This window comes from Cellulosimicrobium sp. RS (genome assembly GCF_046159675.1).
GTDB classification, from domain to species: domain Bacteria; phylum Actinomycetota; class Actinomycetes; order Actinomycetales; family Cellulomonadaceae; genus Cellulosimicrobium; species Cellulosimicrobium funkei.
The window spans coordinates 56870-107695 of record NZ_JBJXVU010000013.1 but is presented as its reverse complement, the minus strand read 5'-3'; the positions used below and the strand labels follow the sequence as shown (position 1 = coordinate 107695).

Annotated in this window: 56 protein-coding genes (1 of these 56 running past the window's edge); 4 read left to right on the top strand and 52 right to left on the bottom strand. The window is 71.4% G+C overall.

What is annotated here, in order from left to right; all coding sequences use genetic code 11:
- Nucleotides 1-24: 24 nt before the first annotated feature.
- Together ACI769_RS18250 and glmS are read right to left on the bottom strand one after the other, a co-directional pair.
- Nucleotides 25-375: a holo-ACP synthase gene (locus tag ACI769_RS18250; RefSeq protein ID WP_021482029.1), complete on the bottom strand. Its 351-nt coding sequence runs from the start codon at nucleotides 373-375 to the stop codon at nucleotides 25-27.
- Between the two features lie 117 nt (nucleotides 376-492).
- Nucleotides 493-2370, bottom strand: a complete 1878-nt coding sequence (gene glmS / locus ACI769_RS18245; protein ID WP_043658486.1) for a glutamine--fructose-6-phosphate transaminase (isomerizing) — start codon at nucleotides 2368-2370, stop codon at nucleotides 493-495.
- Nucleotides 2371-2559: 189 nt separating this feature from the next.
- Between glmS and ACI769_RS18240 the strand changes: the two genes are divergently transcribed.
- Entirely contained in the window at nucleotides 2560-3456 is an 897-nt protein-coding gene (locus ACI769_RS18240; protein ID WP_409142055.1) for a DUF72 domain-containing protein, read from the top strand.
- 82 nt (nucleotides 3457-3538) lie between these two features.
- On the top strand, nucleotides 3539-4528 hold the full coding sequence (gene coaA, locus ACI769_RS18235; RefSeq protein ID WP_044144243.1) for a type I pantothenate kinase: 990 nt from the start codon (nucleotides 3539-3541) through the stop codon (nucleotides 4526-4528).
- A gap of 29 nt (nucleotides 4529-4557) precedes the next feature.
- On the opposite strand, the gene ACI769_RS18230 is transcribed toward coaA, so the two are convergent.
- From ACI769_RS18230 to ACI769_RS18195, 8 genes are all read right to left on the bottom strand, one after another.
- Nucleotides 4558-5439 (bottom strand): VTT domain-containing protein, encoded by an 882-nt coding sequence (locus ACI769_RS18230; protein WP_409142054.1) that lies wholly within the window; start codon nucleotides 5437-5439, stop codon nucleotides 4558-4560.
- A 265-nt stretch (nucleotides 5440-5704) separates the two neighbouring features.
- Nucleotides 5705-6304 (bottom strand): peptide deformylase, encoded by a 600-nt coding sequence (locus ACI769_RS18225; protein WP_340697565.1) that lies wholly within the window; start codon nucleotides 6302-6304, stop codon nucleotides 5705-5707.
- 41 nt (nucleotides 6305-6345) lie between these two features.
- A complete protein-coding gene (glmM, locus tag ACI769_RS18220; protein WP_043658749.1) occupies nucleotides 6346-7707 on the bottom strand; it encodes a phosphoglucosamine mutase in 1362 nt (453 codons plus the stop codon).
- A 149-nt stretch (nucleotides 7708-7856) separates the two neighbouring features.
- Complete coding sequence (gene rpsI, locus ACI769_RS18215; RefSeq protein ID WP_021479846.1) at nucleotides 7857-8345, bottom strand: 30S ribosomal protein S9; 489 nt, start codon at nucleotides 8343-8345, stop codon at nucleotides 7857-7859.
- Nucleotides 8346-8390: 45 nt separating this feature from the next.
- Nucleotides 8391-8834 carry a 50S ribosomal protein L13 gene (gene rplM / locus ACI769_RS18210; RefSeq protein WP_021479847.1) on the bottom strand — a complete coding sequence of 148 codons (444 nt, stop codon included), beginning with the start codon at nucleotides 8832-8834 and terminating at the stop codon, nucleotides 8391-8393.
- A gap of 170 nt (nucleotides 8835-9004) precedes the next feature.
- Entirely contained in the window at nucleotides 9005-9925 is a 921-nt protein-coding gene (locus tag ACI769_RS18205) for a rhodanese-related sulfurtransferase (RefSeq protein ID WP_137280105.1), read from the bottom strand.
- Between the two features lie 20 nt (nucleotides 9926-9945).
- Nucleotides 9946-11640, bottom strand: coding sequence for an ABC-F family ATP-binding cassette domain-containing protein (locus ACI769_RS18200; RefSeq protein WP_409142053.1), 1695 nt, complete (start codon nucleotides 11638-11640; stop codon nucleotides 9946-9948).
- A 141-nt stretch (nucleotides 11641-11781) separates the two neighbouring features.
- Nucleotides 11782-12411, bottom strand: a complete 630-nt coding sequence (locus ACI769_RS18195) for a DUF937 domain-containing protein (protein WP_409142052.1) — start codon at nucleotides 12409-12411, stop codon at nucleotides 11782-11784.
- 142 nt (nucleotides 12412-12553) lie between these two features.
- Here ACI769_RS18195 and ACI769_RS18190 point away from each other — a divergent pair, with 142 nt between their 5' ends.
- Nucleotides 12554-12955, top strand: coding sequence for a DUF5709 domain-containing protein (locus ACI769_RS18190; RefSeq protein WP_034654904.1), 402 nt, complete (start codon nucleotides 12554-12556; stop codon nucleotides 12953-12955).
- 57 nt (nucleotides 12956-13012) lie between these two features.
- Here ACI769_RS18190 and truA read toward each other — a convergent pair whose 3' ends face one another.
- A complete protein-coding gene (truA, locus tag ACI769_RS18185; RefSeq protein WP_409142056.1) occupies nucleotides 13013-13906 on the bottom strand; it encodes a tRNA pseudouridine(38-40) synthase TruA in 894 nt (297 codons plus the stop codon).
- A 116-nt stretch (nucleotides 13907-14022) separates the two neighbouring features.
- On the opposite strand from truA, the gene ACI769_RS18180 reads away from it, so the two are divergent.
- Nucleotides 14023-14793 (top strand): ROK family protein, encoded by a 771-nt coding sequence (locus ACI769_RS18180; protein ID WP_034654905.1) that lies wholly within the window; start codon nucleotides 14023-14025, stop codon nucleotides 14791-14793.
- A 4-nt stretch (nucleotides 14794-14797) separates the two neighbouring features.
- On the opposite strand, the gene ACI769_RS18175 is transcribed toward ACI769_RS18180, so the two are convergent.
- The 41 genes from ACI769_RS18175 to ACI769_RS17975 all read right to left on the bottom strand — a co-directional run.
- The gene (locus ACI769_RS18175) at nucleotides 14798-15685 is read right to left on the bottom strand and encodes an alpha/beta fold hydrolase (RefSeq protein WP_409142051.1); all 888 of its coding nucleotides are present in this window, start codon (nucleotides 15683-15685) and stop codon (nucleotides 14798-14800) included.
- A gap of 154 nt (nucleotides 15686-15839) precedes the next feature.
- On the bottom strand, nucleotides 15840-16397 hold the full coding sequence (gene rplQ / locus ACI769_RS18170) for a 50S ribosomal protein L17 (RefSeq protein WP_021479761.1): 558 nt from the start codon (nucleotides 16395-16397) through the stop codon (nucleotides 15840-15842).
- Nucleotides 16398-16471: 74 nt separating this feature from the next.
- On the bottom strand, nucleotides 16472-17491 hold the full coding sequence (locus ACI769_RS18165) for a DNA-directed RNA polymerase subunit alpha (RefSeq protein WP_021479760.1): 1020 nt from the start codon (nucleotides 17489-17491) through the stop codon (nucleotides 16472-16474).
- Between the two features lie 217 nt (nucleotides 17492-17708).
- The gene (gene rpsK, locus ACI769_RS18160; RefSeq protein WP_021479759.1) at nucleotides 17709-18113 is read right to left on the bottom strand and encodes a 30S ribosomal protein S11; all 405 of its coding nucleotides are present in this window, start codon (nucleotides 18111-18113) and stop codon (nucleotides 17709-17711) included.
- A 113-nt stretch (nucleotides 18114-18226) separates the two neighbouring features.
- Complete coding sequence (rpsM, locus tag ACI769_RS18155; RefSeq protein ID WP_021479758.1) at nucleotides 18227-18601, bottom strand: 30S ribosomal protein S13; 375 nt, start codon at nucleotides 18599-18601, stop codon at nucleotides 18227-18229.
- Between the two features lie 237 nt (nucleotides 18602-18838).
- The gene (rpmJ, locus tag ACI769_RS18150; protein WP_009740505.1) at nucleotides 18839-18952 is read right to left on the bottom strand and encodes a 50S ribosomal protein L36; all 114 of its coding nucleotides are present in this window, start codon (nucleotides 18950-18952) and stop codon (nucleotides 18839-18841) included.
- Between the two features lie 96 nt (nucleotides 18953-19048).
- Nucleotides 19049-19270 carry a translation initiation factor IF-1 gene (infA, locus tag ACI769_RS18145; protein WP_012867920.1) on the bottom strand — a complete coding sequence of 74 codons (222 nt, stop codon included), beginning with the start codon at nucleotides 19268-19270 and terminating at the stop codon, nucleotides 19049-19051.
- Nucleotides 19271-19573: 303 nt separating this feature from the next.
- A complete protein-coding gene (map, locus tag ACI769_RS18140) occupies nucleotides 19574-20410 on the bottom strand; it encodes a type I methionyl aminopeptidase (protein ID WP_043651996.1) in 837 nt (278 codons plus the stop codon).
- Between the two features lie 40 nt (nucleotides 20411-20450).
- On the bottom strand, nucleotides 20451-21008 hold the full coding sequence (locus ACI769_RS18135) for an adenylate kinase (RefSeq protein WP_031315308.1): 558 nt from the start codon (nucleotides 21006-21008) through the stop codon (nucleotides 20451-20453).
- 50 nt (nucleotides 21009-21058) lie between these two features.
- On the bottom strand, nucleotides 21059-22357 hold the full coding sequence (gene secY / locus ACI769_RS18130) for a preprotein translocase subunit SecY (protein WP_021480441.1): 1299 nt from the start codon (nucleotides 22355-22357) through the stop codon (nucleotides 21059-21061).
- A gap of 310 nt (nucleotides 22358-22667) precedes the next feature.
- Nucleotides 22668-23222 (bottom strand): 50S ribosomal protein L15, encoded by a 555-nt coding sequence (rplO, locus tag ACI769_RS18125; RefSeq protein ID WP_074808895.1) that lies wholly within the window; start codon nucleotides 23220-23222, stop codon nucleotides 22668-22670.
- Nucleotides 23223-23224: 2 nt separating this feature from the next.
- On the bottom strand, nucleotides 23225-23407 hold the full coding sequence (rpmD, locus tag ACI769_RS18120; RefSeq protein WP_021480439.1) for a 50S ribosomal protein L30: 183 nt from the start codon (nucleotides 23405-23407) through the stop codon (nucleotides 23225-23227).
- Nucleotides 23407-24063, bottom strand: a complete 657-nt coding sequence (rpsE, locus tag ACI769_RS18115; protein ID WP_021480438.1) for a 30S ribosomal protein S5 — start codon at nucleotides 24061-24063, stop codon at nucleotides 23407-23409. The genes rpmD and rpsE overlap by 1 nt, the downstream gene beginning before the upstream one ends.
- A 40-nt stretch (nucleotides 24064-24103) precedes the next feature.
- Entirely contained in the window at nucleotides 24104-24475 is a 372-nt protein-coding gene (rplR, locus tag ACI769_RS18110) for a 50S ribosomal protein L18 (protein ID WP_021480437.1), read from the bottom strand.
- A 2-nt stretch (nucleotides 24476-24477) separates the two neighbouring features.
- Nucleotides 24478-25014 (bottom strand): 50S ribosomal protein L6, encoded by a 537-nt coding sequence (gene rplF / locus ACI769_RS18105; protein ID WP_021480436.1) that lies wholly within the window; start codon nucleotides 25012-25014, stop codon nucleotides 24478-24480.
- Nucleotides 25015-25033: 19 nt separating this feature from the next.
- On the bottom strand, nucleotides 25034-25432 hold the full coding sequence (gene rpsH / locus ACI769_RS18100) for a 30S ribosomal protein S8 (protein ID WP_021480435.1): 399 nt from the start codon (nucleotides 25430-25432) through the stop codon (nucleotides 25034-25036).
- 81 nt (nucleotides 25433-25513) lie between these two features.
- A complete protein-coding gene (locus ACI769_RS18095; protein ID WP_021480434.1) occupies nucleotides 25514-25699 on the bottom strand; it encodes a type Z 30S ribosomal protein S14 in 186 nt (61 codons plus the stop codon).
- Between the two features lies 1 nt (nucleotide 25700).
- Nucleotides 25701-26270 (bottom strand): 50S ribosomal protein L5, encoded by a 570-nt coding sequence (gene rplE, locus ACI769_RS18090; protein WP_021480433.1) that lies wholly within the window; start codon nucleotides 26268-26270, stop codon nucleotides 25701-25703.
- The gene (rplX, locus tag ACI769_RS18085) at nucleotides 26270-26611 is read right to left on the bottom strand and encodes a 50S ribosomal protein L24 (protein ID WP_021480432.1); all 342 of its coding nucleotides are present in this window, start codon (nucleotides 26609-26611) and stop codon (nucleotides 26270-26272) included. The genes rplE and rplX overlap by 1 nt, the downstream gene beginning before the upstream one ends.
- A 2-nt stretch (nucleotides 26612-26613) precedes the next feature.
- Nucleotides 26614-26982 carry a 50S ribosomal protein L14 gene (rplN, locus tag ACI769_RS18080; RefSeq protein WP_021480431.1) on the bottom strand — a complete coding sequence of 123 codons (369 nt, stop codon included), beginning with the start codon at nucleotides 26980-26982 and terminating at the stop codon, nucleotides 26614-26616.
- A gap of 206 nt (nucleotides 26983-27188) precedes the next feature.
- Nucleotides 27189-27479: a 30S ribosomal protein S17 gene (gene rpsQ, locus ACI769_RS18075; protein ID WP_021480430.1), complete on the bottom strand. Its 291-nt coding sequence runs from the start codon at nucleotides 27477-27479 to the stop codon at nucleotides 27189-27191.
- Between the two features lie 11 nt (nucleotides 27480-27490).
- On the bottom strand, nucleotides 27491-27727 hold the full coding sequence (gene rpmC, locus ACI769_RS18070; protein WP_021480429.1) for a 50S ribosomal protein L29: 237 nt from the start codon (nucleotides 27725-27727) through the stop codon (nucleotides 27491-27493).
- A complete protein-coding gene (gene rplP, locus ACI769_RS18065; protein ID WP_021480428.1) occupies nucleotides 27727-28146 on the bottom strand; it encodes a 50S ribosomal protein L16 in 420 nt (139 codons plus the stop codon). The genes rpmC and rplP overlap by 1 nt, the downstream gene beginning before the upstream one ends.
- 3 nt (nucleotides 28147-28149) lie before the next feature.
- Nucleotides 28150-28995, bottom strand: coding sequence for a 30S ribosomal protein S3 (rpsC, locus tag ACI769_RS18060; protein ID WP_034654910.1), 846 nt, complete (start codon nucleotides 28993-28995; stop codon nucleotides 28150-28152).
- Nucleotides 28995-29366, bottom strand: a complete 372-nt coding sequence (rplV, locus tag ACI769_RS18055) for a 50S ribosomal protein L22 (protein WP_021479879.1) — start codon at nucleotides 29364-29366, stop codon at nucleotides 28995-28997. The genes rpsC and rplV overlap by 1 nt, the downstream gene beginning before the upstream one ends.
- Nucleotides 29367-29424: 58 nt before the next feature.
- A complete protein-coding gene (gene rpsS, locus ACI769_RS18050; RefSeq protein ID WP_021479878.1) occupies nucleotides 29425-29706 on the bottom strand; it encodes a 30S ribosomal protein S19 in 282 nt (93 codons plus the stop codon).
- Nucleotides 29707-29721: 15 nt separating this feature from the next.
- The gene (gene rplB, locus ACI769_RS18045; RefSeq protein WP_021479877.1) at nucleotides 29722-30558 is read right to left on the bottom strand and encodes a 50S ribosomal protein L2; all 837 of its coding nucleotides are present in this window, start codon (nucleotides 30556-30558) and stop codon (nucleotides 29722-29724) included.
- Nucleotides 30559-30589: 31 nt separating this feature from the next.
- The gene (gene rplW, locus ACI769_RS18040) at nucleotides 30590-30880 is read right to left on the bottom strand and encodes a 50S ribosomal protein L23 (RefSeq protein WP_021479876.1); all 291 of its coding nucleotides are present in this window, start codon (nucleotides 30878-30880) and stop codon (nucleotides 30590-30592) included.
- Nucleotides 30877-31581 carry a 50S ribosomal protein L4 gene (gene rplD / locus ACI769_RS18035; RefSeq protein WP_034654917.1) on the bottom strand — a complete coding sequence of 235 codons (705 nt, stop codon included), beginning with the start codon at nucleotides 31579-31581 and terminating at the stop codon, nucleotides 30877-30879. Before rplD ends, rplW begins: the two co-directional genes overlap by 4 nt.
- A gap of 5 nt (nucleotides 31582-31586) precedes the next feature.
- Nucleotides 31587-32249: a 50S ribosomal protein L3 gene (gene rplC, locus ACI769_RS18030; RefSeq protein ID WP_021479874.1), complete on the bottom strand. Its 663-nt coding sequence runs from the start codon at nucleotides 32247-32249 to the stop codon at nucleotides 31587-31589.
- Nucleotides 32250-32263: 14 nt separating this feature from the next.
- Nucleotides 32264-32572 (bottom strand): 30S ribosomal protein S10, encoded by a 309-nt coding sequence (gene rpsJ / locus ACI769_RS18025; protein ID WP_012867945.1) that lies wholly within the window; start codon nucleotides 32570-32572, stop codon nucleotides 32264-32266.
- 479 nt (nucleotides 32573-33051) lie between these two features.
- Nucleotides 33052-34248, bottom strand: coding sequence for an elongation factor Tu (tuf, locus tag ACI769_RS18020; RefSeq protein ID WP_021479872.1), 1197 nt, complete (start codon nucleotides 34246-34248; stop codon nucleotides 33052-33054).
- Nucleotides 34249-34375: 127 nt separating this feature from the next.
- Nucleotides 34376-36478, bottom strand: a complete 2103-nt coding sequence (fusA, locus tag ACI769_RS18015) for an elongation factor G (RefSeq protein WP_021479871.1) — start codon at nucleotides 36476-36478, stop codon at nucleotides 34376-34378.
- Between the two features lie 117 nt (nucleotides 36479-36595).
- Nucleotides 36596-37066: a 30S ribosomal protein S7 gene (gene rpsG / locus ACI769_RS18010; RefSeq protein ID WP_021479870.1), complete on the bottom strand. Its 471-nt coding sequence runs from the start codon at nucleotides 37064-37066 to the stop codon at nucleotides 36596-36598.
- A complete protein-coding gene (rpsL, locus tag ACI769_RS18005) occupies nucleotides 37066-37440 on the bottom strand; it encodes a 30S ribosomal protein S12 (protein WP_021479869.1) in 375 nt (124 codons plus the stop codon). Before rpsL ends, rpsG begins: the two co-directional genes overlap by 1 nt.
- Nucleotides 37441-37896: 456 nt before the next feature.
- Nucleotides 37897-41778: a DNA-directed RNA polymerase subunit beta' gene (locus ACI769_RS18000; protein ID WP_043651983.1), complete on the bottom strand. Its 3882-nt coding sequence runs from the start codon at nucleotides 41776-41778 to the stop codon at nucleotides 37897-37899.
- Nucleotides 41779-41894: 116 nt separating this feature from the next.
- Nucleotides 41895-45407, bottom strand: coding sequence for a DNA-directed RNA polymerase subunit beta (gene rpoB / locus ACI769_RS17995; protein ID WP_021479867.1), 3513 nt, complete (start codon nucleotides 45405-45407; stop codon nucleotides 41895-41897).
- A gap of 535 nt (nucleotides 45408-45942) precedes the next feature.
- On the bottom strand, nucleotides 45943-46335 hold the full coding sequence (rplL, locus tag ACI769_RS17990; RefSeq protein WP_024840305.1) for a 50S ribosomal protein L7/L12: 393 nt from the start codon (nucleotides 46333-46335) through the stop codon (nucleotides 45943-45945).
- Nucleotides 46336-46448: 113 nt separating this feature from the next.
- On the bottom strand, nucleotides 46449-46979 hold the full coding sequence (rplJ, locus tag ACI769_RS17985) for a 50S ribosomal protein L10 (protein WP_024840304.1): 531 nt from the start codon (nucleotides 46977-46979) through the stop codon (nucleotides 46449-46451).
- Nucleotides 46980-47247: 268 nt separating this feature from the next.
- Nucleotides 47248-49818, bottom strand: coding sequence for a CHAT domain-containing protein (locus tag ACI769_RS17980; RefSeq protein WP_396050692.1), 2571 nt, complete (start codon nucleotides 49816-49818; stop codon nucleotides 47248-47250).
- An 11-nt stretch (nucleotides 49819-49829) separates the two neighbouring features.
- A protein-coding gene (locus ACI769_RS17975; protein ID WP_409142050.1) for a S8 family serine peptidase crosses the window boundary here: on the bottom strand, nucleotides 49830-50826 show its 3' portion. 791 nt of this gene lie beyond the right edge of the window; the window shows 997 of its 1788 coding nt (coding positions 792-1788); its start codon lies off the right edge, out of view — the gene reads right to left on this strand; the stop codon is at nucleotides 49830-49832.

The following is a 50826-nucleotide window of genomic DNA, read 5'->3' as shown; positions in this document are numbered from 1 at the left end:
GGGTGGGGGGTGGGGGGTGGGGGGTCAGCCTTCCGCGACGACCATCGCCGAGGCGATGCCGGCGTCGTGCGAGATGCTCAGGTGCCAGGCCGTGATGCCGAGCGCGTCCGCCCGGGCCGCGACCGTGCCCGTGATCTCGACCTCCGGCGGGCCGCCGACGACGCGGTGCACCGTCGCGTCGTGCCAACGCATGCCCGCGGGGGCGCCCAGCGCCTTGGCGATGGCTTCCTTCGCGGCGAACCGCGCGGCGAGCGACGCGGGGGGCAGGTCCCGCTCGGCCTCGGTGAACAGCTTCTCGCGGAGCCGGGGCGTGCGCTCCAGGGTCTCCATGAACCGCGCGACGTCCACGACGTCGATCCCCACGCCCTTGATCATGCGCCCACCCTACGGTGGCGACCAGGCCTCCCCGCCTCCACGAGCAGGTGGTCCTGGTTCGTCCGGGAGACCGGACGAACCAGGACCACCTGGTCGACGCAGGGGCGGGGCCGGGGGCTACTCGACCGTGACCGACTTCGCGAGGTTGCGCGGCTGGTCGACGTCGAGGCCCTTCGCCGTCGCGAGCGCCATCGCGAAGATCTGCAGCGGCACGACGGCCAGCAGCGGCGAGAGCAGCGTCGGGGACTCGGGGATCCAGAAGATCTCGTCCGCGTAGGGGCGCACGGCGTCGTCCCCGTCCTCGGCGATGACGAGCGTGCGTGCGCCGCGCGCCCGGATCTCCTGGATGTTCGAGATGACCTTGGAGTGCAGGCCCTCACGGCCCTTCGGCGACGGCACGACGACGAACACCGGCTGGCCCTCGTCGATCAGCGCGATCGGCCCGTGCTTGAGCTCGCCGGCCGCGAAGCCCTCCGCGTGGATGTACGCGAGCTCCTTGAGCTTGAGCGCGCCCTCGAGCGCGACGGGGAACCCGACGTGGCGCCCGAGGAACAGCACGGACGAGGCGTCCTTCATCGACCGCGCGGTCGCGCGCACGTACTCGCCGCGCTCGATGACGGTCTGGATCTTGCGCGGCATCTCGCGCAGGTCCTCGAGGATCGCCGCGATCTCGTCGGGGAACTTGTTCCCGCGCAGCTGCGCAAGGTAGAGGCCCAGGAGGTACGCGGCGGTGATCTGCGAGAGGAACGCCTTCGTCGAGGCGACCGCGATCTCCGGGCCGGCGTGCGTGTAGAGCACGGCGTCGGACTCGCGCGGGATCGTCGACCCGTGCGTGTTGACGATCGAGATGACCTTCGCGCCCTGCTCGCGCGCGTGGCGCACGGCCATGAGCGTGTCCATGGTCTCGCCGGACTGGGTCACGGCGACGACGAGCGTCTTCTCGTCGACGATCGGGTCGCGGTAGCGGAACTCGTGCGCGAGCTCGACCTCGACCGGGATACGGCACCAGTGCTCGATCGCGTACTTCGCGACGTGGCCCGAATAGGCCGCCGTGCCGCACGCGACGACGATGATCTTGTCGACCGAGCGCAGCACGGCCTCGTCGATGCGCAGGTCGTCGAGCACGAGCTTGCCCGACGGGTCGGTGCGGCCGAGCAGGGTGTCGGCGACGGCGTGCGGCTGGTCGTGGATCTCCTTGTCCATGAAGGACGAGAAGCCGCCCTTCTCCGCGGCGGCCGCGTCCCAGTCGACCGTGTAGCGCTTCGCCTCGGCCGGGTTGCCGTCGAAGTCGGTCACCTCGACCGACGTCGGGGTGATCGTGACGATCTGGTCCTGCCCGAGCTCGAGCGCCTCCTTGGTGTGGGAGATGAACGCCGCGACGTCGGACCCGAGGAAGTTCTCGCCCTCGCCCAGCCCGACGACGAGCGGCGAGTCGTGCCGCGCGCCCACGACCGTGTCGGGGGCGTCGGCGTGCACGGCGAGGAGCGTGAAGGTGCCCTCGAGCCGCCGCGCCACCTGCCCCATGGCGAGCGTGAGGTCCTTGGTGTCGCGGTACGCCCGCGCGAGGAGCTGCGCCGCGACCTCGGTGTCGGTCTCGGACCGGAACGTCACGCCCTCGGCGAGGAGCTCGGCCTTGAGGGTCGCGAAGTTCTCGACGATGCCGTTGTGGATCACGGCGAGGCGGTCGTCGTCCGCGAGGTGGGGGTGCGCGTTGGTGTCCGTCGGGCCGCCGTGCGTCGCCCACCGCGTGTGCCCGATCGACGCGGTCGCCGCGGGCAGCGGGTGCGTCTGGATCTCCTGCACGAGGTTCGCGAGCTTGCCGGACTTCTTCGCGAACGCGACGGCGTCGACGCCGGGCGCGACGAGCGCGACCCCGGCCGAGTCGTAGCCGCGGTACTCGAGCCGTCCGAGTCCTTCGAGAGCGACGTCGAGGGGTCGCCCCGAGGCCTCTCCGACCATGGTTCCAGGGCCTACGTAGCCCACGATTCCGCACATGGTGATCGAGTCTAGCCACGGACCCGCGCCGCTTCGGGGCCGCGCGATCCCGCGGTTCTTCGTGAGGTCCGCTGCCTAATCGGGGGCCCCGCGGCGCGCGAGCCGTCCTCGCGCCCGCGGCCTCGTCGTGTCCCGGTCCGTGGCGCGTTCGCCGGGCGTGGGACGCGCGGCACCGCGAGGCTGGTGCTCGTGCCCACCGTCCGGATCGGTCTCTCGGGGTGGCGGTACGCGGACTGGCGCGGACCGTTCTACCCCGCGGGGCTCCCCCAGCGCCGCGAGCTCGAGCACGTCGCCTCGCTCTTCCCCGCCGTCGAGCTCAACGGGTCGTTCTACTCGTTGCAGCGGCCGTCGTCGTTCGTCGCGTGGCGCGACCAGACTCCCGAGGGCTTCACGTTCGCGGTCAAGGGACCGCGCTTCGTCACCCACATGAAGCGGCTGCGGGACGTGCGGACGCCGGTCGCCAACTTCCTCGCGAGCGGCGTCCTCGCGCTCGGCAGCAGGCTCGGGCCCGTCCTGTGGCAGCTCCCCGCGCGCACCACCTTCGACCACGACCTGCTCGACGCGTTCCTCACGCTCCTGCCGCGCACCACCGGCGAGGCGGCGCGGCTCGCGCACGAGCACGACGACCGCCTGCGCGCGCCCGCCTGGACGGAGACCGACGCGGACCGCCCGCTCGTGCACGCGCTCGAGCCGCGGCACGCGTCGTTCGCCACGCCGGAGGCGCTCGACCTCCTGCGCCGGCACGGGGTGGCGTTCGCCGTGTCGGACGGCGCGGGCCGGTGGCCGCTCGTCGAGGCGGTCACGAGCCCGCTCGTGTACGTGCGCCTGCACGGGGACCAGGAGCTCTACCGCAGCGGCTACCGGCCGCACGTGCTCGACGCGTGGGCCGAGCGCGTGCGCGCCTGGCACGCCGCGGGCCACGACGTCGAGGTCTACTTCGACAACGACGTGGACGCCCACGCCCCGGCCGACGCGCTCGCCCTCATGGCCCGCCTGCCCGACCTCGCGCTCCCCGGCCCGGGGGCCGCCGTCGAGCCGGCACCGCGCCGTCGTCGGGCCGCGCTCGGGGCCGACGACGCCCGCTGAGGCGACCCCCGGAAGGCAGCCCCGTGGTGCCCGGGGCCGCCCCGTGCACCGGCACGGGCGCGCATCCGGCAGAATCGGGCGGGTGTCCTCACCCGCCGACGACCCGTCCGACCTCCTGCGGGCCCACCTGGCCGCGCCGTCGTCCTCGCCGTACGTCGATCTCGACCGGGCCGTGTGGAGCCGGCTGTCGGAGTCGACGCCGCTGCCGCTGACCGACGACGACGTCGCGCGCCTGCGCGGCCTCGGTGACCCGATCGACCTCGCCGAGGTCGACGCCGTCTACCGGCCGCTCTCGCGCCTGCTCAACCTCTACGTCACCGCGACGTCCGGCCTGCACGAGGCGACGTCGACGTTCCTGCGCGAGGAGACCGGCAACACGCCGTACGTCATCGGCGTGGCCGGCTCCGTGGCCGTCGGGAAGTCGACGACGGCGCGCGTGCTGCGCGAGATGCTGGCCCGCTGGCCGGAGACGCCGCGCGTCGAGCTCATCACGACCGACGGCTTCCTCTACCCCAACGCGGAGCTCGCGCGCCGCGGCCTCATGGACCGCAAGGGCTTCCCGGAGTCCTACGACCGTCGCGCGCTCATCCGGTTCCTGTCCAAGGTCAAGGCGGGGCACGCCGAGGTGCGGGCCCCCGTCTACGACCACCTCACGTACGACATCGTGCCGGGGGCCGAGGCCGTCGTCCGCAAGCCCGACGTCCTCGTCGTCGAGGGCCTCAACGTGCTCCAGCCGGCGCGCCCGAGCGCGCACGACGAGTCGACCGTCGCCGTGTCGGACTTCTTCGACTTCTCGATCTACGTGGACGCCCGCACGCGCAACATCCGGCAGTGGTACGTCGACCGGTTCCTCGCGCTGCGCCGCACCGCGTTCGCGCGCCCCGAGTCGTACTTCCGCCGCTACGCCGACCTCACGGACGAGCAGGCGGTGGAGCGAGCGAAGTCGATCTGGGACGCGATCAACGCGCCGAACCTCGAGCAGAACATCCTGCCGACGCGCGGCCGCGCGACCCTCGTCCTCACGAAGGGCTCGGACCACTCGGTCCAGCGCGTCCGCCTGCGCAAGCTCTGAGGCGGCCCGCTCAGCCCACGGGCGGAAGGTCAGGTCGCGCAGGGCGGCGTGCCCGACGACGTCGCCCCCGACGATCCGGGCGGCACCGTCCCGGAGGCGTCCGCCGCGCGCGGACCGGGCAGGGGCTCGCCGGTCGCCGGGCCGGTCGCCGGGCCGGTCACCGTGCGCCCGTCGGCCGTCGCGCCCCCGCCGGGCGAGGTCGCGGCCGGCGTCCCGCCGGTCGTCGGCGCGGTCCCGGCCGGGTCGGTCGCACCCTCCGCGGCCGGCGCCTGCGGCGTCGGCGGCAGCTCGCCGCGCTGGCGCGCCCGCATCATGAGCACGCGGTCGATGACGAACCCGCTCCCGACGCCCAGCACGATGCCCACGACCATCGCGAGCAGCGGCTCGTGGCCCAGCCACCGGGCGGCGACGAGCCCGATGAGCACCGAGTAGACGGCCCACGTCACCGCCGCGACGGCGGAGAACGCCATGAAGCGGCGCCGCGGGTACCCGACGGCGCCGGCCGTCATGTTCACCGCGACGCGGCCCACGGGGATGTAGCGCGCCGCGAGGATGAACGACGCGCCGCGGTGCGCGAGGGCGCGCTCGGCCCACCCCACGGCGCGACGCCCGCGGGGCGTGCGCAGGATGCGCAGGCGCTCCGTGCCGACGGCACGACCGATGGCGAACGCGATCTGGTCCCCGGTCCAGGCGCCCAGTGCCGCGACGAGGAGCACGAGCACGAGGTTGGGCTCGCCGGTCGCGTGCGCGGAGACCGCGAGCGTGATGACGACCGACTCGCTGGGGACCGGCGGGAAGAACCCGTCGATCGTCGCGAAGCCGAACAGGGCGGGATAGATCCACGCGGACGCCGCGAGGGCGAGAATCCAGTGCTCGAGATTCTCCAGGAAGATCGACACGGCGTCGGGCAACGGCGTCCTCGTTCGTCTGCTGGCGGGGAGGCCAGGCGGGCGGTGGCGGCAGGTCGGTCGTCCTGCACCAGGACAAGCCTACGGAGCGCGAGGACGACGACCATCAGGGAGACCCCCGGTTCACCCCTGAGGACCCCGGGCGCGACGGCGCCGCGCCCGTGACGATTCTGCCGTGCCCGCCGCGGCAGTTCGTCATCCCGGCGGACGACTTCCCGCGGCGGGCCCGTACGTCGTGAGGACCAGGGGCCCGCGGACGCCCGGTGGGCTAGCTCCCGGCGCCCGGGAGCCGCGCGACCCCGAGGGTCGAGGACAGCGTGCGCAGGTCGGCGGCGTCGAGGTAGAGCTCGCCCCGCAGGTGGTCCGTCTCGTGCTGGACGATGCGCGCGGGCCACCCGGTCAGCACGTCGTCGAACGGCTCGCCGGCCTCGTCCTGGCCCGTGAGCCGGACGGCGTGGGCGCGCGTCCGCTCGGCCTGCCAACCGTGCACGGAGAGGCAGCCCTCGAAGAACGTGCGGGTCTCCTCGCCGACGACCTCGTAGCGCGGGTTCACGAGCACCCGGTACTCCAGGGGGCTCCGCTCCCGGTCGTCGCCGACGTCCGGTGCACCCGGGTCCTCGACCACGGCCACCGCGAGGCCGATGCCGACCTGCGGCGCGGCGAGCCCCACGCCGGGCGCCGCGCGCATGGTCGTGCGCATCGCGTCGAGGAAGCGCGGCAGCGCGTCGCCGAGCTGGCCCGCGTACGGCACGGCCGGCGTGCGCAGCACGGGGTGGCCGGCCTGCACGATCGGCAGGACGCCGTCCGGGTACGCGGCGAGGAGCGCGAGCACGTGCTCGCGCAGCGCCTCGTCGACCCCCTGTCGCACGCTCGTGCCCGCCTCGCGTCCCGTCGGCCGTCCGGACGCGGTCACAGGGCGAGCCGCTCGCGCACGACGCCGGCGAGCTGCCCGGCGACCGCGTCGGCCTGCTGCTGCGTCGCCGCCTCGACCATGACCCGGACGAGCGGCTCGGTGCCCGACGGCCGCAGGAGCACCCGCCCCGTCTCGCCCAGCGAGCGCTCCGCACCGGCGACCGCGGCCAGCAGCGCCTCGTCGGTCGACGCGCGCGCCTTGTCCACGCCGGGGACGTTGAGGAGGGTCTGCGGGAGCCGCTGCACGACGCCCGCGAGGTCCGCGAGCTTCTGGCCCGTCGCGCGGACGCGCGCCGCGAGCTGGAGGGCCGTGAGCACGCCGTCGCCCGTCGTCGCGTAGCGCGACATGACGATGTGGCCCGACTGCTCGCCGCCCAGGCCGTAGCCGTGGGCGCGCATCTCCTCGAGCACGTACCGGTCGCCGACCGCCGTCTGGACGGTGCTGATCCCCGCCGCGCGCATCGCGAGCAGCAGCCCGAGGTTGCTCATGACCGTCACGACGAGCGTGTCGTGCGGGAGCGCGCCCTCGTCCTTGAGCGCGAGGGCGAGGACGCCCATGATCTGGTCGCCGTCGACGACGGTGCCCCCGTGGTCGACCGCGATGCAGCGGTCCGCGTCGCCGTCGAACGCGACGCCGAAGTCGGCCTCGGACGCGACGACGACGGCCTGGAGCTGCTCCGGGTGGTTCGAGCCGCACGCCGCGTTGATGTTGCGGCCGTCGGGGCTCGCGTTGATGACGACGACGTCCGCGCCGGCCGCACGCAGCGCCGCGGGCCCGACGTCGCTCGCCGCGCCGTTCGCGCAGTCGACCGCGATCCGCAGGCCGGCCAGCGGCTTGTGGTCCTCGTCGGCGCCGATGCTCGACATGAGGTGCTCGACGTACGCGCCGCCCGCGCGGCCCGAGTCCGGGGAGATGCGGCCGACGACGCCGTGCGTCGGGCGCTCCCACTCCTGGCCCAGCAGGCTCTCGATGCGGTCCTCGACCGCGTCGTCGAGCTTCACGCCGCCGCGCGCGAGGAACTTGATCCCGTTGTCCTGCATGGGGTTGTGCGACGCCGAGATGACGACGCCGAAGTCGACGTCCATGGTGCTCGTCAGGTAGGCGACCGCCGGGGTCGGCAGGACTCCGACGTCCTTCACGTCGACGCCCGCGCTCGCGAGCCCCGCGATGAGTGCCGCGCCGAGAAACTCCCCGGACACGCGCGTGTCGCGCCCGACGACCGCGCGCGGGCGGTGCCCCTCCTCCTGACCGCTCGCGAGCACACGGGCCGCGGCGACGCCGAGGTCCAGCGCGAGCTCCGCCGTCACGTTGCCGTTCGCGAGACCGCGCACCCCGTCGGTGCCGAAAAGCCGTCCCATGGAAGTCCTTCCCCTCGTACCGGCCGTACGCCGACCGTACGACCGTCAGCCGCTGCCCGCCGTCGACGGGTCTTGGTCACCGCTCCTCACAAACGCCGTCGGCCCCGGTGGACCAGGTCCACCGGGGCCGACGAGCGCACAGCGCAGGATCAGCGCTTGGAGTACTGCGGTGCCTTGCGGGCCTTCTTGAGACCGGCCTTCTTGCGCTCGACGACGCGGGCGTCGCGAGTGAGGAAGCCGGCCTTCTTCAGCGCGGGGCGGTTGTGCTCGGCGTCGATCGCGTTGAGCGCGCGCGCGATCGCCAGGCGCAGCGCGCCGGCCTGGCCCGAGGAGCCGCCGCCCGTGATGCGGGCGACGACGTCGAAGCGACCCTCGACGTCGACCAGCTTCAGCGGGGAGTTGACGAGCTGCTGGTGGACCTTGTTCGGGAAGTAGTCCTCGAGCGTGCGCCCGTTGACCTTCCAGGTGCCGGTGCCGGGGACGAGGCGCACGCGCGCCACGGCCTCCTTGCGGCGGCCCAGGGCCTGGCCGGGGGCGGTGATGCTCTGGCCGCGGCCCGTGGGGGCGGCGGACTCGGAGGTGTAGGTGCTGGGCGTCTCGTCGCCCAGGGTGTCGGTGTCGACGGTGGTCTCGGCCACGGGTGGTGTCCTCGCGTCTCTCTGTGCGCTACGCCTGGGCGGCGATTACTGCGCGACCTGGGTGATCTCGAACGGCTTCGGCTGCTGAGCGGCGTGCGGGTGCTCGGCACCCGCGTAGACCTTCAGCTTGCCGAACTGGGCGCGACCGAGGGTCGTCTTGGGGAGCATGCCCCGGACGGCCTTCTCGACGGCACGCTCGGGGTGCTTGTCGAGCAGGTCGCCGTAGGCGACGGCACGCAGACCACCCGGGTAACCGGAGTGGTTGTAGGCCATCTTCTGCTCGCGCTTGTTGCCGCTCAGGGCGACCTTGCCGGCGTTGATGACGATGACGAAGTCACCGCCGTCGACGTGCGGAGCGAAGGTCGGCTTGTGCTTGCCGCGCAGCAGGGTGGCCACGTGGGTGGCCAGGCGGCCCAGGACGACGTCGGTCGCGTCGATGACGTACCAGTCGCGCTGGACGTCGCCGGGCTTCGGGGTGTACGTACGCACGGTCGTAGCCTTCGTTTCTGTCTCAGGATGTCTTCTTCGACCGCTGAAGCGTGCGGCCGAGAGGGCAGGTCGTTGCGCGGCGGGCTCGGTCGACACCCGCTCCTTGGCCGGCAGCGAGTGGGCGCGCTAGCGACACGGGTGTCGTGAGATGAGCACAACGACTCACCAGACTACCCGCGAGGCAGGCCGCCGGTCAAAGCGGCCGGGCGCTCCCGGACGCACGTCTCGCAGCGCGTCGAGCGGGCCTCGTGGACGCAGCCGGGGCAGTACAGGCGCAGGGTGCGGCAGCTCGGGTCGGCGCAGTTCTCGTACTTCGCCGTCGGCGCCCCGCACGCCGTGCACGCGCCGAGCGGCGTCGAGCCCGGGCCGAGCTCGACGTGCATGCGCTCGTCGAACACGTAGAGCGACCCCTCCCACAGCCCCTGCGAGCCGAACACCTCGCCGTAGCGCACGACGCCGCCGTCGAGCTGGTAGACCTCCTCGAACCCGCGGGCGCGCAGCAGCGCCGACAGCACCTCGCACCGCACGCCCCCCGTGCAGTACGTGACGACGGGTCGGCCCTTGAGGTCGTCGTAGCGGCCCGAGTCGATCTCGGCGACGAAGTCCCTCGTGGTCGCGACGTCGGGCACGACGGCCCCGCGGAAGCGGCCGATCGCCGCCTCGAACGCGTTGCGGCCGTCGAGCATCACGACGTCGTCGCCGCGCTCCTCGACGAGGTCGTGCAGGGCCTGCGGGCTCAGCCGCTCCCCGCCGCCGACGACGCCGCGCTCGTCGACCCGGACCTCGTCCGGCACGCCGAACGCGACGAGCTCGGGGCGCACCTTGACGGACAGGCGCGGGAAGTCGCGGCCCGTGCCGTCGGACCACTTGACGTCGACGCCCTCGAAGCCCGGGTACCGGCGGGTGGTCTTCACGTACTGCTTGAGGTCCTCGACCGTCCCGCCGAGGGTCGCGTTGATCCCGTGCTCCGACACGATCACGCGACCCGTGAGGTGCCACCGCTCCCCCAGCGCCTGCTGCCAGAGCTGCACGGCACGCGGGTCCGGCAGCGGCGTGAAGGCGTAGAAGAGCACGATCTTGTGGACGGCCATGCCCACCAGGATAGGGAGGGCTAGCGCGCCCGACGGACGCGCTCGACGTCCCAGACCGGCTCCGGCGCCTCGACGACCTCGCCGTCCTCGCGGAACACGAGGAACCGGTCGAATCCGCGCGCGAACCACCGGTCGTGCGTCACCGCGAGCACGGTGCCCTGGAAGGCCGCGAGCCCCGCCTCGAGCGCCTCCGCCGAGTGCAGGTCGAGGTTGTCCGTCGGCTCGTCGAGCAGGAGGAGCGTCGCGCCGTCGAGCTCGAGGAGCAGGATCTGGAAGCGCGCCTGCTGGCCACCGGAGAGCGTCTCGAAGCGCTGCTCGGCCTGGCCCACGAGCTCGTACCGGTCGAGCGCCCGGCTCGCGCCCTCGCGCCCCATGCCCGCCCGGTGCCCCTCGCCGCGGTGGAGGATCTCCAGCAGCGTGCGCCCGCGCAGCTCCGGGTGGTCGTGGTTCTGCGCGAACCAGCCCGGCCGCACCCGCGACCCGAGCACGGCCCGGCCCGTGTGCGCCACGGGAGCGGGTGCCGCCGGGCCGCCGGCCACGTCGTCGGGCACGGTGCCCGGCTCGGGGTCGCTCCCGCCCGCGGCGAGGAGGCGCAGGAAGTGCGACTTCCCGGAGCCGTTCGAGCCGAGCACCGCGACGCGCTCGCCGAAGAACACCTCGACGTCGAACGGCTTCATGAGCCCCGTGAGCTCGAGCCGCTCGCACGTCACCGCGCGCTTGGCCGTCCGCCCGCCCGTGAGCCGCACGGTCACGTTCTGGTCGCGAGCGACCACCTCGGGGCGCCCCGCCTCCTCGAACTTGCGCAGGCGCGTGCGCGCGGCCTGGTACCGGCTCGCGAGGCCGTCGTTGAACGCGGCCTTCGTCTTGAGCGTCCGCACGAGCTCCTGGAGCTTGGCGTGCTCCTCGTCCCAGCGGCGCGCGAGCTCGGCGAGCCGCTCGCGGCGGTCCGCGCGGGCCTGGGCGTACGTCGCGAAGCCGCCGCCGTGCACCCACACCGTGCCGCCGCCCGGCGTCGGCTCGAGCGTCGCCACCTGGGTCGCGGTGCGCGACAGCAGCTCGCGGTCGTGGGACACGAAGAGGACCGTCTTGGACGACGCGACGAGCCGCTCCTCGAGCCAGTGCTTCGTCGGCACGTCGAGGTGGTTGTCCGGCTCGTCGAGCAGCAGGACCTCCTCCGGCCCGCGCAGCAGCGCCGTGAGCGCGAGCCGCTTCTGCTCGCCCCCGGACAGCGACCGCACGTCGCGCCACTGCGCCTTCTCGAACGGGACCGACAGCACCTCGTCGGTCACCTCGTCCCACCCGGCCTCGGCGTCGTAGCCGCCCACGTCGGCCCAGTCCACGAGGGCCTGGGCGTAGCGGAGCTGGGCGGGCTCGTCGTCGACCGTCATGATGTCGTGCTCGGCGGCCGCGAGCTCGAGCGCCGCCTCCCGGACGGCGGTCGGCGCGAGCCCGACGAGCAGGTCGCGCACCGTGCGGTCGTCGTCGATGCGGCCCACGTCCTGGCGCATGACCCCGAGCCCGCCGCTGCGCACGACGGCACCGCCGTGCGGGGCGACCTCGCCGGTGACGATGCGCAGCAGCGTCGACTTCCCGACGCCGTTGGGCCCCACGAGCGCGACGCGCGCGCCGTCCGCGACCCGCAGGTCGACGCCGTCGAGCAGGGTGCGCCCGTCGGGCAGGTGATACGTGACGTCGCTGAGGTCGAGGTGTCCCACCCCGTCATGGTCCCCGACGTCGGCCGCGCGGTCACGCGCTTTCCGGACCCCGGCGTCCGGCACCTCGGCCGGGCCGGCGCCACCCGCCGGGTGGCGGGATGGCGGATGGCGGGTGGCGGGACGGCGGGATGGCGGGACGACTCAGCGCCGGCCGCCGCCGAGGAGGCCGCCCAGCCCGCCCAGGAGGTCGCCGAGACCGCCGCCGGAGCCCGACCCGCCGCCCAGGAGCCCGCCGAGGACGTCGCCCAGGCCGCCCCCGCCGGTCTGCGAGGTGCCCGGCCGCTCGCCCGCGCCCGTCCCCGCCGCGGTGCCGCCCGAAGTGCCGCCCGCCGTGCCGCCCGAGGTGCCGGTCGTGGCGCCGCCCGACGACCCGGCGCCGCCGAGCTGCTTCGCGAGGAAGGCCAGCGCGATCGGCGCGAGCGCGGGCAGCACCTTCGCGAGCAGGTCCTTGCCGGTGCCCGTCGACTGGGCGAGCTGCGCGACGACCGCCTGCTCGTTCTGCCCGAACACGTGCCCGACGATCTTGCGGCCGTCGTCGGTGTCGACGTCGTCGAGGTCGACGCCGCCCTCCACGAGCGCCGGGTCGTGCTGCGCGAGGGCCTCGCCGAGCGACGCCGCGCCCGCCGGGTCCTGCGCGTTGGCGCGCAGCCCGCCCAGCAGCGCGGGCAGCGCCGCGCCCACCGCGCGCTGCGCCGTCGCCTCATCGACGCCGAGCCGACCGGCGAGCTGGTCGAGCGGGACGGTGGACAGGATGTCGTCGATGCCGGCCATGGGGTCGTCCTCCGGTTCAGGGGTGCTCCAGCGGGTGCGCACCGGGGCGCGGTGCGGCCCCACCGTAGTCCCGGCCGGGCGTCCTCGCAGGCACTCGCGTCCGGGGCTGCGTCCGGCCCTGCGAGGTGCCAGGGTGGGACGCATGAGCGAAGACACCACCGCCACGAGCCCCGACCCGGAGACGGGCGCCGAGGGCGACACCGACCAGCTCCAGCCCGAGGAGACGCTCCTCGACCGCGGCGTGGACGACGTGCTCGACGAGGGCTACTCCCCGCCCGAGCGCCCCCGCTCGAACCACTTCGGCGAGACGCCGTGGGAAGAGGTGCACGGCGAGACGCTCGACCAGCGCCTGGCCGAGGAGGAGCCGGAGGAGTGGGAGCGCGACCCGTCCGAGCGTCCCGACGAGACCCGCGCGGGCCGCCTCGTCGCGGACCCCGACGCCCTCGACGGGCGCCAGAACGACACGTACGCCGACGACGAGGGGATCTCCGGGGGCGCCGCGGGCGCCGAGGAGGCCGCCGTCCACGTCGTCGAGGAGCCCTGAGAAGCCCCGAGGAAGCCCCGAGGAAGCCCTGAGGGCGAGCGCCCGCCCGCGGCCGGCTCAGGCCGGCTCGCGGGGCGGCGCGTCCTCCCAGACGTCCTCCTCGTTCCGCACGGCGCGGATGCGGTCGGCACGCGCCGCGAGCTCCGCGTCGGGCGGGTAGGTGACCTCCTCGAGCACGAGCCCGTGCGCCGGCACGACGCCCGCCCCCGCGTCCCGGCGCCGGCTCGCGAGGAGCTCCGCGGGCCACCCGACGTCGCGGCGCCCCTCCCCCACGGCGAGCGACGCGCCGACGAGCGCGCGCACCATGTTGTGGCAGAACGCGTCCGCGCGGACGTGCGCGACCACGAGCCCCGCGTCGGGCCCGTCCGTCGGGCGCGACCACGACAGGTGCTGCAGCTCCCGGATCGTCGTGGCGCCGGGTCGCGGCTTGCAGAACGCCGCGAAGTCCCGCACCCCGAGCAGGGGCCGCACGGCGGCGTCCATCGCCGCGACGTCGAGCGGCCGCCGGTTCCACAGCACCCACTCCCGGCGCAGCGGGTCGCGCTGCGCCGGGTCGTCCGCGATGCGGTAGGTGTACGCGCGGTGCAGCGCGGAGAAGCGGGCGTCGAACCCGGCCGGCGCCTGCGCCGCACGGTGCACGACGACGTCCCCCGGCAGCACGCCGCCCAGCCGCGCGACGAGCGCGTCCCCCGGCGCGCGGTCGGACCGGCCGGGCAGCGCCTCCCACTGCGCCCGCGCGAGGTCGACGTGCGCGACCTGCCCCCGCGCGTGCACGCCCGCGTCCGTGCGCCCCGCCACCGTGAGCCGCGGCGCCGCGCCCCGCAGGATCGTCGCAAGACCGTCCTCGAGCGTGCCCTGCACCGTGCGCAGCGTCGGCTGCCGGGCCCAACCGGCGAACGCCGTCCCCTGGTAGGCGAGGTCCAGGCGCACGCGCACGACGTCGTCCGGCACGTCGGGTCGCGGGGCGTCGGGGTCCGGGAGGGCGGGGGGCGGGACGGCGGTCACGGGAGTTCACCGTAGTCGCCCGCCCGTGCGCCGCGCGCGCCGCCGTGCCTACGCTGCCGCCCATGACCGGCGACCCGCACGACGTCCGCACCCTCGCCGTCGACTGCGGCGGGGGCGGCATCAAGGCGAACGTGCTCGACGCGTCGGGCACCGCGCACGCCGCGGCGGTGCGCGTCCCCACGCCCTACCCCCTCCCGCCCGACCTCCTCGTCGAGACGGTCGCGGGCATCGCGGCCACGCTGCCTCCCGCCGACCGCGTCACGGTGGGCATGCCCGGGATGATCCGGCGCGGCGTCGTCGTGCACACGCCCCACTACGTGACGCGCAGCGGTCCCCGGTCGCGCGTGGACCCCGCGCTCGTCGAGGCCTGGACGAGCTTCGACGTCCGCGCGGCCGTCGAGCGCCGGCTCGGCGTCCCGGCGCTCGTGCTCAACGACGCCGAGGTGCACGGCGCGGGCGTCGTCGCGGCGTCCGGCCTCGAGCTGGTGCTGACGCTGGGGACGGGGCTCGGCTCGGCGCTGTTCCACGGAGGCCGGCTCGCGCCGCACCTCGAGTGGTCGCGCGCCCCGGTGCGGCGCGGCACCACGTACGACGAGTACGTCGGCGAGCCCGAGCGCCGCCGCCTCGGCGACGGGCTCTGGTCGCGCCGGGTCCTCGCGGTCGTCGAGGGGCTGCGGCCCGTGTTCTGGTGGGACCGCCTCTACCTGGGCGGCGGCAACTCGCGCCGGATCACCCCGAGCGTCCTCGACCGGCTCGGCGACGACGTCGTCGTGGTGCCGAACTCGGCGGCCCTCGTCGGGGGCGCCCGCGCGTGGGACCTCCCGCCGGCCTGACGCCTCAGCGACCGGCCGTGCCGCGGTCCGGCTCTCCGTCCGCGGTGCGCTGCCTGGGCGCGGCCGCGGCGGGCTCGAGAAGGCCCGGCAGCGCGCCCTCGTCCCCGCCTCCCGGAGGCACGCCCGCGGCGAGCGCGCCGTGCGCGTCGAGCAGGACGCGGTTGAACGCCACGGGCGCGTCCAGGCTCACCAGGTGCCGCGCGCCCGGGACGACGACGAGCCGGGCCGGGGCCCCGCCCGCGCGCGCCGCGGCGAGGAACCCGCGCTCCCCGAGCCGGAAGTGGTCCCAGCGCCCGTTGACGAGCCAGACCGGCGAGTCCGCCGCCGCGAGGGCCCGGACCGGGTCGACCGACCCCACCTCGCGCAGGATCGCGCTCATGACGTCGAGGGCGAACCCGCCGGCCGCGAGGTCGACGGCGGCCTGGGCCGTCATCGCCCGGTCGACGAGCGCCTGGTTCAGCCCGGCTCCCCCGTCCGGGAGCCGCTCGATGCCGCGCGCGAGGACGAGCCAGCCGCCGCGCAGGCGCGTCGACGGCGGCGTCGAGCACGCGGCGGCGACGAGCCCCACGACGCGCTCGGGGTGCAGCGCGCGCGTCTCGATCGCCACGTAGCCCCCGAGCGACAGCCCGACGACGAGCGCGCGGCCGCCGACCGCGTCGATCCCGGCCGCGACCGCCTCGACCGCGCCGTCGAGCGTGAACGCCTCGCCGCGCCGCACCCCGTGGCCCGGCAGGTCGATCGCGACGGCCCGCATGCCGGCGCGACCCAGCGCCGCGAGCTGGTCGCGCCACATCGAGCGCGAGGTGCGCGACCCGTGCACGAGGACGATGGGCGGCCACGTCCCGGCCCCGGTCCCGGTCCCGGTCCCGGGCGACGCGTCGGTGGAGGTCACGTCTCGACCGTAGGCCCTGCTCCACGCGAGATCGACCGGGGGAACACGACAGGGCCGGAGGCTCGCCAGAGCCGGGGACGCCGCAGGGCCCGGGACCGTACGGTCCCGGGCCCTGCGCGACGAGCCCCGGAGGGCTCGGGCGGGAAGAGGAGGCTCAGGCCTCCTTCTTCTCCTCCGTGGCGTCCTCGACGGGCGCGTCCTGGACGTCCTCGGCGGGAGCGTCCTCGACGGCGGCGTCCTCGACGGGCGCGTCCTCGACCTTGTCGGCCTTCTTGGACGGCTTGTCGGCCTTCTTCTTGCTCGCCTTCTCGGCAGCCTTCTCCGCCTCGCGGACGACGGCCTGCTTCGGGCTGACGGGCTCGGTCACGAGCTCGATCACCGCGAGGGGCGCGTTGTCGCCCTTGCGCGTGCCGACCTTCGTGATGCGCGTGTAGCCGCCCTCACGCTCCGCCATCTGCGGGGCGATCTCGGTGAACAGCGTGTGCACCACGGACTTGTCGCGGACGACGCGCAGGACGCGACGGCGCGCGTGCAGGTCGCCGCGCTTGGCGAACGTGATGAGGCGCTCGGCCACCGGGCGCAGGCGCTTCGCCTTGGTCTCGGTGGTCGTGATGCGGCCGTGCTCGAAGAGCTGGGTGGACAGGTTCGCGAGCATCAGGCGCTCGTGAGCCGGTCCGCTGCCGAGCCGGGGGCCCTTGGCGGGGGTAGGCATGGGATGTGCTCCTTGGGAAGTGATCGCGCCGCAGGTGCGGACCCGGACGCGCTGAGGTGTCTAGAGCCGCAGGCTCAGTACTGCTGCTCGGTGTCCGAGAACGTCGCCTCGTCGTCGTCGCCGTCGTAGTACGCGGCGGCCGACGGGTCGAAGTCGAGCGGCGAGTCCTTGAGGGACAGGCCGAGCTCGGCGAGCTTCTCCTTCACCTCGTTGATGGACTTCGCACCGAAGTTGCGGATGTCCAGCAGGTCCGCCTCGCTGCGTGCGACGAGCTCGCCCACCTGGTGGATGCCCTCGCGCTTGAGGCAGTTGTACGAGCGGATCGTGAGGTTGAGCTCCTCGATCGGCAGCGCCAGGTCCGCGGCCAGGGCCGCGTCCGTCGGCGACGGACCGATCTCGATGCCCTCGGCCTCGACGTTGAGCTCGCGGGCGAGGCCGAAGAGCTCCACCAGCGTCTTGCCGGCCGACGCGAGCGCGTCGCGCGGCGAGATCGCCGGCTTCGTCTCGACGTCCACGACCAGCTTGTCGAAGTCCGTGCGCTGCTCGACACGCGTCGCCTCGACCTTGTAGGTCACCTTGAGGACCGGCGAGTAGATCGAGTCGACCGGGATCCGGCCGATCTCGGCGTCGAACGACTTGTTCTGCGAGGCCGAGACGTAGCCACGGCCGCGCTCGACGGTCAGCTCGATCTCGAGCTTGCCCTTGTCGTTGAGCGTGGCGATGTGCAGCTCGGGGTTGTGGACCTCCACACCCGCGGGCGGGACGATGTCCGCCGCGGTGACCGCACCAGCACCCTGCTTGCGCAGGTACATCACGACGGGCTCGTCGTTCTCCGAGGAGACGACGAGGTTCTTGATGTTGAGGATGACCTCGGTCACGTCCTCCTTCACACCCGGCACGGTGGTGAACTCGTGGAGCACACCGTCGATGCGGATGGAGGTGACCGCCGCGCCCGGGATGGACGACAGCAGCGTGCGACGCAGCGAGTTGCCGAGCGTGTAGCCGAAGCCGGGCTCCAGCGGCTCGATGGAGAAGCGCGAACGGTTCTCCGAGATGACCTCTTCGGTCAAGGTGGGGCGCTGTGCGATCAGCACTGGTGGTTTCCTTTCGGTGAGCGTCCGCCATATGACGCTGCACGGTTCAAGGCGAGGTGCGTGCCTGCGGCACGCGGCCCCGGCCGGGACTCTGTCCACCCGGCCGGGAAGGGTGCGTCGACCCCGTCAGGAGGCGGCTGCCCCGTGACGGGCGCCGTCGACGGGCTCGGCCGGTCGGTGACCGGGCGGCCCGTCGACGGCACGTCGACGACGAGGGTCAGACGCGACGACGCTTGGGCGGCCGGCACCCGTTGTGCGCCTGCGGCGTCACGTCCTGGATCGAGCCGACCTCGAGGCCGGCCGACTGCAGCGAGCGGATCGCCGTCTCGCGACCCGAGCCCGGGCCCTTGACGAAGACGTCGACCTTCTTCATGCCGTGCTCCTGCGCCTTGCGGGCAGCGGCCTCGGCCGCGAGGCCGGCGGCGAAGGGGGTCGACTTGCGGGAGCCCTTGAAGCCGACGTCGCCGCCGGAGGCCCACGCGATCACGGCGCCCGACGGGTCCGTGATCGACACGATCGTGTTGTTGAACGTGCTCTTGATGTGCGCCTGGCCGGCGGGGACGTTCTTCTTGTCCTTGCGACGAGGCTTGCGCCCAGCGGCGGCGCGAGTCTTGGGAGGCATGTCCTTCTTCTCTCCTGGTCTGAGGTGGTCTGACCGCGGGGATCTCCACCCGGCACGGGACGGACCGTGAGGTCCGCGTCAGTGCGCGAGCAGGGCCCGCCCTGCGGACTGGCTCAGCGGGCCTTCTTCTTGCCGGCCACGGTGCGCTTCGGTCCCTTGCGCGTACGCGCGTTGGTCTTCGTGCGCTGGCCGCGCACGGGCAGGCCGCGGCGGTGACGCAGGCCCTGGTAGGTGCCGATCTCGACCTTGCGGCGGATGTCGGCGGCCACCTCACGACGAAGGTCACCCTCGAGCTTGTAGTTGCCCTCGAGGTAGTCGCGGAGCGCGACGAGCTCGGCGTCGCCGAGGTCCTTCACGCGGGCGTCCGGGCTGATGCCGGTGGCGGCCAGCGTCTGCTGGGCGCGGGTACGGCCGACGCCGTAGATGTAGGTGAGCGCGACCTCGAGCCGCTTGTCGCGGGGGAGGTCGACGCCGATGAGACGTGCCATGTGCCTTTCGGCTCCTCGTGCTTCGTCGGAGGTCTGTCGCACCGCCCTCCCACGGGGAGCTCCGTGGGCCCCGGCCTCCGAGCCGGGGGTTCCCCTGCCTGTGGCGTTCTCCTCCCGGACTCGCGTCCGGGGTGCCGAGCAGGTTCGTGGTGGTGCGCTGGTGGCCGGCCGTCGTCGTGACGGGCGGCCTGGTGACCGCGGTCCCGGAGGACCGTCACCCGTGGCGCAGGTGAGGGCTCAGCCCTGGCGCTGCTTGTGCCGCAGGTTCTCGCAGATCACCATGACGCGACCGTGCCGGCGGATCACCTTGCACTTGTCGCAGATCTTCTTGACGCTGGGCTTGACCTTCATCTTCGTTCCCTCAGTGGTGCCCCGCTCCGGGCGCGACCGACGAGCGGCCCCGGTGGTCCCGGGTGCGAGGCGGGTGAGTGGGTGGACGCGTGACGACTACTTGTAGCGGTAGACGATCCGGCCGCGGGACAGGTCGTACGGGCTCAGCTCGACCACGACCCGGTCCTCGGGGAGGATCCGGATGTAGTGCTGGCGCATCTTGCCCGAGATGTGCGCGAGAACCTTGTGCCCGTTGGCCAGCTCCACGCGGAACATCGCGTTCGGCAGGGCCTCGACCACGCTGCCCTCGATCTCGATGACACCGTCCTTCTTTGCCATGTCCTCCGCTAACTCTCGTCTGAACTGCTAGGACTCCCGCGCACGCCCGACCCGAGGGTCGTCCGATCGTGGGAGGTGCGTGGAGCCGCGTGCGGTGGTCGGTCGCCCGGGTCCCGAGGGACGGGGGCCGGATGAACGACGTGCACGGACTACACCCGACGGACCATCCTACGGCATCCGGCAAGGGACGGGAAACCGTGGCGGGTCGTGCGCGCGGTGCGACGCGTCACTCCCCCGTCGTGCGGGGTGCCGTCGGGCGCTGCCGGACGGGAGCGAGGCGGCCCGCGACAGGCCGGTGCGCGGTCAGGCCGCGAGCGGTGCGACGCGCACGCCGAGCTCCGCGAGCTCCGCGGCGCCGCCGTCGGGCGCGGTGAGGACCCAGATGCCCTCGTCGAGGATCGCGACGCTGTGCTCCCAGTGCGCGGCACGGGTGCCGTCGTCGGTCACGACCGTCCAGTCGTCCTCGCACACCTCGGTGAACCGCTCGCCCCGCGTGAGCATCGGCTCGATCGCGAGGCACATGCCCGGGCGCAGCCGCGGGCCCTTCTCACGCGTGCGGTAGTTCGGGACGTCCGGGGGCTGGTGCATCGCGGACCCGATCCCGTGGCCGACGTAGTCCTCGACGATGCCGTAGGTCACGCCGTCCGACTCCCCCGAGACACGCACCGAGTCCTCGATGGCGGCCCCGACGTCGCACAGCCGCTCGCTCGTCGCGAGGGCGGCGATCCCGGCCCACATGGCGCGGCGCGTCGCCTCGACGAGCGCCTCGTCCTGCGGGTCGCCCTCGCCGAGCACGAACGAGACCGCCGAGTCGCCGTGCCAGCCGTCGACGACGGCCCCGCAGTCGACGGAGACGACGTCGCCCGGGCGCAGCTCGCGCGGCCCGGGGATGCCGTGGACGACCTCGTCGTTCACCGACACGCAGAGCGACGCCGGGTAGCCCTCGTACCCGAGGAACGACGGCGTCGCCCCGGCGTCGGCGATGACCGCGGCGGCGAGCGCGTCGAGGTCGGCGGTCGTCATGCCCGGTCGGACGGCGTCGCGCACCGTCCCGAGCGCGCGCGCCACGACGAGGCCGGCGCTGCGCATGGACCGGACCTGGTCGTGCGTCTTGTACTCGATGCGCTCGCGACCGAACACCCTGCTGCTCCTCAGAACCGACGGAAAGACGTGCGGGCGCTCAGCCGACGAGCGCGGTCAGCGCCGACACGATGCGGCCGGTGACCTCGTCGATGTCGCCGATCCCGTCGACGCGCACCAGCAGGCCGCGGTCCGCGTAGGCGGAGGTGAGCGGCGCCGTCTGCTCCGCGTAGATGTCGAGGCGGCGCGCGATGGCCTCCTCCGTGTCGTCCTCGCGGCCCTCGATCTCCGCGCGCTTCGCGAGGCGCGCGAGCAGCTCGTCGCGGTCGGCGGTGAGCTCCACGACGCCGTCCAGCGCGACGCCCAGGTCGGCGAGGATCGCGTCGAGCTCGACGACCTGGGCCGCGTTGCGCGGGTAGCCGTCGAGGATGAACCCCTGCGCGGCGTCGTCCTGCGCGAGACGGTCGCGGACCATCGCGTTCGTCACCGAGTCGGGGACGAGGTCGCCCTTCGCGGTGTACTCCTGCGCGAGGCGGCCGAGCTCCGTGCCGCCCTTGATGTTCGCCCGGAAGATGTCGCCGGTCGAGATCGCCGGGATGGACAGCTGCTCGGCGAGCCGGGCGGCCTGCGTCCCCTTGCCCGCGCCCTGCGGGCCCATGATGACGAGGCGCGCGGGGCGCGCGGCGGACTGGCCGTCGGTGGCGTTGCTCAACGGAGGAACCCTTCGTAGTGGCGCTGCTGCAGCTGGGAGTTGATCTGCTTGACCGTCTCCAGGCCGACGCCGACGACGATGATGATCGAGGAGCCACCGAACGGGATGTTCGTGCTCACGCCGAGCCCGATGAGGACCAGCGTCGGCAGCAGTGCGACGAGCGCGAGGTAGATGGCACCCGCGGAGGTGATGCGGGTGATGACGTAGTCGAGGTACTCGGCGGTGGGCCGGCCGGCACGGATGCCCGGGATGAAGCCGCCGTACTTCTTCATGTTGTCTGCGACCTCGTCCGGGTTGAACGTGATCGACGTGTAGAAGAAGCAGAAGAACAGGATCATCAGCACGTACAGCAGGATGTGCAGCGGCGCGGACGGGTCGGCCAGGTTGGTGCTGATCCAGATCACCCAGTCGGCGCTCTGGTCGCCGAACTGCGCGATGAGGCCCGGGACCGCGAGCAGCGAGGCCGCGAAGATCACCGGGATGACGCCCGCCATGTTGATCTTGATCGGGATGTAGGTGCTCGAGCCGCCGTACATGCGGCGACCGACCATGCGCTTGGCGTACTGCACCGGCACGCGGCGCTGCGACTGCTCGACGAACACGACCAGCCCGATGACGAGCACGATGACCGCGATCATGATGATGAAGTTCGTCGCGCCGTTCGCGCCGCCGGCGATCGACCACAGGGCGGTCGGGAAGCTCGCGGCGATGGACGTGAAGATGAGCAGCGACATGCCGTTGCCGACGCCGCGCTCCGTGATGAGCTCGCCGAGCCACATGATGAGGCCGGTGCCCGCGGTCATCGTGATGACCATGAGGGCCATCGTGACGAAGCTGGCGTCCGGGATGACGTCGACGGAGCAGCCCTGGAAGAGCAGGCCGTTGCGCGCCGTCGTGATGACGGTCGTCGACTGGAGGATGGCGAGCGCGATCGTCAGGTAGCGCGTGTACTGCGTGAGCTTCGCCTGGCCCGACTGGCCCTCCTTGTGGAGCGCCTCGAAGCGAGGGATCACGACGCGCAGCAGCTGGACGATGATGCTCGCGGTGATGTACGGCATGATGCCGAGCGCGAAGATCGACAGCTGGAGCAGCGCGCCGCCGCTGAAGAGGTTGACCAGGCTGAGCAGGTCGTTGCCGTCGGCGGTCTCCGCGATGCACTGCTGCACGTTGGGGTAGTCCACGCCGGGCGTGGGGATGAACGACCCCACCCGGAAGATCGCCATGATCGCGATCGTGAACAGCAGCTTGCGCCGCAGGTCGGGCGTCCGGAAAGCCCGGGCGAATGCGCTGAGCACCTATCCTCCTGGCCCGCCGAGGCGGGATGTCGTGTCGCCGGGAGGCCCGGCGAGGTGTGACGCACGGCACGGGCGCCAAGAGGCACCCTAGCCGTAGCGCCGCGTCGAACGGCAAGTCGGTCCCGATCACCGGACGGGCCGGCCGTGGACCTGGGAGTGACGGCGGTCACCCCCGGGGTGCGGGGAGACAGCCGTCGGAGAGTCTAGACCGTGGTGCGCTGCCGGACGGACCACGGGTCGTGCAGGGAGGCACCCTCAGACGCGGACAGGGCCGACGGCGCGTACGCGCCACCGGCCCTGTCCAGGGGTGTCAGTCCTCCGAGACCGAACCGCCGGCCGCGAGGATCTTCTCGCGAGCCGCGCCCGAGAGGGCGTCGACCGCGACCTCGAGCTTGACGGTGATCTCACCCGTGCCGAGCACCTTCACGAGCTGGCCCTTGCGGACCGCGCCCTTCGCGACGAGGTCCTCGACGGTGACCTGGCCACCCTCGGGGTACAGCGCCGCGAGCTTGTCCAGGTTCACGACCTGGTACTCGGTGCGGAACGGGTTCTTGAAGCCGCGCAGCTTCGGGAGGCGCATGTGCAGAGGCATCTGCCCACCCTCGAAGCGCTCGGGAACCTGGTAACGAGCCTTCGTACCCTTGGTACCGCGGCCCGCCGTCTTACCCTTCGACGCCTCACCACGACCCACGCGGGTCTTGGCCTTCTTGGCGCCGGGAGCCGGACGCAGGTGGTGGACCTTGAGCGTGCCGCCGGCACCCTCGGTCTGCGCGGGGGTCTGCTCGGCCTTCGCCGGAGCCGACGCCTTCGCAGCGGTCTTCTTCTTCGGAGCCTCGGCGGTCTCCTTGGTGGCCTTCTCAGCCATGGTCACTCGACCTCCTCAACGGTGACGAGGTGCGCCACCGTCGCGACCATGCCGCGGATCTCCGGGCGGTCCTCCTTCACGGCGGTGTCGCCGATCCGCTTGAGGCCCAGAGTGCGCAGCGTGTCGCGCTGGTTCTGCTTGCCGCCGATGGCGGACTTCGTCTGGGTCACCTTGAGCCTGGCCATCAGGCGTTCACCCCCGCAGCACGGGCACGCAGGAGCGCGGCCGGGGCCACGTCCTCGAGCGGGAGACCACGGCGCGCGGCGACAGCCTCAGGCTGCTCCAGGTTGCGCAGGGCCTCGACGGTCGCGTGCACGATGTTGATCGCGTTGGACGAGCCGAGCGACTTGCTCAGCACGTCGTGGATGCCCGCGCACTCCAGCACGGCGCGCACCGGACCACCGGCGATCACACCGGTACCCGGAGCGGCCGGACGGAGGAACACGACGCCGGCGGCGGCCTCACCCTGGATGGGGTGCGGGATGGTGCCCTGGATGCGCGGGACCTTGAAGAAGTTCTTCTTGGCCTCCTCGACACCCTTGGCGATCGCCGCGGGCACCTCCTTCGCCTTGCCGTAGCCGACGCCGACGGTGCCGTCGCCGTCGCCCACCACGACGAGCGCGGTGAAGCTGAAGCGGCGGCCGCCCTTGACGACCTTGGAGACGCGGTTGATGGTGACGACGCGCTCGACGAAGGCGTTCTTCTCGGCTGCGTCGCCACGGCGACCGTCGCGACGGTCACCGCGACGGTCGTCGCGGCGCCCCCCGCGCGCGTTCTGGTCGCTCGACTCGTTGGCGGCACCCGTGGGGGCGCCGGTGTTGCTGCGCTGCCCTGCAGCCATCAGAGAATCCTTTGCTTCCGTGTGGGGATGGTCGGCGTCGTCACAGGGACAGACCGCCCTCGCGAGCGCCGTCGGCGACCGCAGCGACCCGACCGTGGTACTTGTTGCCACCACGGTCGAAGACGACGGAGTCGACGCCCTTGGCCTTCGCACGCTCGGCGACGAGCTCGCCGACCTTGCGGGCCTTGGCGCTCTTGTCGCCGTCGAGCGCACGCAGGTCCGCCTCGAGCGACGAGGCCGACGCGAGCGTCTGACCGATCGTGTCGTCCACGACCTGAGCCGTGATGTGACGCGTGGAACGCGTCACCACGAGGCGCGGACGACCGGCGGTCCCCTTGATCTTCTTGCGCAGGCGCAGGTGCCGGCGCTGACGCGCGACGGCCTTGCCCTTGCCGAGAACCTTCAGAGCCATCGTTACTTACCAGCCTTTCCAGCCTTGCGGCGGACGACCTCGCCGGCGTAACGCACACCCTTGCCCTTGTACGGCTCGGGCTTGCGGATCTTGCGGATGTTCGCTGCGATCTCGCCGACCTGCTGCTTGTCGATGCCGGAGACCGAGAACTTCGTCGGGCTCTCGACCGCGAACGTGATGCCCGCGGGCGGGGTCACGACGACCGGGTGGCTGAAGCCGAGGGCGAACTCGAGGTCCGAGCCCTTGGCCGTCACGCGGTAACCGGTGCCGACGATCTCGAGCTTCTTCTCGTAGCCCTGCGTCACGCCCTGGACGAGGTTCGCCAGGAGGGTGCGGGTCAGGCCGTGCAGCGCGCGGGACTCGCGCTCGTCGTTCGGGCGCGACACCACGAGGGTGCCGTCCTCCTGAGCGACCTGGATGGGGGCGGGCACGTGGTGCTCGAGCGAGCCCTTGGGGCCCTTCACGGTCACGAGCGCGCCGCTGATGGTGACGTCCACTCCGGCGGGAACCGGAACGGGGATCTTGCCGATTCGAGACATGGCGTATCTCCTTTCCGGGTTACCAGACGTAGGCGAGGACTTCGCCGCCCACGCCCTTCGTGGCGGCCTGCTTGTCGGTGAGCAGACCGGAGGACGTGGACAGGATCGCCACGCCCAGGCCGCCGAGAACCTTCGGCAGCTCGGTGGACTTGACGTACTTGCGCAGGCCGGGCTTCGACACGCGGCGCACGCCGGCGAGGCTGCGCTCACGGTTCGGGCCGAACTTGAGCTGGATGGTGAGGTTCTTGCCCACCGTCGCGTCCTCGACGCTCCAGCCGGAGATGTAGCCCTCGGCCTGGAGGATCTCGGCAATGTGCGACTTCAGCTTCGAGTACGGCATGGTCACCGTCTCGTGGTAAGCCGAGTTCGCGTTCCGCAGACGCGTCAGCATGTCTGCGATCGGGTCGGTCATCGTCATCGGGCTCTAGCCCTTCCTCGACGTGGTATCCGGGCGGGGCGCGTCGAGCGACGCGCTCCGCCAGGACCTACGACGTAGTTGTTACCAGCTGCTCTTGGTGACGCCCGGAAGCTCACCACGGTGGGCCATCTCGCGCACGCAGATGCGGCACAGGCCGAACTTGCGGTACACCGAGTGCGGGCGACCGCACTTCTGGCACCGGGTGTAGGCGCGGACCGCGAACTTCGGCTTGGCGGCCGCCTTGTTGATCAGGGCCTTCTTCGCCATGTCAGTTCTCCTTGAAGGGGAAGCCGAGACGGCGCAGCAGGGAGCGGCCCTCGTCATCGGTCGTCGCCGTGGTCACGATCGTGATGTCCATACCGCGGACACGGTCGATCTTGTCCTGGTCGATCTCGTGGAACATCGACTGCTCCGTGAGACCGAACGTGTAGTTGCCGTTCCCGTCGAACTGCTTGGGCGACAGGCCGCGGAAGTCGCGGATGCGCGGCAGGGCGATCGACAGCAGGCGGTCCAGGAACTCCCACATGCGGTCGCCGCGCAGCGTGACGTGCGCGCCGATCGGCATGCCCTCGCGCAGCTTGAACTGCGCGATGGACTTGCGGGCCTTGGTCACCTGCGGCTTCTGGCCGGTGATCGCGGACAGGTCGCGGATGGCGCCCTCGATGAGCTTCGAGTCCTTGGCGGCGTCACCGACACCCATGTTCACGACGATCTTCGTGACGCGGGCGACCTGGTTGACGTTCTCGTGCCCGAACTCCTCGCGCAGACCGGCGACGATCTCCTCGCGGTAGCGCTGCTTCAGGCGGGGCACCTCGGGGGCGACGATCTCGGTGCTCATCAGATGTCCTTCCCGGAGCGCTTGGCGACACGCACGCGCACGGTGCGCTTGCGGCCGTCACGCTCGACCTCTTCGGTGCGGTACCCGACGCGGGTGCCCTTCTTGGTCTCCGGGTCGACGACCATCACGTTGCTGATGTGGATCGGGGCCTCGACGGTCTCGATCCCACCGGTCCGCGTGCCGCGCTGCGACTGGCCGACCTTGGTGTGCTTGGTGACGCGCTGGACGCCCTCGACGATGACGCGGTCACGGTCGGTGAGCACCTCGAGGACGCGCCCCTGCTTGCCCTTGTCCTTGCCCGCGATGACGACGACGAGGTCGCCCTTCTTGATCTTGGCCATGGTCAGAGCACCTCCGGAGCCAGCGAGATGATCTTCATGAACCGCTTGTCGCGCAGCTCGCGCCCGACCGGGCCGAAGATGCGCGTCCCGCGCGGCTCGCCGTCGTTCTTGAGGATCACGGCGGCGTTCTCGTCGAACTTGATGTAGGAACCGTCCGGACGACGGCGCTCCTTGGCGGTGCGGACGACGACGGCCTTGACCACGTCGCCCTTCTTCACGTTGCCGCCCGGGATCGCGTCCTTGACGGTTGCGACGATGACGTCGCCGATTCCGGCGTAGCGACGGCCCGAGCCACCGAGAACACGGATGCAGAGAATCTCCTTGGCACCCGTGTTGTCGGCGACACGAAGTCGCGACTCCTGCTGGATCATGTAATGAACTCCTGTCGTCGAGCCGGTTCTCGCCGGGGGCGAGCCTTGCCGAACGGATAGCTGTCAGTGCCGGGTCCCTCGCGGGTGAACCGGCCAGGACCGGGCGGTGGACCCGCCCGACCTGTCCTCACTGGTTGCCGCACCGCGGTGCGGCACGAGAGCGGTCGTGACGAGCGAGCCGGGGCCCGCCCGTCACGACCGGTGGATCACTTGGCCTTCTCGAGGATCTCCGCGAGGCGCCACCGCTTGGTCGCGGACAGCGGGCGGGTCTCCATGATGAGCACCAGGTCGCCCACGCCGGCAGAGTTCTGCTCGTCGTGCGCCTTGACCTTGCTCGTGCGGCGGATGACCTTGCCGTAGAGCGGGTGCTTGACCCGGTCCTCGACCTCGACCACCACGGTCTTGTCCATCTTGTCGCTCACGACGTAGCCGCGGCGCGTCTTGCGGTGCGCGCGCTCCTCGGCCGCCTCGGGCGCGTTCGTTGCGTTCTCGCTCATTCCAGCCTCACTCACTCGGCGCTCGGCGCGGTTCGGATGCCGAGCTCGCGCTCACGCAGGATCGTGTAGATCCGCGCGATGTCGCGGCGGACGGCCTTGAGGCGCCCGTGGCTCTCCAGCTGGCCGGTGGCCGACTGGAAGCGGAGGTTGAAGAGCTCCTCCTTGACCTTCTTGAGCTCGGCGACGAGCGTCTCGTCGTCCATGGCGTCGAGGTCGACGGGGGCGAGCCCCTTCGTTCCGATTGCCATCAGTTGCCACCACCCTCGCGCACCACGAAACGGCACTTCATCGGGAGCTTGTGGATCGCGCGGCGCATGGCCTCGCGAGCCAGGTCCTCCGGGACACCCGCCAGCTCGAAGACGATCCGGCCGGGCTTGACATTGGCGACCCACCACTCGGGCGAACCCTTACCGGAACCCATGCGGGTCTCGGCAGGCTTCTTGGTCAGGGGACGGTCCGGGTAGATGTTGATCCAGACCTTGCCGCCACGCTTGATGTGGCGGGTCATCGCGATACGAGCAGCCTCGATCTGGCGGTTCGTCACGTACGCCGGCTCGAGAGCCTGGATGCCGTACTCGCCGAACGAGATCTGGGTGCCACCCTTCGCCGCGCCGGAGCGCGACGGGTGGTGCTGCTTGCGGTGCTTGAGCCTGCGCGGGATCAGCATGACTCAGGCCTCCGTTCCGGTCTCAGGGGCCTTCGCCTCCGCGGCGGGAGCAGCCTGCTCGGGCGCCGCCGGCGACTCGGACGCGGGGGTCCGCTCGGCCGAACGCTCGGGACGACGGCCGCCACCACGACGGTCGCCGCCGCGCTCACCGCGCGGGCCGCCACGGCCCTGGCGCGGAGCGGCCGTGGCCTGCTGCGCGGCGAACTCCTTCTCGGTGACGTCGCCCTTGTAGATCCACACCTTCACGCCGATGCGGCCGAACGTGGTGCGGGCCTCGAAGAAGCCGTAGTCGATGTACGCGCGCAGCGTGTGCAGCGGCACACGACCCTCGCGGTAGAACTCCGACCGGCTCATCTCCGCGCCACCGAGGCGGCCGGAGACCTGCACGCGGATGCCCTTCGCGCCGGCGCGCTGCGCGGACTGGATGCCCTTGCGCATGGCACGACGGAACGAGACGCGGCTCGCGAGCTGCTCGGCGATGCCCTGCGCGACGAGCTGCGCGTCCGTCTCGGCGTTCTTCACCTCGAGGATGTTGAGCTGCACCTGCTTGCCGGTGAGCTTCTCGAGCTCGCCGCGGATGCGGTCGGCCTCGGCGCCGCGGCGGCCGATGACGATGCCCGGGCGCGCCGTGTGGATGTCCACGCGGACGCGGTCACGGGTGCGCTCGATCTCGACCTTGGAGATGCCGGCGCGCTCGAGACCCGTGCTCATGAGCTTGCGGATCTGGACGTCCTCGCGGACGTAGTCGCGGTACCGCTGGCCGGGCTTGGTGCTGTCGGCGAACCAGCGCGACCGGTGGTCGGTGGTGATGCCGAGGCGGTACCCGTGCGGGTGAACCTTCTGTCCCACTATCGGGCACTTCCCTTCGTGTTCTCACGCGGAGCGACGACCACGGTGATGTGGCTGGTGCGCTTGAGGATGCGGTTCGCACGGCCCTGGGCCCGCGGGCGGAAACGCTTGAGGGTCGGGCCCTCGTCGACGAACGCCTCACGCACGACGAGCTCCTGCTCCTCGAACGCTTCGCTCGCGCGGTCCGCCTTCACCCGGGCGTTGGCGATGGCGCTCTCCACGACCTTGCGGACGGGCTCGCTCGCCGCCTGCGGTGCGAACTTCAGCACCGCGACGGCCTCGGAGGCCTGCTTGCCACGGATGAGGTCCACGACGCGCCGGGCCTTCTGGGGCGTGACACGGACGAACCGCGCCTGCGCCTTGGCTTCCATTGCTGTCCTGCCTTCTTGTCTCTTGACCGTCCAGGTCGTCACCAGACTGACCCGGGGGTCAGCGGCGACGACCCTTCTTGTCGTCCTTCACGTGGCCGCGGAAGGTCCGCGTGGGAGCGAACTCGCCGAGCTTGTGGCCGACCATCGACTCGGTGACGAACACCGGCGTGTGCTTGCGACCGTCGTGCACGGCGAACGTGTGACCGAGGAAGTCGGGCGTGATGACCGACCGACGGGACCAGGTCTTGATGACGTTCTTGGTCCCCTTCTCGTTCTGAGCGTCCACCTTCTTCTGCAGGTGGTCGTCGACGAAGGGGCCCTTCTTCAGGCTACGAGGCATGTCTCCAGGCTCCTATCAGCGCTTCTTGCCGGTACGGCGACGACGCACGATCAGCTTGTCGCTCGGCTTGTTGGGACGGCGGGTACGACCCTCCGGCTGGCCCCACGGGCTCACCGGGTGGCGACCACCGGAGGTCTTGCCCTCACCACCACCGTGCGGGTGGTCGATCGGGTTCATGGCGACACCGCGGACGGTCGGGCGCTTGCCCTTCCAGCGCATGCGGCCGGCCTTGCCCCAGTTGATGTTCGACTGCTCGGCGTTGCCGACCTCGCCGACCGTCGCGCGGCAGCGCAGGTCGACGTTGCGGATCTCGCCGGAGGGCATGCGCAGCTGCGCGTACGGCCCGTCCTTGGCGACGAGCTGCACGGACGCACCGGCCGAGCGGGCGATCTTCGCGCCGCCACCGGGCTTGAGCTCGATGGCGTGGATGACCGTACCGGTCGGGATGTTGCGCAGCGGCAGGTTGTTGCCGGGCTTGATGTCCGCGCCCGCGCCCGCCTCGACGACGTCGCCCTGCTTGAGCTTGGCCGGCGCGACGATGTAGCGCTTCTCGCCGTCCGCGTAGTGCAGGAGCGCGATGCGCGCGGTGCGGTTGGGGTCGTACTCGATGTGCGCGACCTTCGCCGGCACGCCGTCCTTGTCGTGACGACGGAAGTCGATCACGCGGTACGCACGCTTGTGGCCACCACCCTTGTGACGGGTGGTGATACGACCGGAGCTGTTGCGGCCGCCGCTCTTGGAGAGCGGGCGGACCAGAGACTTCTCCGGCTGCGAGCGCGTGATCTCGGCGAAGTCGGCGACGCTCGAGCCGCGGCGGCCGGGCGTCGTCGGCTTGTACTTACGGATTCCCATGGGGATCTGTCCTCAATCTGCTCTCGTCGGCTCAGCCGAAGATGTCGATCGTGCCCTCGCGGAGGGTGACGATCGCACGCTTGGTGTCCTTGCGCTTGCCCAGGCCGAAACGCGTGCGACGCGTCTTGCCCTTGCGGTTGATCGTGTTCACCGAGGCGACCTTGACCGAGAAGATCTGCTCGACGGCGATCTTGATCTCGGTCTTGTTGGCCCGCGGGTCGACGACGAACGTGTACTTGCCCTCGTCGAGCAGGCCGTAGCTCTTCTCGGAGACGACCGGCGCGAGGATCACGTCACGGGGGTCCTTGGTCACGGTGGTCACTTCGCGGCCTCCTCGGCAGCAGTCTCGTCCGCCTCGGTGGAGGTGGCGACGGCCTTCGCGGAGCGACCCGTGGCCGGGCCCGTCAGGAACGCGTCGAGCGCGCCCTGCGTGAAGACGACGTCGTCGGAGACGAGCACGTCGTAGGTGTTGAGCTGGTCGGCCACCAGGAGGTGGACCTGCTCGACGTTCCGCAGCGACTTGATCGTCAGCTCGTCGCCACGCTCGGTGACGACGAGGACGTGCTTGCGCCCGGAGAGCTTGGCGAGCGTCGTGACGGCGGTCTTGGTCGACGGCACGCCGTCGACGCCGAAGCCGGTCACCACGTGGACGCGGCCGTTGCGGGCGCGGTCCGAGAGGGCACCGCGGAGCGCGGCGGCCTTCATCTTCTTGGGCGTCCGCTGGTCGTACGAGCGCGGCGTGGGGCCGTGGACGACGCCACCGCCGGCGAACTGCGGCGCACGGGTCGAACCCTGGCGGGCGCGGCCGGTGCCCTTCTGCTTGTACGGCTTGCGACCACCACCGCGGACCTCGCCGCGGGACTTGGTGTCGTGGGTGCCCTGGCGTGCGGCAGCACGCTGGGCGACGACGACCTGGTGGATCAGCGGGACGTTGAGCTCGACGTCGAACACCTCGGCGGGGAGCTCGGCGGTGCCGGCCTTCTTGCCCTTGGGGTCCAGCACGTCAACGGTCAGAGCGGACATGGGGTTCACGCTCCCTTCGCGGCGCTGCGCACGAGGACGACGCCGCCCTTGGGGCCGGGAACCGCGCCCTTGACGAGCAGCAGACCCTTCTCGGCGTCGACCGCGTGGACGGTCAGGTTCTGGGTGGTCTGACGGACGTTGCCCATCCGACCGGCCATGCGCAGGCCCTTGAAGACTCGCGACGGGGTCGAGGCCCCACCGATCGAGCCGGGCTTGCGGTGGTTGCGGTGCGAGCCGTGGGAGGCACCCACGCCGGAGAAGCCGTGACGCTTCATGACACCGGCGGTGCCCTTGCCCTTGGTCGTGCCCACGACGTCGACCACGGCGCCGGCCTCGAAGGCCTCCGCGGTGATCTCCTGGCCGAGCGAGTACTCGGTGGCGTCGGTGGTGCGGACCTCGGCGACGTGACGACGCGGCGTGACGCCGGCCTTCTCGAAGTGGCCCTTGAGCGGCTTCGTGACCTTGCGCGGGTCGATCTGGCCGTAGGCGAGCTGCACGGCGGCGTAGCCGTCGGCGTCCGACGTGCGCACCTGCGTCACGACGTTCGTGCCGACCGCGACGACGGTGACGGGCACGAGGCGCCCGGCCTCGTCCCAGAGCTGCGTCATCCCGAGCTTCGTGCCGAGCACCGCGGTGACCGGGCGCGCGTTCTGCTGGGGGGTAGTCATGATGTCCTCCAGCCTCAGAGCTTGATCTCGATGTTCACGTCAGCCGGCAGGTCGAGACGCATGAGCGAGTCGACCGCCTTCGGCGTGGGATCGATGATGTCGATCAGCCGCTTGTGCGTGCGCATCTCGAAGTGCTCGCGGCTGTCCTTGTACTTGTGAGGCGACCGGATGACGCAGAAGACGTTCTTCTCCGTCGGCAGCGGCACCGGACCCACGACCGTTGCACCAGCGCGCGTCACCGTGTCGACGATCTTGCGCGCCGAGCTGTCGATGACCTCGTGGTCGTAGGACTTGAGCCGGATGCGGATCTTCTGTCCCGCCATGGCGTCGTCTGACTCTCTCTCTCGAACCGCTAGCTGTCCGACCCCCGCGCTCGGGCGTGTCGCGTAGTCGCGACGCACCTGGGCGCACACGCCAAGAGGCGCAGGGCCGTTGGATATGTGGACTCCCGCCGGGCTCCGTGCTGACGCACGGCTCCGCGAACCGGACCACAACGTTTGTGCGAGCCTGTCGGAACGTGTGTTCCGCGGGGTACTCGATCCATGGCGACACAGAGAGCTCAACCCGCAGACCCGGGAGAAGTCCCGGGGTCCTGGCCCTCGGCGAGAGGACCGGTTCAACACACTGTTCGACACGTGAAAGAGCGCACCCGTAACAGGCAACCTGAACAGTCTGCCACACGAAGCCGCCGTCGTCCAAGTCGGGACGACGCGACGCCGGTGTGACGGTGACCGCAGGCCGAAGGCCCGGCCCCGCGGACGGGACCGGGCCTTCGACGAGGTGCTGCAGAGGCAGCGTCAGATCACTTGAGGATCTTGGTGACGCGGCCCGAGCCGACGGTGCGGCCACCCTCACGGATGGCGAAGCCGAGGCCCTCCTCCATGGCGATCGGCTGGATCAGCTCGACCGTCATCTCGGTGTTGTCACCGGGCATGACCATCTCGGTGCCCTCGGGCAGCGTGATGACGCCGGTGACGTCCGTCGTGCGGAAGTAGAACTGCGGACGGTAGTTCGAGTAGAACGGGTTGTGACGGCCGCCCTCGTCCTTGCCCAGGATGTAGACCTGCGCCTCGAACTGCGTGTGCGGGGTGATCGAGCCCGGCTTCACGACGACCTGGCCGCGCTCGACGTCCTCGCGCTTGATGCCGCGCAGGAGCAGACCGGTGTTGTCGCCGGCCTGAGCCTGGTCCATCTGCTTGTGGAACGTCTCGATGCCCGTGACCGTGGTCTTCTGGGGCGAGCGGATGCCGACGATCTCGACGTCCGAGTTGAGGTCGAGCGTGCCACGCTCCACCTTGCCGGTGACGACGGTGCCACGACCGGTGATCGTGAAGACGTCCTCGACGGGCATGAGGAACGGCTTGTCGAGCTCGCGGACGGGCTCGGGCACGTTCTCGTCCACGGCCTCCATGAGCTCGAGGATCTTCGCGGTCCACTCGGGGTCGCCCTCGAGCGCCTTGAGACCGGAGACGCGCACGACCGGCGCGTTGTCACCGTCGAACTCCTGCGAGGAGAGGAGCTCGCGCACCTCCATCTCGACGAGCTCGAGGATCTCCTCGTCGTCGACCATGTCGGACTTGTTGAGCGCCACGAGCAGGTACGGCACGCCGACCTGGCGGGCGAGCAGGACGTGCTCGCGCGTCTGGGCCATCGGGCCGTCGGTCGCGGCGACCACCAGGATCGCGCCGTCCATCTGGGCGGCACCGGTGATCATGTTCTTGATGTAGTCGGCGTGACCCGGGGCGTCGACGTGCGCGTAGTGGCGCTTCGGCGTCTCGTACTCGATGTGCGCGATGTTGATCGTGATACCGCGCTGCTTCTCCTCGGGAGCCGCGTCGATCTCGTCGAAGTTGCGCTGCGTGTTCGCCGGCAGGTCCGGGTACGTGTCCGCGAGCGTCTTCGAGATCGCTGCCGTCAGCGTCGTCTTACCGTGGTCGACGTGACCGATGGTGCCGACGTTGACGTGCGGCTTGGTCCGCTCGAACTTGGCCTTAGCCACTGGGGTCCTCCTGGGACTTGGGTAGATGTGCCGAACGTTGCGAATGTCGACCGAGAGATCCTACATCCGCGGGGCGTTGCGGTTTCCTACAGGTTGATGGTTGTGCGGGTCTTCGACCTGTGGGGACTCACTCGCCCCGGGTCTTCTTGATGATCTCTTCGGCAACGTTCCGAGGAACCTCGGCGTAGTTGTCGAACTGCATCGAGTACACCGCACGACCCTGGGTCTTGGACCGGAGGTCACCGATGTACCCGAACATCTCTGACAACGGTACGTGGGCCCGGACGACCTTCACACCCGTCGCGTCCTCCATGGACTGGATCATTCCACGACGTGAGTTCAGGTCGCCGATGACGTCGCCCATGTACTCCTCGGGCGTACGCACCTCGACCGCCATCACCGGCTCCAGCAGAACCGGGTCCGCCCGCTTGACGCCCTCCTTGAGGACCATCGAGCCGGCGATCTTGAACGCCATCTCCGAGGAGTCGACCTCGTGGTAGGCGCCGTCGAGCAGGATCGCCTTCACCCCGACCAGCGGGAAGCCGGCGAGCACGCCGAGCTCCATCGCGGACTGGATGCCGGCGTCGACGCTGGGGATGTACTCGCGCGGGATGCGACCACCGGTGACGGCGTTGGAGAACTCGTAGAGCTCGCCCTCGGACGTGTCGAGCGGCTCGAAGGTCACCTGGACCTTCGCGAACTGCCCGGACCCACCGGTCTGCTTCTTGTGCGTGTACTCGATCTTCTCGGCCTTGCGGCGGATCGTCTCGCGGTACGCGACCTGCGGCTTGCCGACGTTCGCCTCGACCTTGAACTCGCGACGCATGCGGTCGACGAGGATGTCGAGGTGGAGCTCGCCCATGCCGCCGATGACGGTCTGGCCGGTCTCGTCGTCCAGCTTCACGCGGAAGGTCGGGTCCTCCTCGGCGAGCTTCTGGATCGCCGTGGAGAGCTTCTCCTGGTCGGCCTTCGTCTTCGGCTCGATCGCCACGTCGATGACGGGCTCGGGGAAGCTCATCGACTCGAGGATGACCGGGTTCGCCATGTCGCTCAGCGTGTCGCCGGTCGTGGTGTCCTTGAGGCCGATGACCGCGTAGATGTGACCGGCGCTCGCCTCGTCGACCGGGTTCTCCTTGTTGGAGTGCATCTGGAAGATCTTGCCGACGCGCTCCTTCTTGCCCTTGGTCGAGTTCGCGACCTGCTGGCCGGGCTCGACGCGACCGGAGTACACGCGCACGTAGGTGAGCTTGCCGAAGAACGGGTGCGCCGCGACCTTGAAGGCGAGCGCGGAGAACGGCTCCGAGGCGTCGGGGTGACGCTGGATGACCTTCTCCTCGTCCTTCGGGTCGTGACCGTCGATGGCCGGCACGTCGAGGGGCGACGGCAGGTAGTCGATGACCGCGTCGAGCATGGGCTGGACGCCCTTGTTCTTGAACGCGGAGCCGCACAGGACCGGGAACGCCTCGCCCGCGATGACGAGCTTGCGGATGCCGGCCTTGAGCTCGGCGATCGTCAGCTCCTCGCCACCGAGGTACTTCTCGAGCAGCTCCTCGTCGGCCTCGGCGACGGCCTCGACGAGCTCGCTGCGGTACTGCTGGGCCTTCTCGACCAGGTCCGCGGGGATCTCCTCGGTGTCGTACGCCTCGCCGAGCTGGGTCTCCCCGTGCCAGACGAGCGCCTTCATCTCGAGCAGGTCCACGACACCGGTGAAGTCGCTCTCGGCCCCGATCGGGAGCTGGATGACCAGCGGCTTCGCCTTGAGGCGGTTGATGATCGTGTCGACGGTGAAGTAGAAGTCCGCGCCGAGCTTGTCCATCTTGTTGACGAAGCAGATGCGCGGGACGTTGTACTTGTCCGCCTGGCGCCACACCGTCTCAGACTGCGGCTCGACGCCCTCCTTGCCGTCGAAGACGGCGACGGCGCCGTCGAGCACGCGCAGGGAGCGCTCGACCTCGACCGTGAAGTCGACGTGGCCGGGCGTGTCGATGATGTTGATCTGGTTCTTGTTCCAGTAGCACGAGACGGCGGCGGACGTAATGGTGATGCCGCGCTCCTTCTCCTGCTCCATCCAGTCGGTCGTGGACGCGCCGTCGTGCGTCTCGCCGAGCTTGTAGTTCACACCCGTGTAGAACAGGATGCGCTCGGTGGTCGTGGTCTTCCCGGCATCGATGTGGGCCATGATGCCGATGTTGCGGACCTTGCTCAGGTCGGTCAGCACGTCAAGTGCCACGGTCTGCTTCCCTCGTTAGATGGGTTGAGTCGGGGGCGCTGCTCGGACCGGGATGACCGGCCTCGGACCCGCCGACAGCCCCGGGGACGCTCCGGTCCCCGGGGCCCGTCGTGCGGACTACCAGCGGTAGTGGGCGAAGGCCTTGTTGGACTCCGCCATCTTGTGCATGTCCTCGCGGCGCTTGACCGCGGCGCCGAGGCCGTTGCTGGCGTCGAGGATCTCGTTCATGAGGCGCTCCGTCATGGTCTTCTCGCGACGGGCGCGCGAGTAGTCCGTGAGCCAGCGCAGCGCGAGGGTCGTCGCACGCGCCGGGCGCACCTCGACCGGGACCTGGTAGGTCGCACCACCGACGCGGCGCGAGCGGACCTCGAGCGCCGGGCGGACGTTCTCGAGCGCGCGCTTGAGCACGACGACCGGGTCGCCGTCCGTCTTCGCCCGGACGCCCTCGAGGGCGCCGTAGACGATCGACTCGGCGGTGGACTTCTTGCCGTCGAGCAGCACCTTGTTGATGAGCTGCGTGACGACGGGAGACCCGTAGACCGGGTCGACGATGAGCGGCCGCTTCGGGGCCGGGCCCTTGCGAGGCATCAGCTCTTCTCCTTCTTGGCGCCGTAGCGGCTGCGGGCCTGCTTGCGGTTCTTCACGCCCTGCGTGTCGAGCGCGCCGCGCACGATCTTGTAGCGCACACCCGGGAGGTCCTTCACACGACCGCCGCGCACGAGCACGATGGAGTGCTCCTGGAGGTTGTGGCCGACGCCGGGGATGTAGGCCGTGACCTCGACCTGGGAGGAGAGCTTCACGCGAGCGACCTTGCGCAGCGCGGAGTTCGGCTTCTTCGGGGTGGTGGTGTACACGCGCGTGCACACACCGCGCCGCTGCGGGGAGCCCTTGAGGGCGGGAGTCTTGGACTTCCCCACCTTCGAGGTCCGCCCCTTGCGGACGAGCTGCTGGATCGTAGGCACTACGTCTCCGTGTCTTCTCGAGCTACCGGGGCTATCCCCGATGGTGGTCGTGCGGGCTGCTGGAGCCGATCGCACGAGGCACCCGCAGCGCGAGAGACGCTGCAGCAGCCACCTACCACCGGCTCGATGGTCCGGCTCCGGGCCGTGGGCGCGAGCGCGCCACCAGGACCGGGATCCGGAGTGCCCGGGCACTCACATCGGCCCGTCCGGAGACCGCCACGCGGCGGTGTGCGACGATCGCTCGCCCGCACCGTCCCGCCAGGGACATCACGGAGGGCCCGACGGCGCGGGCACGGTTTACCAGGTTACCTGCCACCCGGCAAGGAGTCAAAGGAGCAGGTCGCGAGCACGGCCGCTCCCCCAGGCCCGTCGTCGTCCCGCAGGAGGGACGACGACGGGTGCCCGCCGGCCACCGCGTACGAGGCGCGGCAGCCGACGGGCACCCGTCGTGGGACGTCAGCGGTAGTCGCCGAAGTCCAGGTCCTCGAGCGGGATCGCCTCGCCGGAGCCCATGCCGAGCGCCGGGAAGTCGATCTCGTCGTAGCCGAAGCTCGGGTAGAGCTCCGTCTTGGCCTGCTCGGTCGGCTCGACCTGGACCTTGGTGTACCGGGGAAGACCGGTACCGGCCGGGATGAGCTTACCGATGATGACGTTCTCCTTGAGGCCGAGGAGCGGGTCACGACGACCGCTCATCGACGCCTCGGTGAGCACGCGCGTCGTCTCCTGGAACGACGCGGCCGAGAGCCACGAGTCCGTCGCGAGCGACGCCTTCGTGATGCCCATCAGCTCCGGACGGCCGGAGGCCGGCTGGCCACCCTCCGCCACCGCGCGACGGTTCGCGTCCTCGAAGCGGCCGCGCTCGGCGAGCTCGCCCGGCAGGAGGTGCGAGTCACCCGAGTCGAGCACGGTCACGCGACGCAGCATCTGCCGCACGATGACCTCGATGTGCTTGTCGTGGATGTCCACGCCCTGCGAGCGGTAGACCTCCTGGACCTCGTCCACCAGGTGCTTCTGCGTGGCGCGCGGGCCGAGGATGCGCAGGACCTTCTTCGGGTCCACCGCACCCTGGACGAGCTGCGTGCCGACGTTCACGTGGTCGCCGTCCTGCACGAGCAGACGGGCACGCTTCGTCACCGGGTAGGCGATCTCCTCCGAGCCGTCGTCCGGCGTGAGCACCAGACGGCGCGAGCGCTCCGAGTCGTCGATCGCGATGCGGCCCGAGAACTCCGCGATGGGCGCCTCACCCTTGGGGGTGCGGGCCTCGAAGAGCTCCGTGACACGCGGCAGACCCTGCGTGATGTCGTCCGCGGAGGCGACACCACCGGTGTGGAAGGTACGCATCGTCAGCTGCGTGCCCGGCTCACCGATCGACTGGGCGGCGATGATGCCGACCGCCTCGCCGATGTCGACGAGCTTGCCCGTGGCGAGCGAGCGCCCGTAGCACTTGGCGCACGTGCCGACGCGCGACTCGCACGTGAGGACCGAGCGGACCTTGGCCTCGCGGACGCCCGCGGTGACCGCGGCGTCGATGAGGACGTCGCCCGCGTCGTCGCCGGCCTTGCCGACGACGTTCCCCTCGGGGTCGACCAGGTCGGCCGCGAGGGTGCGCGAGTAGACGCTCGTCTCCACCTTCGGGTGGCGCACGAGCTTGCCCGCGAGCTCCTCGGCGATCGGCAGGGTCAGGCCGCGCTCGGTGCCGCAGTCCTCCTCGCGGACGATGACGTCCTGCGACACGTCCACGAGACGACGCGTGAGGTAGCCCGAGTCGGCGGTCCGCAGCGCGGTGTCCGCCAGACCCTTGCGGGCACCGTGCGTCGCGATGAAGTACTCGAGGACGGACAGGCCCTCGCGGTAGTTGGACTTGATCGGGCGCGGGATGATCTCGCCCTTCGGGTTCGCCACGAGACCGCGCATACCGGCGATCTGACGGACCTGCATCCAGTTACCACGCGCACCCGAGCCGACCATGCGGTACACGGTGTTGCGGTCGTTCGCCTCGAGGTTCTCGCGCATGACCGACGCGACCTTGTCCGTCGCCTGGGTCCAGATCTCGATGAGCTCCTGACGGCGCTCGTCGTCCGTGATGAGACCACGGTCGTACTGCTGCTGGACCTTGAGCGCGCGCTCCTCGTGCTGCTCGAGGATGACGGCCTTCTCCTTGGGCGTCGCCACGTCGGAGATCGCGATCGTGACGCCCGAGCGGGTCGCCCAGCGGAAGCCGGCGGCCTTCAGCGCGTCGAGCGACGCCGCGACCTCGACCTTCGGGTAGCGCTCCGCGAGCTCGTTGACGATCGCCGAGAGGCGCTTCTTGTCGACGACCGAGTTCACGTACGGGTAGTCGACGGGGAGCGTCTCGTTGAACAGCGCGCGACCGAGCGTGGTGTCGAAGAGGATCGGCTGACCCTCCTCCCAGCCCTCGGGAGCCTCGAAGCCGGAGACCGGCGGGACGAGGTCCGTCGTGCGGATCTTCACCCGGGCGTTGAGGTCCAGGGTGCCCTGGTCGAACGCCATGATCGCCTCGGCCACCGAGCCGAACGCACGACCCTCGCCCTCGGCACCCTCGCGGTCGCTCGTCAGGTGGTACAGACCGATGATCATGTCCTGCGAGGGCATGGTCACCGGACGGCCGTCCGACGGCTTGAGGATGTTGTTGCTCGAGAGCATGAGGATGCGGGCCTCGGCCTGCGCCTCGGCGCTCAGGGGCAGGTGGACGGCCATCTGGTCACCGTCGAAGTCCGCGTTGAACGCGGCGCAGACGAGCGGGTGCAGGTGGATCGCCTTGCCCTCGACGAGCTGCGGCTCGAACGCCTGGATGCCCAGGCGGTGCAGCGTCGGTGCACGGTTGAGCAGCACGGGGTGCTCGGTGATGACCTCTTCGAGCACGTCCCACACGACCGGGCGGGCACGCTCGACCATGCGCTTCGCGCTCTTGATGTTCTGCGCGTGGTTGAGGTCCACGAGGCGCTTCATGACGAACGGCTTGAACAGCTCGAGCGCCATCTGCTTCGGCAGGCCGCACTGGTGCAGCTTGAGCTGCGGGCCGACGACGATGACCGAACGGCCCGAGTAGTCGACGCGCTTGCCGAGCAGGTTCTGACGGAAACGACCCTGCTTGCCCTTGAGCATGTCCGAGATGGACTTGAGCGGGCGGTTGCCCGGGCCGGTGACCGGACGACCGCGGCGGCCGTTGTCGAACAGCGAGTCCACGGCCTCCTGGAGCATCCGCTTCTCGTTGTTGACGATGATCTCCGGCGCACCCAGGTCGAGGAGACGCTTGAGGCGGTTGTTCCGGTTGATCACGCGGCGGTACAGGTCGTTGAGGTCGCTCGTCGCGAAGCGGCCACCGTCGAGCTGCACCATCGGGCGCAGGTCCGGCGGGATGACCGGGACGGCGTCGAGCACCATGCCCGTGGGCGAGTTCGTCGTGGTGAGGAACGCGTTGACGACCTTGAGGCGCTTGAGGGCACGCGTCTTGCGCTGGCCCTTGCCCGAGCGGATGGTCTCGCGCAGGGACTCGGCCTCCGCCTCCAGGTCGAAGTCCTGGAGACGCTTCTGGATCGCCGCGGCGCCCATCGAGCCCTCGAAGTAGGTGCCGTAGCGGTCCTGGAGGGCGCGGTACAGCATCTCGTCGCCCTCGAGGTCGGCGACCTTGAGGTTCTTGAAGCGGTCCCACACCTGCTCGAGACGGTCGAGCTGGGCGTCGGCGCGCTTGCGGATCTGCGCCATCTCGCGCTCGGCCGAGTCGCGGACCTTGCGGCGCGCGTCGGCCTTGGCACCCTCGGCCTCGAGCTCGGCCAGGTCGGCCTCGAGCTTCTGGGCGCGGGAGTTGATGTCGTTGTCGCGGGCGTCCGCGATCTCCTTCTTCTCCAGGTCGATCTCGTTCTGGAGGTTCGGGAGGTCCTCCTGGCGGCCCTCCTCGTCGACCGAGGTGATCATGTACGCCGCGAAGTAGATGACCTTCTCGAGGTCCTTCGGGGCGAGGTCGAGCAGGTAGCCGAGGCGCGAGGGCACGCCCTTGAAGAACCAGATGTGCGTGACCGGCGCGGCGAGCTCGATGTGGCCCATGCGCTCACGACGCACCTTCGAGCGCGTCACCTCGACGCCGCAGCGCTCGCAGATGATGCCCTTGAAGCGCACGCGCTTGTACTTGCCGCAGTAGCACTCCCAGTCCCGGGTGGGGCCGAAGATCTTCTCGCAGAAGAGTCCGTCCTTCTCGGGCTTGAGGGTGCGGTAGTTGATGGTCTCGGGCTTCTTCACCTCACCGTGCGACCACGCACGGATGTCGTCGGCCGTGGCCAGGCCGATACGCAGCTCGTCGAAGACGTTGACGTCGAGCAAGTTGTCCTACTTCCTTCGCCTGCCGGGACCGGCCGTGGCCGGCCCCGACGCCAAAAAGACGGTTGGTGTGGGGGTCGTCGGTGGGAGCGGGGTGACCCGCTCCCACCTGCCCGAGATCAGATCTCGTCGACGCTGGACGCCGCGTTGGGGCGGCGCGACAGGTCGATGCCGAGCTCTTCGGCTGCGCGGTACACGTCGTCGTCCGACTCCCGCATCTCGATGGACACGCCGTCGCTCGAGAGCACCTCGACGTTCAGGCACAGCGACTGCATCTCCTTGAGGAGGACCTTGAAGGACTCCGGGATGCCCGAGTCGGGGATGTTCTCGCCCTTGACGATCGCCTCGTAGACCTTGACGCGACCGGGCACGTCGTCCGACTTGATCGTGAGGAGCTCCTGGAGCGTGTAGGCCGCGCCGTACGCCTCGAGGGCCCACACCTCCATCTCGCCGAAGCGCTGACCGCCGAACTGCGCCTTACCACCGAGCGGCTGCTGGGTGATCATCGAGTACGGGCCGGTCGAGCGCGCGTGGATCTTGTCGTCGACCAGGTGGTGGAGCTTGAGGATGTACATGTAGCCCACCGACACGGCCTCGGGGAACGGCTCGCCGGAGCGGCCGTCGAAGAGACGCGCCTTGCCGTCGGCGCCGACCATGCGGTCGCCGTCGCGGTTCGGGATGGTCGTCGAGAGCAGGCCCGTGAGCGCGTCCTCGTGGACGCCGTCGAACACCGGGGTGGCGACGGGACGGCCCGGCTCGGACGTCGCGGCGATCTCGGGGACGTTCTCCCGCCAGGAGAGGTCCTTGCCGTCGGCGAGCGAGATGTCCCAGCCCTGCTTCGCGACCCACCCGAGGTGGGTCTCGAGGACCTGGCCCACGTTCATACGACCGGGGACGCCCAGCGGGTTGAGGACGACGTCGACCGGCGTCCCGTCCTCGAGGAACGGCATGTCCTCGACGGGCAGGATCTTGGAGATGACGCCCTTGTTGCCGTGACGGCCGGCGAGCTTGTCGCCGTCCGTGATCTTGCGGCGCTGCGCGATGTAGACGCGCACGAGCTGGTTCACGCCCGCGGGCAGCTCGTCGCCGTCCTCGCGGTTGAACTCGCGCACGCCGATGACCGTGCCGGACTCGCCGTGGGGCACCTTGAGGGACGTGTCGCGCACCTCGCGCGCCTTCTCGCCGAAGATCGCGCGCAGCAGGCGCTCCTCCGGGGTCAGCTCGGTCTCGCCCTTCGGCGTGACCTTGCCGACCAGGACGTCGCCCGCGCCGACTTCGGCACCGATGCGGATGATGCCGCGCTCGTCGAGGTCCGCCAGGACGTCCTCGGAGACGTTCGGGATGTCCCGCGTGATCTCCTCGGGGCCGAGCTTGGTGTCGCGCGCGTCGACCTCGTGCTCCTCGATGTGGATCGAGGAGAGCACGTCGTCCTGCACGAGACGCTGGCTGAGGATGATCGCGTCCTCGTAGTTGTGGCCCTCCCACGACATGAACGCCACGAGGAGGTTGCGGCCGAGCGCGAGCTCGCCCTCGTCGGTCGCCGGGCCGTCCGCGAGGACGGAGCCGGGCTCGACGCGCTGGCCCTCGTCGACGAGCACGCGCTGGTTGTAGCTCGTGCCCTGGTTCGAGCGGCGGAACTTCGCGATCCGGTAGCTGCCGGTCGTGCCGTCGTCGTTCGCGACGAGCACGAGGTCGGCCGAGACCTCGGTGACGACACCGGGCTTCGTCGCGACGACGACGTCGCCCGCGTCGACGGCCGCGCGCCACTCCATGCCGGTCCCGACGAGCGGGGCCTCGGAGCGGACCAGCGGCACGGCCTGGCGCTGCATGTTCGCACCCATGAGGGCGCGGTTCGCGTCGTCGTGCTCGAGGAACGGGATGAGCGCCGTGGCGACCGAGACCATCTGGCGCGGCGAGACGTCCATGTAGTCGACCTGCGCGCCGGGGACGATCTCGACCTCGCCGCCCTTGGTGCGCACGAGCACGCGCTCGTCCGCGAAGGAGCCGTCGGCGTTGAGCGTCTGGTTCGCCTGCGCGATGACGTGGCGGTCCTCGTCGTCGGCCGTGAGGTAGACGACCTCGTCGGTCACCTTGCCCGCGGTCACCTTGCGGTACGGCGTCTCGATGAAGCCGAACGGGTTGATGCGCCCGTACGACGCGAGCGAGCCGATCAGACCGATGTTCGGACCCTCAGGAGTCTCGATCGGGCACATGCGGCCGTAGTGCGACGGGTGGACGTCACGGACCTCCATGCCGGCGCGGTCGCGCGACAGACCACCCGGGCCGAGGGCCGAGAGACGACGCTTGTGCGTCAGGCCCGCGAGCGGGTTGTTCTGGTCCATGAACTGCGAGAGCTGCGACGTGCCGAAGAACTCGCGGATGGACGCCACGACCGGGCGGATGTTGATGAGCGTCTGCGGCGTGATCGCCTCGACGTCCTGCGTCGTCATGCGCTCGCGCACGACGCGCTCCATCCGCGACAGGCCCGTGCGGACCTGGTTCTGGATGAGCTCGCCGACGGCGCGGATGCGGCGGTTGCCGAAGTGGTCGATGTCGTCCGTCTCGACGCGCACCTCGACGGCCTCGCCGTTGCGCGTGCCCGGGATGCTCGCGTGGTCCGCATGCAGCGCCGCGAGGTACTTGATCGTCGCGACGACGTCCGAGACCGACAGCGTGGAGTCGCTGAGCGGCGCGTCGATGCCGAGCTTCTTGTTCGCCTTGTAGCGGCCGACCTTCGCGAGGTCATAGCGCTTCGGGTTGAAGTAGAAGTTCTCGAGGAGCGCGCGGCCGGCCTCGACCGTCGGCGGCTCGCCCGGGCGGATCTTGCGGTAGAGGTCGACGAGCGCCTCGTCCTGCGTGTGGACGTGGTCCTTCTCGAGCGTGTCGAGCACGGACGGGAAGTCCGCGAACTGCTCGCGGATCTCGGACTCCGTGAGGCCGAGCGCCTTGAGCAGCACGGTCACGGACTGCTTGCGCTTGCGGTCGACGCGCACGCCGACGGCGTCGCGCTTGTCGATCTCGAACTCGAGCCAGGCACCGCGCGACGGGATGATCTTCGCGGAGAAGATGTCCTTGTCGCTCGTCTTGTCGGCGGCGCGCTCGAAGTAGACGCCGGGCGAGCGGACGAGCTGCGAGACGACGACGCGCTCGGTGCCGTTGATGATGAACGTGCCACGCTCGGTCATGAGCGGGAAGTCGCCCATGAAGACCGTCTGGCTCTTGATCTCACCGGTGTTGTAGTTGACGAACTCCGCGGTGACGAACAGCGGCGCGGCGTACGTGAAGTCCTTCTCCTTGCACTCGTCGGCCGTGTACTTCGGCGGCTCGAAGCGGTGGTTGGAGAACGACAGCGACATCGAGGACCCGAAGTCCTCGATCGGGGAGATCTCCTCGAAGATCTCCTCGAGACCCGACGTCGAGGGCACGTCCTGGCGCCCGGCCTCGGCCGCGGCGGCGACGCGCGCCTGCCACGCCTCGTTGCCGAGCAGCCAGTCGAAGCTCTCGGTCTGGAGGCCCAGCAGGTCGGGGACCTCGAGCGGCTCGAAGATCTTGGCGAAGGAGAGGCGACGCGATGCGGTGCGGTTCGCGATGGCGTCGGCGGACGGAGCAGAAGGGGTGCGCGAGGCAGCCAAGAGGGGTCCTTCCCTGCAGATCGAAAGAACGCTGCACCGGCCGGGCTGGACACGATCACCGCCGCCACGACACCTCGCGGACGCGCACGTACGTCGTCGAGGGGGTCGGGGGTATATGAGATCGGGGGCACAGGACAGCGCAAAGCGTGAGCATACCCCAAGAAGGCGTCGCCACACAACCTCGGGGCACACTCCCCCGCCCGGCCCCGGACGCTGCGCGCCTCGCCGGTACTCGCACGGGCCTCGTCGCCCGCCCTCCGGCCCGCCGTGCGGGCCCTGCACCTGCTGCTGTCGACCTCGCTGTCCTGCGTCGTCGACCCGCACATGGTGGCACACTCGTGGCCGTTCCGTGAAGCCGGTGCGCCGACGCCGTCGGATCCCGGTCGCCCCAGGACGCCGCGCGACGCCGCGGGCCGCCCCCGGGCCCTCCTGGCCGCCCGGCGCCGCCCCCGGGGAACGACGAGGCCCGCACCCCAGGCGGGGTGCGGGCCTCGTGCGGCGTGCGACCGGTCCCGTCAGGACGGGACCGGTGCGATCACTTGAGGGTGACCGTGGCGCCGGCGCCCTCGAGGGCAGCCTTGGCCTTCTCGGCCGTCTCCTTGTTCGCGCCCTCCAGGACCGGCTTCGGGGCACCGTCCACGAGGTCCTTGGCCTCCTTCAGGCCGAGGGACGTGAGCGCGCGCACCTCCTTGATGACCTGGATCTTCTTGTCGCCGGCAGCCTCGAGGATGACGTCGAACTCGTCCTTCTCCTCCTCGGCCGGGGCGTCGCCACCGGCGCCACCCGCGGGGGCGGCGACCGCGACGGCGGCGGGGGCGGCGGCGGTGACCTCGAAGGTCTCCTCGAAGGCCTTCACGAACTCGTTGAGCTCGATGAGGGTGAGGCCCTTGAACTGCTCGATGAGCTCGTCGGTGCTGAGCTTCGCCATGATGGCGTTCCTTTCGGTCGGTGCTCGGCAGCGGCCCGGGGCGGGCCTGCCAGAAGCGGGGTGTTGTGCTTGCGCTGCGTCGATCGCGGGACCGGGCGAGCCCGGTCACGGGATCAGGCGGCAGCGCCCTCCGATTCCTGCTTCTGACGCAGGGCATCGATGACGCGGGCGGCCTGGGCGGTGTTCGCGGTGAAGACGTAGGCAGCCTGGAAGAGCTTGGCCTTCATCGCGCCGGCCGCCTTGGCCAGCAGGACCTCGCGGGACTCGAGGTCCGCGAGCTTCGTGACCTCCGCGGCGGTCAGGGGGCGCCCGTCGAGGACACCGCCCTTGATGACCAGCGCGGGGTTCGCCTTGGCGAAGTCACGCAGACCCTTGGCTGCCTCGACCGGGTCCCCGGTGACGAAGGCGATGGCCGAAGGACCCTGCAGGTCGGCGTCGAGTCCCTCGACACCGGCCTCCTTGGCCGCGATGGCGGTCAGCGTGTTCTTCACCACGGCGTAGGTTGCGTTGCCGCTGAGCGACCGACGCAGCTGCTTGAGCTGCGCGACGGTGAGCCCGCGGTACTCGGTCAGCACGGCAGCGTTCGAGTCGCGGAACTTCTCCGAGATCTCGGCGACTGCGGCTGCCTTGTCCGGCCTCGCCATGGCAATCCTTCCGGTGGTGGTACCACCGGCGTCCGTCCCGGAACGAGAAAGAGCCCCGCGCAGGCGCGGGGCTCGCAGTCGCACGCGCGGCGGGGCCGGGCGGACGTCGTCGATTCGCTACCTGCGCTGGCCTCCACCTCGTGGGCGGGACTTCGGTCCGTCACGTCCTGCAGACGGAGTCTGCGGGCAGCGACGGACGACCGGCGGTCTTGGGTACACGCTCATCGTACGGGACGACGGCGCGTGCTCCAAACGGCGGCCCGTGCCGTCAGAGCACCAGCGGGCCGAAGCAGACCAGCGGCACCGGCTCGGGCTCGTCGGCCACGGCCCGGGCGAGCGCCGTCCCCGGCATGGCGCCGTCGCGCAGCTCGGCGTGGAGCGACGGCATGACGCGCGCCGCGACGTCGTCGCGCAGCGGGGCCACGCTCGCGATCACCGCGCGGGCGCCGAGCCGCAGCAGGACGCTCGTCAGGCCGAGCGACTCGCCGCCGATGCGCGGCGTCGAGAGCCCCACCTCGCACGCCGACAGCACGACGACCACGCCGTGCAGGTCGGTCCCGTCGAGCTCGTGCGCGAACAGCGGACCGTCGGCGAGCCGCAGCGACGAGAACAACGGGTTGTCGGTCTCGTGCGTGCCGTGCGCGGCCAGGTGCACGACCCCCGCGGTGCGCAGCCCGTCGACGACGGCCTCGCACGTCGCCTCCTCCCCCGTGAGCGCCTCGGCACCCTCCCAGACGGACGCGACGAGCTTCGCCTCGGCGCCGGAGAAGCGCAGGCCCGGTCCGGCGACGACGAGCGCCTCGTCCGCCCGGCGCACCGGCTCGCCGACGCGCAGGTCCACCCACGAGTTCGCCCACGTGCGCAGCCCGCGCCGCGAGGGCAGCGAGGCCCACGGCAGCGCGAGCAGCAGGTCGCGGGCAGCGACGTGGAGGTCGCCGTCCGCCTCGAGCGGGACGACGAGCGCGTCGTCGAGCGCGGCCAGCGTCCGGGACAGCGAGCCGACCGCGGCCTCGCGCATGGGGACCGGGATGAGCACGTTCGACAGGACCGCGAAGTCCGCGCGCGCACGGCGCACCTGCTCGGCGACCGCCGCGCGCGACGCGAGGCGCACGAGCCGGGAGCCCCGGGCGCTGACGCGGACGGCGAGCACGTCGTCGCCGTCCAGCATGAGGTCGGCCACGACCGCGTCGGACCCGGCGTCGGCCAGCATGGCGCGCAGCCGCCGCTCCGACGCGGGGACCGGGGCGGCGGCCCCTCCCCCGTGCTGCCAGGAGCGCCGTCGTGCGTCGTCCTGGAGGCGCCGCGCCGCCTGGAGGTGGTCCTGCCGGCGCGCGAGGCTGGCCGCGTCCGAGGGCGCCCCCAGCGCGCGGGCCGCCTCGACCTCGCGCCGGGCGGCGGCGAGGAGGTCCGCGAGGACCGGGTCCGCGGGCGGGCGCACGCGGCCTGTCCCGGCGAACGCCGCCCGGCCGCGCTCGACGGCGTCGAAGATCGTCCCGGGGCGCCGGGTGCGCAGCGCCGCCTCGACGTCGACGTTGCCGAGCCGCACGCCGTGCACCGCGGACGCCGTCACCGCGTCCACGGACCCCAGCCGCGCGCGGTGGTCCGCGAGCGCCGCCTGGCCCCGCCGCACGGCGCGGACGCCGGCACGCCGGTCGCCCGCCACGAACGCGAGCTGCGCGAGGACCGCCTCGTGCTGGAGCCGGACGGGGAGCGGCGCGCGGCCGAGCCGCGGGGGCACGGCCCGCAGGACCTCCTGCGCCCCGCGCACGTCGCCCGCGGACACGAGCCACTCGACGGCGAGGAGCTGCGCCGGGACCTTGATCCCGAGGCCCGAGACGCTGCCCAGGGTCTCGCCGTCGTGCGCGAGGTCGAGCGCCCAGGTCGCGTGCCGACGGGCGCGCGCCGGGCCCACGGGTGTCGCGCGGTGCTCCGTGAGCGCCGCCTGGAGCTCCGCGACGCGGGCGCGCAGCACCCAGGGCCTGTTGCCGAGGCGGTCGAACCGGCGCGACGCCGAGCGGGCGAGGCGCCGCGCCTCGGCGTACCGCCGCAGGCCGAGCACGACGCGCGACCGGACCAGCTCGACCTCCGCGAGGTCGCGCAGCATGCGGTAGCGGGAGAGGTGCTCGCGCGCCTCGCTCAGCGCCTCGTCCGCCTCCGTGAGCAGGCCGGCGTCGAGCAGCACCTGCGCGCGGTCGATGAGCCCGACGGCGGCGTGCCGGTCCGGCGCCTGCGCCGCGGCCTCGTCCATGGCGCGCAGGGCGACCGGCAGGTCGCCGCGCAGGTACTCCGCGTACCCGAGGTTGTGCCGGGCCTTGGACACCAGGAGCTGGTCCCCGAGCGCGGTGGCCCGGTGGACGGCGTCGTCGAGGTCGCGGCTCGCCCCCTCGGCGTCGCCCAGCTCGAGGCGCAGGGAGCCGAGGTTGAGCAGCAGGACGGCCGCGTCGAGGGGGCGCGCGTCGTCGATGACCTCGGCCGCCGCCTCCATCTCGTCCAGCGCGGCGGCGACGTCGCCGGTCCGCAGCCGCAGGAGCCCGCGCTGCGACCGTACGACGAGAGCCAGGTCGCGCCTGGCCAGCGCGGCGCCGCGCGCCTCGACCTCGGCGAGCCGTTCGTAGGCGCCGTCGACGTCGCCCGTCAGCTCGAACTCGGCGAGCGCGAGCCCCAGCAGGGCGCGCGCGGCCAGGTAGGCGTCGTCCCGGCTCGCGCCCTCGCCCACGGCGTCGACGTCCTGGACGATCTGCGCGAACGCGCGGCTCGCGCGCCGGTGCTGGCCGCGCGCGTTCACGGCCTGCGCAGCGGCCAGCCGGGCCTCGAGCACCTCCCGGCCGCTGCGCACCACCGCTCATCACCTCATGCGTCGTCACCCGGGGTCGGGACCAGACCCGTCGCCAGGGTAATGGACGGCCACAGCCAGGCGCAGCGGTCCGGCGCGCCCTGGCCGGGCTGCAGGACGCCCGGGTCCGTCGGGTCGTCGGCGATCCGCTCGAGCAGGGACGCCGCGAGCTCGCCCGCGAGGACGGGCGCCGCGAACGACGTCCCGCTCCACGTCGCGAACCCGCCCTGGAACCCCTCGGGGTCGATCGTGGCGCGGTATCCCGGGCCCCACAGCTCCTGCACGTGGCGCGAGGGCGCGACGGCGCCGTCGATCGTGCGCGGGATCGTGGACACGAGGGCCGCGCCCGGGCGGGTGCACGTGATCCAGGGGCCGTCGTTGCTGAAGAGCGACACCGTCCCGTCGGGGTTCTCCGCACCGACCGTGAGGACCGGCGGCTCGTCGAGGAGCAGCGTCACTCCCTCGAGCGGGACGGGCGGCTCCGCCTTCCTGTTGATCCGCGGGGCGAATGCCGCCGGGTAGGTCGGGCGGGTCTGGCCGTCGTTGCCCGACGACACGACGACGATGACCCCGAACCGGCGCAGCGCGCGGATGAGCGCTCCGAACGGGGCGTCGAAGTCCGCGTCCTCCGGGCGCTCGTGGTAGTACCCGAGAGAGAGCACGAGGACGTCGATCGGCGCGTAGCCGTCGCGACCGGCCAGGCCGAGCACGTGCCACAGGAGCACGCGGCGCAGCGTCCGCAGCAGGTCGCGCTCGGGCACGATGCCCGACCCGCCGTAGAGGCGCGGGGCGAGGATGACGGCGTCCGGGCAGAGCTGGTGCACGAGGCCCGCGATGAACGTCCCGTGGCCCGCGACCGGGTCGAGCGGACCGGTCAGGGGCGAGACGGACACGCCGCCGATCTCCGGGTCCTCGTACGGGTACTCCGTCGGCGGGAGGGTCGACAGCGGCTGACCGAGCAGCTCGGGGTCGCGCACGACGATCGTGCCGCGCGTCTCGAGGTCGTCGTCGAAC

Bases quoted from the DNA above. Each gene is read 5' to 3' on its own strand.
- rpsH (WP_021480435.1), bottom strand. From the start codon at position 25,432: ATGACGATGACCGACCCGATCGCAGACATGCTGACGCGTCTGCGGAAC.
- rpsE (WP_021480438.1), bottom strand. From the start codon at position 24,063: ATGGCTGCAGGGCAGCGCAGCAACACCGGCGCCCCCACGGGTGCCGCC.
- rplC (WP_021479874.1), bottom strand. From the start codon at position 32,249: ATGACTACCCCCCAGCAGAACGCGCGCCCGGTCACCGCGGTGCTCGGC.
- rpsJ (WP_012867945.1), bottom strand. From the start codon at position 32,572: ATGGCGGGACAGAAGATCCGCATCCGGCTCAAGTCCTACGACCACGAG.
- rpsQ (WP_021480430.1), bottom strand. From the start codon at position 27,479: ATGAGCGAGAACGCAACGAACGCGCCCGAGGCGGCCGAGGAGCGCGCG.
- rplJ (WP_024840304.1), bottom strand. From the start codon at position 46,979: ATGGCGAGGCCGGACAAGGCAGCCGCAGTCGCCGAGATCTCGGAGAAG.
- ACI769_RS18205 (WP_137280105.1), bottom strand. From the start codon at position 9,925: ATGGCCGTCCACAAGATCGTGCTCTTCTACGCCTTCACGCCGCTGCCG.
- rplQ (WP_021479761.1), bottom strand. From the start codon at position 16,397: ATGCCTACCCCCGCCAAGGGCCCCCGGCTCGGCAGCGGACCGGCTCAC.
- infA (WP_012867920.1), bottom strand. From the start codon at position 19,270: ATGGCAAAGAAGGACGGTGTCATCGAGATCGAGGGCAGCGTGGTCGAG.
- rplR (WP_021480437.1), bottom strand. From the start codon at position 24,475: ATGGCTCTGAAGGTTCTCGGCAAGGGCAAGGCCGTCGCGCGTCAGCGC.
- ACI769_RS18135 (WP_031315308.1), bottom strand. From the start codon at position 21,008: ATGGGCCCGCAGGGCGCGGGCAAGGGGACGCAGGCCGCCCGGCTCGCC.
- rpmD (WP_021480439.1), bottom strand. From the start codon at position 23,407: ATGGCCAGGCTCAAGGTGACCCAGACGAAGTCCGCCATCGGCGGCAAG.
- rplF (WP_021480436.1), bottom strand. From the start codon at position 25,014: ATGTCTCGAATCGGCAAGATCCCCGTTCCGGTTCCCGCCGGAGTGGAC.
- rplB (WP_021479877.1), bottom strand. From the start codon at position 30,558: ATGGGAATCCGTAAGTACAAGCCGACGACGCCCGGCCGCCGCGGCTCG.
- rpmC (WP_021480429.1), bottom strand. From the start codon at position 27,727: ATGGCAATCGGAACGAAGGGGCTCGCCCCCGTCGACCTCGACGCCATG.
- rplN (WP_021480431.1), bottom strand. From the start codon at position 26,982: ATGATCCAGCAGGAGTCGCGACTTCGTGTCGCCGACAACACGGGTGCC.
- rpsK (WP_021479759.1), bottom strand. From the start codon at position 18,113: ATGCCTCCCAAGACTCGCGCCGCCGCTGGGCGCAAGCCTCGTCGCAAG.
- rplO (WP_074808895.1), bottom strand. From the start codon at position 23,222: ATGGCTGAGAAGGCCACCAAGGAGACCGCCGAGGCTCCGAAGAAGAAG.
- rpsM (WP_021479758.1), bottom strand. From the start codon at position 18,601: ATGGCACGTCTCATCGGCGTCGACCTCCCCCGCGACAAGCGGCTCGAG.
- ACI769_RS18095 (WP_021480434.1), bottom strand. From the start codon at position 25,699: ATGGCGAAGAAGGCCCTGATCAACAAGGCGGCCGCCAAGCCGAAGTTC.
- rplP (WP_021480428.1), bottom strand. From the start codon at position 28,146: ATGCTGATCCCGCGCAGGCTCAAGCACCGCAAGCAGCACCACCCGTCG.
- rplD (WP_034654917.1), bottom strand. From the start codon at position 31,581: ATGTCCGCTCTGACCGTTGACGTGCTGGACCCCAAGGGCAAGAAGGCC.
- glmM (WP_043658749.1), bottom strand. From the start codon at position 7,707: ATGGGACGGCTTTTCGGCACCGACGGGGTGCGCGGTCTCGCGAACGGC.
- rpsG (WP_021479870.1), bottom strand. From the start codon at position 37,066: ATGCCTCGCAAGGGCCCGGCCCCGAAGCGGCCGCTCATCGTCGACCCG.
- rplE (WP_021480433.1), bottom strand. From the start codon at position 26,270: ATGAGCACCGAGATCGTCGCCCCCGAGGTGCCCCGCCTGAAGCAGCGC.
- rplV (WP_021479879.1), bottom strand. From the start codon at position 29,366: ATGGAAGCCAAGGCGCAGGCGCGGTTCGTCCGTGTCACGCCCCAGAAG.
- ACI769_RS18180 (WP_034654905.1), top strand. From the start codon at position 14,023: ATGACCGGCGACCCGCACGACGTCCGCACCCTCGCCGTCGACTGCGGC.
- rplX (WP_021480432.1), bottom strand. From the start codon at position 26,611: ATGGCCAAGATCAAGAAGGGCGACCTCGTCGTCGTCATCGCGGGCAAG.
- rpsS (WP_021479878.1), bottom strand. From the start codon at position 29,706: ATGCCTCGTAGCCTGAAGAAGGGCCCCTTCGTCGACGACCACCTGCAG.
- ACI769_RS18195 (WP_409142052.1), bottom strand. From the start codon at position 12,411: ATGGCCGGCATCGACGACATCCTGTCCACCGTCCCGCTCGACCAGCTC.
- rpmJ (WP_009740505.1), bottom strand. From the start codon at position 18,952: ATGAAGGTCAAGCCCAGCGTCAAGAAGATCTGCGACAAGTGCAAGGTG.
- glmS (WP_043658486.1), bottom strand. From the start codon at position 2,370: ATGTGCGGAATCGTGGGCTACGTAGGCCCTGGAACCATGGTCGGAGAG.
- ACI769_RS18250 (WP_021482029.1), bottom strand. From the start codon at position 375: ATGATCAAGGGCGTGGGGATCGACGTCGTGGACGTCGCGCGGTTCATG.
- rplL (WP_024840305.1), bottom strand. From the start codon at position 46,335: ATGGCGAAGCTCAGCACCGACGAGCTCATCGAGCAGTTCAAGGGCCTC.
- ACI769_RS18190 (WP_034654904.1), top strand. From the start codon at position 12,554: ATGAGCGAAGACACCACCGCCACGAGCCCCGACCCGGAGACGGGCGCC.